The sequence below is a fragment of the Mycobacterium persicum genome (assembly GCF_002086915.1).
GTDB lineage: Bacteria > Actinomycetota > Actinomycetes > Mycobacteriales > Mycobacteriaceae > Mycobacterium > Mycobacterium persicum.
The window spans coordinates 2,066,296-2,121,926 of the sequence record NZ_MWQA01000001.1 but is presented as its reverse complement, the minus strand read 5'-3'; the positions used below and the strand labels follow the sequence as shown (position 1 = coordinate 2,121,926).

Genomic DNA, 55,631 nt, shown 5'->3' with positions numbered 1-55,631 from the left:
ACACCGATAATCGTTCGGTGGTTCCAGGACAACCACTTTGGGTTAGTCATCGGCTTTGCCATCATGTTCGTCATCACCGGTATGACGACGATGAGCAACGCGCTCATCGCTTATTCCATGCGCCGCATGTCGGTCAGCCCCGCATTCGCATACTCGTACCTGGTGTTGTACTCGCTCAGCGCGATTCCCGGAATGATGCTGATGTGCATCGTGCTCACGGCGGGGGCGATGCGCCCCGAGCGTGATCCAGAACTGATCGGTTGGCTCTACGACTTCGGTTTCCTGTCGTTCATCGGGACCATGGGGGTGTTCCTGATCGGCTCGCTGGTGTGGATGCTCGCCATCCTGATCGACAAGAACCAGGTTTTCCCTATGTGGTTCGGCTACCTCAACCTCTGCAACGCGCTCACCGAGATCGTGGTCTCTCCGGCCTGGATTTTCCGTCGCGGCGTCTTGGCGTGGAACGGACAGATCGCCTGGTGGCTCAACATGGTCGTATTCGGTATCTATACAGGCGTTTTCATCGTCCTGCTGCGGCGGATGATCCAGCGTGAGGACTTCGGTACCGGGGCGCTGCCCGCGCTTGCGGCCGGGAAGGTGGCCGAGCCATGACCGCCGATGCGAACAAGCCGCCCAGGTTTGTCCCCGGCCAACCGGACATGTGGGCCTTCGTACTGTTCGAAACACTGGTATTCACCGCCTATTTCAGCTTCTACCTGTTCTACCGCACCCAGAGCCCCGAGCTCTTCCTGCGCTCCCAGGCGCAGCTGGACCTTCGTATCGGAGTCTTCAACACACTTATTCTGCTGCTGAGTTCCTGGTCGGTGGCACGATGTGTCCAGTCGGCCCGCGCCCACGCATACCGAGCGGCGCGCACCGACGCCTTTCTCACCGCGTTCCTCGGCCTGGCGTTCCTATGCGCCAAGGTGTTGGAGTGGACAAAGCAGATCCGGATGGGCAATTCCTTGACCGCTAACGACTTCTTCACGTATTACTTCCTTCTCACCGGTATCCACTTCGTGCACCTGCTGATCGGATTCGTCGTCATCGGAGTTGTGGTGTATCAGCTGTGCGGCCCGACACGAACAGGTCGGGGATCTCGGGGATCGCAGCGGTTGGTCGAGACCTGCGCCACCTACTGGCACACCGTCGACTTGCTCTGGGTGCTGATTTTCGCCCTGCTGTACGTGGTGAGGTGATCCGACATCAGATTCAACAAGCGGCTGTTGGTCGTCTGGGTGGTGCTGGCGTCATTGACGCTGTCGTACCTGTGGCTTGATTACGCTGTCGACGGATCTCCGAAGGCCAGTGGGGTGGTCACGTCGAGCGTGATAGTGATCGCACTCGCCAAGGTACGCATCATCTTTCGCGAGTTCATGGAAGTCAGGCAGTCTCCCGCCGTGCTGCGGCGCCTGACGGACGCATGCGTGCTGGTTGTCGGCGCTGCGTTGCTGGGCAGCTATCTGGTGGGGATGACGGTCCATCAGGACAGTTGCGGACCTAGTCAAGGGTCCGGCGATCACATCATTCACATTGGTTTCTGTTCCAGCGGTGCGTAGTTCGTCCGCCCGCGCCCGGAAATTCCTGGCGTTCCACGGATGTGGCTGGTCAAGGATGTCCTGGTGCGCAGCCTTGGCTGCCCAGGCAGGTCGATATTGGATCTTCGCTCACCGAGTCGACTGTGATGCCGCCCTATCGAGTGTGTGGTGACGCCTTTGACTGTGTATGTAGGGCGCGAACCGCCGCAATCGGCCGCCCTGACGGCACGCTCGGCGCCGCCGGCGCGCACTCGACGCCGTCAGCGCACAGTCGGTGCCCTGGGAGCTGTCGCGGGACACCACAGGCACATTGGGCGCAGTAGACGCCGTCGACGGCAGCGGAGTGGCGCAAATCCCGTTCGACTTCTCCAAGTCTTCGAGCAGATCGAGACCGGTTCCACACTGTGACGCTGGTCTGAGCGGGCGGCCTCGAAGACGCCTCACACTCCGTAAGCCGCTGTGCCGCGCGCTCTTCGGGAGTCACTTGAGAGGCGCGTCAGCGTCGGTTCGTACCCGTCGGGGTGAAGGTGAGATGTAGTTCGGTGAGCCCGCGCAGGATGTACGTCGGTTCGTATCGGTAGCGGCGATCGTCCGCCGGCCCGTGTTTGGTCTCGTCGGCGGCAATGTCGGCCATCCGGTCCAGGATGCGCTCGATCGAGACCCGGCCCTCTACGCGGGAAAGGGGTGCGCCGGGGCAGGAGTGCACTCCGCGGGCAAAAGCCATGTGTTCGCGAACATTCCTTCGGTCGAGGCGAAACTCGTGCGGATTGTCGAATCTTCGCGGGTCGCGGTTGACGGCACCGGGCAATACCATCACCACGGTGCCGGCCGGGATATCGACCCCGGCGACGGTGGTGGCCCGGCGGGCGAGCCGCGAGTCGCTCTTGACCGGGCTCTCCAGCCGCAGTGATTCCTCGATGAATGCCGGAATCAAGCTGCGGTCCTCGCGCAGCCGCTGCTGTATGACCGGCCGGTCAACGAGCACCTGCAGCGCGGCGCTGAGTAGTTTGGCCGTCGTTTCCTGTCCTGCGGCGAAAAGGAATGTGGCCGAACGGACTACGTCAAGGATCTCGGGTGTGGATCCGTCCGGATACTTCGCCGTCGCAAGCGCGGTCAGCACATCTTCACGCGGTTGGCGGCGGCGGTCTGCGATGTAGCTGCTGAACTTCTCGTCGAGCCACTGCAGCGGGTTGATGCCGACCGACTCGTGGTCCAGTCCACCCACCCGTCCGCCGGGACGCTCGGCGCCCAACATGACGCGAAACTCCTTGTGGTCGTCTTCCGGAACCCCGAGCAGATCGGCAATCACCAGGGTGGCAAAGGGTTTGGAGTATTCGGAGATGAACTCGCACCGACCGTTGCCGAGGAACTCGTCGAGCTGGCGGTCGGCCAGGCGCCACATGAACTCCTCGTTCTGCTTGAGGCGGCTCGGCGTCAGCAGCCGGCTCAGCAGTGACCGGGCACGGGTGTGATCCGGCGGGTCCATGGTGACCATGTGCTCGTACATCGGGAACTTCTGGCGGTTCTGGTCTATCTGGGCGTTGATGTCGTCGCCCTCGGGTACGAACGGCAGCGGCGGGAACGGTCCGCCCAGTGCGACGCAATTGGAGAAGGAGTCGGTGTCCTTGTAGACCGCGGTGGCCTCGTCATACCCGGTGACGGCGACGACGCCGTAGTGCGGCAGCCGCAGCACCGGATTTTTGCCGCGCAAGTAATCGAAATACGGGTAAGGGTCGGGGACCAGCGACGGGTCGGTGAAAAAGTCGATCGAATGGTAGTCGCTCATGTCGCGCGTGCCTCCCGCAGCTGGCGTTTGCCGAATGGGCCCTCGGCGGCGATAGCTTCCGCCGCCCGAATCCGACGATGTGCTGAGCACCTGCTTAGCATGGCGGTAATGTCATGGTCAAGGCGGACTACCCGGCCACCACGGCGACATCGCTACGATCGGCGTGGTCGACGTCGAGGCATCGAAAATACGGAGTGAGGGCATGACATCGGCTCGCCGGATCGGGGCGCCGGACGCGAAGAATCGCGGCCTGCTGCTCGACGCCGCCGAGCAACTGATGCTCGAAGAGGGCTATGCGGCAGTGACTTCGCGCCGCCTGGCGGGTAAGGCCGGGTTGAAGCCGCAATTGGTGCACTACTACTTCCGCACCATGGATGAGTTGTTCCTGGAGGTGTTTCGCCGTCGCGCCGAAGCCGGTCTGCGGGTGCAGGACCGAGCGCTCGAGTCGCCGCAACCGCTGTGGGCGCTGTGGCGGTTCGGCACCGAGCCCGGGTTCGCAAAGATGACAATGGAATTCATGGCGCTGGCGAACCATCGTAAGGCGATGCGGTCCGAAATCGCTTACTACGCTGAACGTTTCCGCGAACGGCAGCGGGTGGCGTTGACGGCCGCGCTGCAGCACTACCACGTAGACACCCAGGACGTGCCGCCAGTGGTGTGGACGGTGCTGATGACCAGTATTTCGCGATTTCTGGTGATCGAGCAGGGGCTAGGCATGTCGGGCGGACATGCCGAAACAGTGGAAGTGGTCGAGCGCTACCTGCGCCGTCTGGAGGGTGAGCCGCAGCCGGTCGAGGGATAACACAGCCGCGCCGAGTCACCAGTTGCGCAGCGAACAGAGCACGCCGCGGGGACCGTCCTTGGCGACGACGACGACCCCGTCAACGGCCAGATCGCAATGAAACATCGGTGTGCCCGGTTCCGGGCCGGTGCTGGCGGTGACCATTGCCCACTGGTCGGGATTGGCCAGCATGACCTGCATGGTCCACGGCCTGCCCGGAGCGATGTCGGCCTGGATGTTCGGTGTGAACTGATAGGGGTTGTGGCTGTAGTCGGAAAAGACGGCGGGATCCTGGTCCTGGTAATAGATGTCAGCGTAGATCGGGAGCTTCGCCGAGATGGTGTACCGGACCTGATGCATGGGTGTGTCGTCGGCGTGTGACCGGCCGGTGCTTGCCATCAGACCCGCGCCCGCCAGCAAAACCGCCAAGCCGAAACCCAGTTGCCTCCTGGTCGTGATCATGTCGCGCCTCCAGCCGGCCGGCGGGGACCGGACGTGCGGTTGCGCACTCGCGCCGCGGCCTGCCAATGAGCCTCCGCCACCCACAGTCGTGCAAAGGATGCTATCGCTTCATCAGCCGAAACACCGCTGATCACCCGCTTGATCTCGGTCGCCGGGTGGCGCGCCAGGGCTGCGGCAACCGATCGCCAGCCACGATCCGGCGAGTCGAACGAGGCGCGGGGCAGCACAAGATCCACCAGGCCGATCCGTTCGGCCTCGATGGCGTCGAGCGTCGTTCCCGTGCCCGCCAGCAGCAGCGCCTTGCTCTTCCCGACCAGCGCGGCCAGTCGCTCGGCGCCGCCCCAGGCCGGCATGATCTCCAGCTCCACCTGATTGAACGCGATCTTGATGTCGTCGGCGGCAATCCGGATGTCTGCGGCGACAGCCACTTCGGCGCCACCGCCGAAGGCGTGGCCGTTCAGCACGGCGATCACCGGAGCCGGAAAAGCCGCGAGCTGGTCGCAGATGGAGCGCATCCGCTTCGCCATCGCCGAGGCGTCCTCCTCGGTTCGCAGCGAGCTCAGCTCCTTGAGGTCACCGCCGGACACGAAGGCCCGGTCCCCGGCGCCCCTGATCACCAGCGCACTCGCGCCCGCCGCCGCCTCGAGTGCCGTCTGCAGCTGGTCCATGGTGTCCGGCGCGATGGCGTTGCGCGCGTGCGGGCGGTCGATGGTGAGCACCGCCAACCCGTTACCCGACTTGTCGAACTCGAGGTCCACCATGCGTCAGTGCTTCCGGGCGAGCGGCGATATTGGCATTCTCTTGCTTGGAGAATAGCATCGCCGTTAAGGCTCGGGATTTCCCTCGCACAGGACGATCGAGGTCGGCGATGGCGACTCCGGGGCGACGCTGGTCATCGATCAATGGGCCCAACCGATTGCCGCCAAGTCGGTCCGCATCCGCGATCTCGCCGGTTTCACCGGCAGGTTCTCCGATGGCGACGGTGGCGACGCCCACACCAGTTTCGCCGACAATACGTTCACCGTCAGCGGCACCGCCAACGGCTTCGACACCGCCACCAGCCAGCCGGCCACCGCCGAGTTCCGGATCGCCGCCCGCTGCTAAGCCCGCTGCTGACGCACGCTGCTGACGCACGCCACCGGAGCCCGTTGCGGCGAACCCGGTGAAGAGAATACTATTCTCGTAAATCGCGAAGGAGGATTCCATGTCGTCGGGCGCGCTGTCGTATCCGTTGTTCGATGCGGATAATCATCTCTACGAGACCGAGGAATCGCTCACCAAATACCTGCCCAAGCAGTACCAAAACGTGATCCAGTACGTCCAGGTGAAGGGGCGGACCAAGATCGCGATACGCGGCCAGATCAGCGACTACATCCCCAATCCCACGTTCGAGGTGGTCGCCCGTCCGGGGGCGATGGAGGAGTACTTCAGGGTGGGAAACCCGGAAGGCAAGAGCCGCCGGGAGATCTTCGGCGAGCCGATGCGGTCGATTCCGGCCTTTCGCGAACCCGGTCCGCGGCTGGAGCTGATGAATGAGTTGGGCGTCGACCGCAGTTTGATGTTCCCGACATTGGCCAGCCTGGTCGAAGAACGCATGCGCGACGACCCGCTGCTCATCCATGTGGTCGTGCACGCGCTGAACCAGTGGCTGGACGAGGTGTGGGGCTTCAACTATCAGAACCGCATCTTCACCGTGCCGGTGATCAGCCTGCCGATCGTGGAGAAGGCGATCGACGAGCTGGACTGGGTGGTGCGACGCGGCGCCCGGGCGGTGTTGGTGCGGCCGGCGCCGGTTCCTGGGTACCGCGGCCCGAGGTCGTTCGCGCTGCCGGAGTTCGACCCGTTCTGGCGGCGCTGCGTCGAGCATGACGTGCTGGTGGCCATGCACTCGTCGGACAGCGGCTATGCCCGCTATACCGCGGAATGGGACGGCGGCGACAAAGAGATGCTGCCCTTCCAGACCAACGCATTCGCGATGCTCAACGAGTGGCGCCCGGTGCAGGATGCGGCGGCGTCCTGGGTGATTCACGGCGCGTTGTACCGCTTCCCGCAACTCAAGGTCGCGGTCATCGAAGCAGGGTCGAAGTGGTTGTTCCCGCTGCTGGAACAGTTGGCCGACGTCTACAAGAAGACACCGGAAAGCTTCCCCGGCGGCGACCCGGTCGAAGAGATCAAGAACCGCATCCACATCAGTCCGTTCTACGAGGACGGGATCCGGGACCTCGTCGACCTGATCGGGGTGGACCACGTGCTGTACGGCTCGGACTACCCGCATCCGGAAGGGCTCGCGGCACCGCGACATTACGCCGATGCGCTGCAGTACCTCAGTGTCGACGATCAGGCAAAGATCATGGGCGGCAACCTGTCTCGGCTCGTTTCGGTATGACGCAGTCGGCGCCGCGGCGCCGGGACGAACCACCATGGGAAACCATCCCCGAGATGGTCGGCAGCGCGGCGGACCGGTTCGGCGACGCCGAAGCCGTCGTCGACGGACCGCTGCGGCTCACGTTCACCGAGCTGACCGACCGGGTGCGCCGGGCCGCGGGTGCGTTCGCCGCGACCGGAATCGACAAAGGTGACCGGGTTGCGATCTGGGCGCCCAACTCGGCGCAATGGATCATCGCCGCGTTCGGGCTGCTGACGGCCGGCGGCGTGCTGGTTCCGGTCAACACCCGCTTCAAGGCGGCCGAGGCGGCCGACATCATCGAACGCAGCGGCGCCAAGGCCGTGCTCGTCGAGAAGGGCTTTCTGGGACTGGATTTCGTTATCCCCGGCGCCATCCCGGTGATCGACGTCAAATCGGGGTTCCTCGACAGCGGCAAGCCCTTCGAGCGTGCGGTCAGCGGCTCAGATGTCGCCGACATCATCTACACCTCGGGAACCACCGGGCGGCCCAAGGGCGTGCTGATGGACCATGCGCAGACGTTGCGGCACTACGCGGAGTGGTGCGACCGCGCCGACCTGCGCCAGGGTGACCGCTATCTGATCGTCAACCCGTTTTTTCACATCTTCGGGTACAAGGCCGGTTGCATCGCGTCGCTGATCCGGGGCGCCACGATCGTTCCGGTGCCCGTATTCGACCTCGGTTGGGTGTTGGAATTGATTGAGCGGGAACGGATTACGATGCTGCCGGGACCGCCGACACTGTATCATTCGCTACTCGGGGCCCAGGGTGAGCGGGATTTGTCGTCGCTGCGCGCGGGGGTGACGGGCGCCGCCGACATTCCGGTGGAGCTGATCCGGCGGGTGCGCACCGAGCTGCCCTTCCAGACCCTCATGACCGGTTACGGCCTGACCGAGGCGGGCACCGTGACGCTGTCGCGGCCCGAGGATTCGTTCGAGGACATCGCGACCACCGCCGGCGTGCCCTGCGATGGCATCGAGGTCGGCATCGCCGACGACGGCGAGATCCTGGTGCGCGGGTACAACGTGATGAAGGGCTATCTCGACGACCCGGTCGCCACCGCTGAGGCCATCGACGACCAGGGCTGGCTGCACACCGGGGATCTGGGCAGCCTGGACCAAGCGGGTCGGCTGCGCGTCGTCGGCCGCAAGAAGGACATGTTCATCGTGGGCGGATTCAACGCCTATCCCGCTGAGATCGAAGGCTTCCTGCTCGAGCATGAGGCGGTCGCGCAGGCCGCCGTGATCGGTGTTTGCGACGACCGGCTCGGGCAGGTGGGCAAAGCGTTCGTCGTTCGCAAAGGTGTTGTCAGTGCCGACGAATTGATCAGCTGGTGCCGGGAGCGCATGGCGGGGTTCAAGGTGCCGCGCTCGGTGCAGTTTGTCGACGCGCTTCCGCTCAATGCCACCGGCAAGGTGGTCAAAGACCGGTTGCGTTAAACCGGCGATGTGCTGGCTATGAGAATGCTATTTCCGCTGGATGTAGGATTATTTGGCGTGGCTGCGGCGTGACCTCGGGGTGGAAGGTGATGACTTGGCTCTCCAAGGACCGGCGATGCCGTGCGGCGGGCGCCAGCACCTGGCCGGCGGCCGCGACGTCGGCCCGGGTGCTCGCGTGATGTCGGCCTTGCCTAGTAGGGTTGCGCAACAGCGACGTCTGGCCACTGGCGGACCAGGGGTAGAGGAGATCCGCGTTGAGTTACCCGAGCAGTCGCCCCGTCGGGCCGGTGAATCATGAGCGCCGGCAGCAACCAAAACGCCGCTGACCCGAGATCGATTCTAGTGAGCGACGACGAAACCGCAAGCACCGCAGCTGAATTGCGGGCATTGGCCGAACAGGCCGAAGCCGAGGCCGCCGAAGCCGAAGCCCTGGCCGCCGCCGCCCGCGCCCGCGCCCGCGCAATTCAGTTGCGCCGCCAGGCCGAAGTGGCCGACGGCCCGGCCAAAGGCCCGGCCACCGAAGAAGTCGGCGCGGAGGTATCCAAGGGTGAGCCGGACGATTCCGAGCCCCCGGTGGAAGCTGAAACCGTCAACGCCGAGCGTGGTTTGGACGTAGGGGGCGACGACAGCGACGTCGCGGTGGTCGATGTGTACGTCGATGCCGACGAGGCGCCGGCGCGGCGCCGGCGCAGGCTGCGGCTCACCCGGTCCGCGGTTGCCGCTGCGCTGGCCGTCATCGTCATTCTGGCCGCGCTGTCGGGCAGCCTGTACATGGTGGTGAAGCATCGCGACGCCACCCGCCACCGTGAGCGAATGGCTGAGTTCGCCGCAGCGGCGCGACAGGGCGTGGTGACGTTGACATCGCTGGACTTCACCAACGCCAAGCAGGGTGTGCAGCGCATCCTGGACAACTCCACCGGGACGTTTCGTGATGATATGGCAAAGGTGGCAGACGATTTCATCAAGGTGGTCGAACAGTCGAAGGTGGTCGAGCAGGGCACCGTCCAGGCGGTCGCCGTCGACGTGGACACCATGACCGACGACTCGGCGGTGGTGCTGGTCGCCTCGACGTCCGAAGTCACCAATGCCGCCGGAGCCAAGCAGGATCCCCGCAAGTTCCGGTTGATCGTGACCATCACCCGCGACGGTGACCAGCTCAAGATGTCGAAAGTCGAGTTCGTGCCATGACCGCAGAGAAAACGTCGGTCGAGGAGACTGTGGAGGCCGACCCGGCCTCGCCGAGCGATGGCGTCCGGCGCGCACGGCCGAAGCGCCGCAAGGTGATCGCTGCCCTGATGGCGTTGCTAGTGGCGGCCTCGCTGGCGCTGCTGGCAGGACTGTATTTCTCCTCCTACCGACCGGACCGCGAAGTCGATGACCAGGCCGCCAAGTCGGCGGTCGCGGCGGCTACCGATGGCACCATCGCCATCCTGTCGTACTCTCCAGATACTCTGGAGCGCGATTTCTCTTCCGCGAGATCACATTTGACCGGCGACTTCTTGTCGTATTACGACCAGTTCACCCAACAGATCGTCGCACCGGCCGCCAAGCAGAAGTCGGTCAAGACGAGCGCGGTGGTGCTTCGCGCCGCCGTATCCGAATTGCATCCGGACTCGGCCGTCGTGCTGGTGTTCGTCAACCAAAGCACCCAGAGCGCCGACCGGCCGGAGCCGACGTTGACGTCCAGCAGCGTCATGGTCAAGCTGACCAAAGCCGACGGGAAGTGGCTCATCTCATCGTTCGATCCGGTGTAGGTCGGTGTAGATCGGGGGTCTGCGGGTGACGGGAATACGAGCATGACCAATGAGATCCATTCGATGGTGATCGCGTCCGACTACCGGGTCCCGGATCCGAGCCGAGTGTGGCCGTTGTTGCAGCGCAAGAAGTCGGCGCTGGCCGCGATCGGAGCCCACCACGTTCTGGTCTATACCTCGACCCACGACTACGGCCGAGTCCTGGTGATGATCGGCGTGCACAGCCGCGAACCGATCGTGGAGCTGCTGCGCTCCCGGGTCTTCTTCGAATGGTTCGACGCGGCGGGCGTCGCGGACATCCCGGCGGTCTTCGCCGGCGAGATCGTGGACAGGTTCATTGCCGAGGCTCCGGCCGCGGGGGCCGCCGGCCGGGCACCGGGGGTCGTGGTGGCCGGAATCGCGTCGGTGGACGACGTGTCGACACTGACCGCCGAGGTCGGCCTTGCGATGGCGCGGTTCACCGCCGCCGGCATCCGAAAGACGTGGGTTTTCCAGGCTTTCGACGACGAGCACGAGGTCCTGATTCTGCAGGAATTCCCGGACGAAGGGCGCGCCCTGGAGTGGATCGACCATCCCGATGCCGCGGCCCAATGGATGGGCCGCGCCGGAGTGGGTGCCTACCCACCGCTGTTCGTCGGCCGGCTTTCGGAGATGATGCGGATCGAGACGGATTGAGCGGATCGCTCGATGTATGTCTGCCTGTGTAACGGCGTCACCAGCCAGATGGTGGCCGAGGCCGTTGCTGCCGGCGCCTCGACCACCAAGGATGTGGCCCAGGCCTGCGGAGCGGGCGCCGACTGCGGACGATGCCGGCACACCATTCGCGCGATCCTTGGTGCTCGTCGAGGCGGTGCTGTCGCGGAGCGGACACCGCACCGGTCCTGAGTCAGCGGCGCGCGGTGCCGTCCGACGACGTGGGCGCGACGAGATCGCCGAGTAGGTGCGGGATTTCGAGCCGCGGCAGCACCGCCTCGACGAGCACCAAGCGGTCCCGGTGCGCCGCGGCCGCGGTGAGCGCGTCATCGAGTTCGCCGTACGTCTGCGCCCGGAACGCCAGGTGATCGGCCACTCCCAGCGCGCTGGGGATGGCGGTCCAACTCCAGTCGACGATGTCGTTGTAGGGGGCCGTTTCGCCGTGTATCGCCCGTTCGATGGTGTAGCCGTCGTTGTTGACCACCACGATGACTGGCGACAGCCCCTCGCGGGAGAAGTTGCCGATCTCCTGGACGGTCAGTTGAGCGGCTCCGTCACCGATCAACAGCACCGTCCGGCGGTCGCGATGGGCCACCGCGGCCCCGAGCGCCGCCGGTAGCGTGTAACCGATTGAGCCCCAAAGGGGTTGACCGATGAAGGTGACGCCGTGCGGCAACCGGTGGTCCGCCATGCCGTAGAACGAGGTGCCCTGCTCGGCCAGCACCACGTTGCCGGGCGTGAGCGCGTCGTTGACCCGGTCCCACAGCATCCGCTGGGTCAGCGGGTCGTCGCGCCGCGGCGTCGGCGGCGGCCGGTGGTCATCCGGCGCCGGCACGGGGGGTGAGCATATCCCGCGCCCCGCCAGGATCTCGGCCAGCGCGCGCAGCGCGGCGCTCATCTCTAGCGGCGCGAACACCTCACCGGCGACGGTGCATTGGTACTGGCCGATGTCGATGGTGCGCGCCGGATCGATCCGCTGGCTGAAGAACCCACTGACCATGTCGGTGAACACCACCCCGGCCGTCACCAGCACCGGAGCCTGCTCGATCGCCGCACGCACCCGCTCCGCGCTGGCGGCTCCGGCATAGATGCCCAGAAAGTTGGGAGAACTCTCGTCGAGCAGGCTCTTGCCCCACATCAGCGTGGCATGCGGCACCACATCGGCGGCCAGCAACACCTCCAGCTCGCCGACCGCCCGCAACCGATGAACCAGCAAGTCGGCCAGCACGGTGAGCTGGTGCTCGCCGATCAGTGCGGCAGCGGCTTCGGTGAACAGCGACAGCGCGCGCGGGCTGGTGCCGCCGCCGTATCGGGGGAGGGGGGCGCTGGGCGCTTCGGTGGGGAAGCGGGCCACGTCGGTGGACAACAGTAGGTATCCGGGCCGCTTCTGCTCCCGCACCTCGCACAGCACCCGATCGATCTCCCGGCATGCCGTTGCCGGCATGAGATTGGCTTGGGCGCAAGTGATTTCGCGGCTGATCCGAAAGAAGTGCTCGAAGTCCCCGTCGCCGAGCGAATGGTGCAGCGCCCGGCGGGTGCCCTGGGCGTCTTTGGAGGGGCCGCCGACGATGTGGACCACCGGCACATGCTCGGCGTAACTGCCCGCGATCGCATTGGCCGCCGACAGTTCTCCGACACCGAATGTCGTTACCACCGCCGACATTCCGCGCAACCGCCCGTAACCGTCGGCGGCATAGCCGGCGTTGAGCTCGTTGGCGTTGCCCACCCACCGGATGGCTGGATGGGCCACGATATGGTCGAGGAACTCCAGGTTGTAGTCGCCGGGCACGCCGAAGATTTCGGAAACGCCGAGTTCGGCGAGGCGGTCCAGCAGGTAGTCGCCGACGGTGTATACGGGTTCGTTGGGGCCAGCCGCACGATCGGTCACGAAGACGACGGTACGCCGGGCGAAACCATTCCCGCCGCGGCGCGGTCGCGCTATCGTCGGCGCCATGGCAGTCAAGGAATCCCGCGAAGTAGTCATCGAAGCAAGCCCCAAGGAAATCCTCGACGTCGTCGCCGACATCGAGGCCATGCCCGAATGGTCCGACATCCATCAGAGCGCCGAAGTGCTCGAACGTCACGACGACGGCCGGCCGCGGCGAGCCCGGATGAAAGTCAAGACCGCCGGAGTCACCGACGAAATCGTGCTCGCCTACAGCTGGCGCGACGACGGTGTCACCTGGACGCAGGAAAGCGGCAAGGCGTCGCGTAACCAAGAGGGCGGCTACACGCTCACCTCGGAGGGCGACAAGACCCGGACGAAGTTCGACCTGAGCCTGGACCCGCTGGTGCCGCTGCCCGGCTTCGTGATCAAACGCGCCATCAAAGGGGTCATCGAGATCAATACCGACGGGCTGCGCAAGCGGGTGCTCAAGGTCAAGAAGGGCGGCTAGCCACCGTGACCGGCGGGGGACCCTTGGCGGGGGTGAAGGTCATCGAACTCGGCGGCATCGGACCGGGCCCCCATGCCGGGATGGTGCTGGCCGACCTGGGCGCCGATGTGGTGCGGGTGCGCCGTCCCGGCGGGTTGACCATGCCGTCCGAGGACCGGGATCTGCTGCATCGCGGGAAGCGGATCGTGGACCTGGATGTCAAGGCCCAGCCCGGTGCGTTGCTGGCGTTGGCCGCCAAGGCCGATGTGCTGCTGGACTGCTTTCGTCCCGGCACCTGCGAGCGGCTCGGCATCGGTCCCGACGACTGCGCGGCGGTCAATCCGCGACTGATCTTCGCGCGCATCACCGGCTGGGGACAGGACGGGCCGCTGGCATCGACGGCCGGCCACGACATCAACTACCTGTCGCAGACCGGTGCGTTGTCGGCGCTCGGCTACGCCGACCGGCCGCCGATGCCGCCGCTGAACCTGGTAGCCGACTTCGGCGGCGGCTCCATGCTGGTGCTGCTGGGCATCGTGGCCGCGCTGTATGAGCGGGAGCGGTCGGACAAGGGCCAGGTGATCGACGCCGCGATGGTCGACGGGGTCAGCGTGCTGGCCCAGATGATGTGGACCATGAAGGCAATCGGGAGTTTGCGCGACGAACGCGAATCGTTCCTGCTCGACGGCGGCGCCCCGTTCTACCGTTGCTATGAAACGGCCGACGGCAAATATCTAGCGGTGGGCGCCATCGAGCCGCAGTTCTTCGCGGCGCTGCTGGCCGGGCTCGGCCTGACGGCCGACGACGTGTCGAACCAGCTCGACGTCGGCTCGTACCCGCGGATGCGCGACATCTTCGCCGAGCGGTTCGCCGGCCGGACCCGCGACGAGTGGACCGAGGTCTTCGCCGGCACCGACGCGTGTGTGACTCCGGTGCTGACCTGGAGCGAAGCGGCCGGCAACGCCCACCTGAGAGCCCGATCGACGGTGATCAACGTCGACGGTGTGGACCAGGCCGCACCCGCGCCGCGCTTCTCGCGCACCCCGGCCGGACCCGTCGCGGCACCGCCGGCAGCAACCACGCCGATCGACGAAATAAACTGGTAGTCACCTATTCTTTCGAATTGTCTCGAACACGTCCGCGAATAGGGCGGCGTTGCTAGCTTGAGCTTGGTGGCCGTCAAAGCATCGCGGGAGATCATCATCGATGCGCCTCCGGAAGTGGTCATGGAGGCGCTGGCAGATGTGAGTGTGCTGACGTCCTGGTCACCGCTGCACAAACGGGTGGAAGTGATCGACTATTACCCGGATGGTCGCCCTCATCATGTGAAAGCCGTGGTCAAAATTCTAGGGCTGGTCGACAAGGAGATCCTGGAATATCACTGGGGCCCGGACTGGATGTGCTGGGATGCCGACCAGACTTTCCAGCAGCATGGCCAGCACATCGAGACCACCGTCAAGCCCGAAGGCGTCGACTCGTCACGCGTGCGGTTCGACATCACCGTCGAACCGGCCGGCCCGATTCCCGGCTTCATCGTCAAGCGGGCCAGCGAACACGTGCTGGATGCCGCGGCGAAAGGGTTGACCGAACTGATCAGCGGCCACAGCAACCGGGATCCTCTGACATAGTTCCGTTTCCGCCGCACCGCGAGCCGGCCCGTGGTTGCTAACTTGGTGGCAGTGGCTGTCCAAGCGTCGAGCGAAATCGTCATTGATGCGCCCCCTGAGGTGATCATGGAGGCGCTCGCCGACATGGACGCGGTGCCGTCATGGTCTTCGGTGCACAAGCGGGTCGAGGTCGTCGACACCCATCCCGACGGTCGACCGCACCACGTGAAGGTCACCGTCAAAGTGACCGGCATCGTGGACACCCAACTGCTCGAATACCACTGGGGGCCGGACTGGATGGTCTGGGACGCCCACAAGACCGCTCAGCAACACGGGCAGCACGGCGAGTACAACCTGCGCCGCGAGGGCGAAGACAAGACCCGGGTACGGTTCACCCTCACGGTCGAGCCGTCGGCTCCGCTGCCCGAGTTCTGGATCAAGCGGGCACGCAAGAAGATCCTGCACGCCGCCCTCGAGGGACTGCGAAATCACATCATGGGCAAAACCGGATAGCCCCGTCGCGCAGTGTGGCAAGTCGTCTGATCGCCTCGTCGAGGGTGTCCTCGCGTTTGCAGAAGGCGAAGCGCACCAAGTGATTCCACAGGTCGGCGTGCTGCGCCGCGGGGTCGCAGAACGCCGACATCGGGATAGCGGCCACCCCCGCCTTCTCCGGCAGCGCCGCGCAGAATGCCGTGCTGTCGTGGTAGCCCAGCGGACGCGGGTCTGCGCATACGAAGTAGGTGCCGTAGCTTTCGTGCACCTCGAAACCGATCTCGGTCAGTCCCGAGGCCAGCCGATCGCGTCTGGTCTGCAAAGAACTGCGCAGCGCGGCCACCCAGTCGTCCTCGCTGTCCAGCGCAACGGCCACCGCCGGCTGAAACGGCGCGCCGCCCACATAGCTCAGATACTGTTTGGCCGCGCGCACCCCGCCAATGAGTTGCGCAGGGCCGCAAGCCCATCCGATCTTCCAGCCGGTGCAGTTGAACATCTTGGCCGCGCTCGAGATCGTGATCGTCCGTCCGGCCATGCCGTCGAAACCGGCCAGCGGTTGGTGATCGTGGCCGTCAAACACCAAGTGCTCGTATACCTCGTCGGTGATCACCACAAGGTCCGCGGCCACCGCGATCTCCGCGATGGCCGCCAGCTCGGCCCGGCCCAGCACCGCGCCGGTCGGATTGTGCGGAGAATTGACGATCAACGCCCGGGTGCGCGGCGTCACCGCGCGTCGCAACGCGTCGGCGTCCAGGGCAAAGCCGCGGCCGTCGGCCACCAGCGGCACGGAAACCCGATGCGCGCCGGCCATCGCCACCACCGGCGAGTAGGAGTCGTAGAACGGCTCGATAAGCAGCACCTCCGAGCCCGGCTCGACGAGGCCGAGCACGGACGCGGCAATGGCTTCGGTGGCCCCGACCGTGACCAGCACCTCGGTATCCGGGTCGTACTCGATGCCGAAGTGGCGGTGGCGCTGCGCGGCGATGGCCTGCCGCAGGGACGCGACGCCTATCCCCGGCGGATATTGGTTGGCGCCGCCGGCGATGGCGTCTTGTGCGGCCTTGAGCATCGCCGGTGGCCCGTCCTCGTCGGGAAACCCCTGCCCGAGGTTCACCGCGCCAACACGGGCGGCCAGCGCCGACATCTCGGCGAACACCGTCGTCGCGTAGGGCTGCAGCCGCGACACCGTCATGGCAGACGAGCTTAGGCGCAACAATGATGCCGAACGGCGGTGCGACCGCTGACGGGCAGCCTCTATCGCATCTGCCACCTAGGCACTGTTGGACCCATTGACCTCTATGTGGCCGGTGCGACATCTGCGGTGCACATTTTCCACAACTGCGCCGACCTGCAAACTCTTGACCAACCAACAGGTTGGCCGAGGGCCCCTGTTAGTGTTCCCCTACTGGACCTAGTCTTGAAGACGGATCTAGCCCCCTTTCCCCCGAACAGGAAATCGACATGCCCGAAGAAGCCTTTATCTACGAGGCCATCCGCACCCCGCGTGGCAAGCAGAAGAACGGATCGTTGCACGAGGTCAAGCCCTTGAGCCTGGTCGTCGGCCTGATCGAGGAGCTGCGCAAGCGCAACCCCGACCTGGATGAGAACCTGATCAGCGACGTCATCCTGGGCTGCGTTTCACCCGTCGGTGACCAGGGTGGTGACATTGCCCGGGCCGCGGTGCTGGCGTCGGGCATGCCGGTCACCTCCGGCGGTGTGCAGCTCAACCGGTTCTGCGCTTCGGGCCTCGAGGCCGTCAACACCGCCGCGCAGAAGGTGCGCTCCGGGTGGGACGACCTGGTGCTGGCCGGCGGCGTCGAGTCCATGAGCCGGGTGCCGATGGGTTCCGACGGTGGCGCCATGGGCCTCGACCCGGAGACCAACTACGACGTCATGTTCGTTCCGCAGGGCATCGGCGCCGACCTGATCGCCACCATCGAGGGCTTCTCCCGCGAAGACGTCGACCGCTACGCGTTGCGCAGCCAGGAGAAGGCCGCCGCCGCATGGTCGGGCGGCTACTTCGCCAAGTCGGTGGTTCCGGTCCGCGACCAGAACGGCCTGCTGATTCTCGACCACGACGAGCACATGCGGCCCGACACCACCATGGAAGGTCTGGCCAAGCTGAAGCCCGCCTTCGAGGGCCTGGCGGCGATGGGCGGCTTCGACGACGTCGCGCTGCAGAAGTACCACTGGGTGGAGAAGATCAACCACGTCCACACCGGCGGGAACAGCTCCGGGATCGTTGACGGTGCCGCCCTGGTGATGATCGGCTCAGAAAAGGCGGGGGAGGCCGCCAATTTGACCCCGCGGGCCCGCATCGTGGCCACCGCCACCAGCGGCGCCGACCCGGTGATCATGCTGACTGGCCCCACCCCGGCCACCCTCAAGGTGCTTGACCGGGCCGGGCTGACCGTCGACGACATCGATCTATTCGAGCTCAATGAGGCGTTTGCCGCGGTGGTGCTGAAATTCCAGAAGGATCTGAACATCCCCGACGAGAAGCTCAACGTCAACGGCGGCGCCATCGCGATGGGCCACCCGCTGGGCGCTACCGGCGCGATGATCCTGGGCACTATGGTCGACGAATTGGAGCGCCGCAATGCCCGACGGGCGCTCGTCACGCTATGTATCGGCGGCGGCATGGGCGTCGCGACGGTTATCGAGAGGGTTTAAAAGTCATGCCCGACAATACAATCCAGTGGGACAAGGACGCCGACGGCATTGTCACGCTGACCATGGACGACCCGTCGGGGTCGGCCAACGTGATGAACGAGGCCTACATCGAGTCGATGGGCAAGGCCGTGGATCGCCTTGTCGCCGAAAAGGATTCGATCACTGGCGTGGTGATCACCAGCGCGAAGAAGACTTTTTTCGCCGGCGGTGATCTCACGTCCATGATCAAGGCCGGGCCCGAGGACGCCGGACAATCGTTCGACACTGTCGAGACGGTCAAGAAACAACTGCGCACCCTGGAGACGCTGGGCAAGCCCGTGGTCGCCGCGATCAACGGCGCCGCGCTTGGCGGCGGACTCGAGATCGCGCTGGCCTGCCACCACCGCATCGCGGCGGACGTCAAGGGCAGCCAGCTCGGCTTGCCCGAGGTGACGCTGGGCCTGCTGCCCGGCGGCGGCGGCGTGACGCGCACGGTGCGGATGTTCGGGATCCAGAACGCGTTCGTCAACATCCTGTCCCAAGGCACCCGGTTCAAGCCGGCCAAGGCCAAGGAAATCGGACTGGTCGACGAATTGCTGCCCACCGTCGAGGAATTGGTGCCCGCCGCCAAGGCTTGGATCAAGGCCAACCCCGACAGCCATGAGCAGCCGTGGGACAAGAAGGGCTACAAGATGCCCGGCGGCACCCCGTCGTCCCCCGGGTTGGCGTCGATCCTGCCATCATTCCCCGCGTTGCTGCGCAAGCAGCTCAAGGGTGCGCCGATGCCGGCACCCAAGGCCATCCTGGCCGCCGCGGTGGAAGGTGCCCAGGTCGACTTCGACACGGCCAGCCGCATCGAGAGCCGGTACTTCGCCTCGCTGGTCACCGGCCAGGTCGCCAAGAACATGATCCAGGCGTTCTTCTTCGACCTGCAGGCCATCAATGCCGGTAAGTCGCGTCCCGACGGGATCGCCAAGACCCCGATCAAGAAGATCGGGGTGCTGGGCGCGGGCATGATGGGCGCCGGCATCGCCTACGTCTCGGCCAAGGCCGGCTACGACGTGGTGCTCAAAGACGTCACTGTGGAGGCCGCGCAGAAGGGCAAGGGCTACTCCGAAAAACTGGAGGCCAAGGCGCTCGAGCGGGGTCGCACCACGCAGGAGCGCAGCGACGCCCTGCTGGCGCGCATCACCCCAACGGGCGACCCCGCGGATCTCAAGGGTGTTGACTTCGTCATCGAAGCCGTCTTCGAGAACCAGGAACTCAAACACAAGGTGTTCCAGGAGATCGAAGACATCGTCGAGCCCAACGCGGTGCTGGGGTCCAACACCTCCACGCTGCCGATCACCGGTCTGGCGACCGGCGTCAAGCGGCAGGAGGACTTCATCGGGATCCACTTCTTCTCACCGGTCGACAAGATGCCATTGGTGGAAATCATCAAGGGCGAGAAGACCTCTGACGAGGCGCTGGCCCGGGTGTTCGACTACACGCTGGCCATCGGCAAGACCCCGATCGTAGTCAACGACAGCCGCGGCTTCTTCACCTCACGGGTCATCGGCACCTTCGTCAACGAGGCGCTGGCGATGCTCGGCGAGGGCGTGGAGCCGGCGTCGATCGAACAGGCCGGGTCGCAGGCCGGGTACCCGGCGCCGCCGCTACAGCTGTCCGACGAGCTCAACCTGGAGCTGATGCACAAGATCGCCGTCGCCACCCGTAAGGGTGTCGAGGATGCGGGCGGCACCTACGAGCCGCATCCCGCCGAGGCGGTCGTCGAGAAGATGATCGAGCTCGGGCGGTCCGGCCGCCTCAAGGGTGCGGGCTTCTACGAATACGTCGACGGTAAGCGAACCGGCTTGTGGCCGGGGCTGCGGGAGACGTTCAAGTCGGGGACGTCGGCGCCGCCGCTGCAGGACATGATCGACCGGATGCTGTTCGCCGAGGCGCTGGAAACCCAGAAGTGCCTCGACGAGGGTGTGCTTACGTCCACGGCCGACGCCAACATCGGGTCGATCATGGGCATCGGCTACCCGCCGTGGACCGGCGGCAGCGCACAGTTCATCGTCGGCTACCAGGGGCCGGCCGGGATCGGCAAGGAAGCCTTTGTGACCCGTGCCAAGGAGTTGGCCGCCAAGTACGGCGACCGTTTCCTGCCGCCGGACTCGTTGACGTAGTTTCGGCTGCAAACAGACAGCACGGCCCCGGAAAACTCGGTTTTCGGGGGCCGTGCCGACTGGCGCCGGCGGCTCGCCGGCGCCGCGCTCACTGCAGGTTAGCTCGCGGTATTCCTTGAACCGCATCGAGTCATAGCGGCGCACGCCCTTGGTGTTCAACTTCGCGACCGCCCGGGTGAGCCCACCGGGCAGCAGCGACACGAATGCCCGCGAGTTTCTGGAGGGCTATTTCGATTTCCAACACCGGCACCGCGACGGCCCGGTGGTGGTGGCCGGATTGACGATGCTGGCAGATCTCGGGCTTGTCGATATGGTGCTGGGCTGGCGCGACCGGCTGGAAAAGGACTGCAGGACTGTTGTCTGCGGTTTCGGCGATGCGCCGCGCCCGGGGTTACGAACCTGCCCGGTGTACGCGGCGTTAGCTGCCTTAGGCGCCTGACACCGCGTTAGAGTCCCTAACTATGCGCTTTGGTCTGTTCATTCCGCAGGGTTGGCGAATGGATCTGGTGGGGATCGAACCCGCAAAGCACTGGGAGGTGATGCGCGACCTTGCGACGTATGCCGACGGAAGTGCGTGGGATTCACTGTGGGTTTACGACCACTTTCATACCGTCCCGCTGCCGACCGATGAAGCCACTCACGAGGCGTGGTCGTTGATGGCGGCATACGCCGCGACCACGTCGCGGATCAAGCTGGGCCAGATGTGCACCGCGATGAGCTACCGCAACCCCGTCTACCTGGCCAAGGTCGCGGCCACCGCCGACATCATTTCCGGCGGCCGGATCCAGATGGGCATCGGCGCCGGATGGTACGAACATGAGTGGCGCGCTTACGGTTACGGCTTTCCGCCGGCCAAGGCGCGGTTGGCTCGCCTGGACGAGGGCGTGCAGATCATGCGGGACGCCTGGCGCGACGGCAAAGTGACTTTCACCGGCGAGCACTACCGAGTAGACGGTGCCATAGTATCGCCAAAGCCGCTGCAAGCCAGCGGTATTCCGCTGTGGATTGCCGGCGGCGGGGAAAAGGTGACGCTACGCATCGCGGCGAAGTATGCCCGGTACACCAACTTCACACCCGAGCCCACCGCATTCACCCGAAAGTCGGAACTGCTGGCGCAGCATTGCCGAGAGCTGGGCACCGACTTCGACGCCATCGTTCGCTCATCAAACTTCACCGCCGTCATCGGGACCTCGGACACCGATGTCAAGGATCGGTTACAGCGGGTCCGCGACCGCCTGGTGGGCTATGTTCCTGAGACGCTGGCGGATTCGATGGTCGCAGGCCTTTCGGATGCGGCGACGGGCACGCCGGAACAGGTGATCGAGCAGCTGGCCAAGACCCGCGACCTGGGATGTGAATGCGCCATTTGCTATTTCCCCGAGGCCGCCTACGACCGTTCGGGCATCGAGCTTTTCGAACGTGAAGTGATTCCGGCGCTGAGTTGATTGCCTTGTGAATGTGCCGGGCGCTGCCGTCAGATGTCGGTCGTCACGTATCTGGTCTTGACGGGAGGCGCGGCGAGCAGCGGCGGAAGCTCCGTCAGTCTCCCTTCGCCGGCGCGAAATCTGCGGTAGGCCTCGTCGTGCTCGACGGTGTCCCAGAGTTCGTAGATGAGCCAGTGGGCTTCGTCGTCCTGATCGACCAGCACGTCGGTAGCGAGGTTGCCGTCGAACGCCCGGGTGTCTTGCAATGCCCGGCTCATGACCTCGCGCGCCGCGGGCACCGCTTCGGGTTTGAGCCTGAGTTCAAGTGTCACCGTGATCGGCATGGTCGGGTCCTCGCATGGGGGTATTGGGCTGGCGGGGGATCCCTTGACGATAGCGGCCGGGCGATAGACCGGCGCCTGGCACGATGAGAATGCTATTTCTGAAATGTGCGAATGGCGTTGTACTATTCAGTAAAGCGCCTTATTGTGCTGCCGACGACGAAGGATTGCGCGATGCAGAAGGCACTGGCCCCCGACATCTCGACCTGGCCCGACGACGACCCGCAGCTGATCGGCAGTCGCTGCGGCGACTGTGGCGCCACGACCTTCCCCGTACAGCAGTGGTGTCCGCGCTGCAGCGGTGCGGACATGAGCGAGGTGTTGTTGCCACGTCGCGGCACCCTGGTGGCCTGGACCACCCAGGGGTTCCCGCCCGGACCTCCCTATGCCGGGCCTGCCGGCAAGGATTTCGTGCCGTTCGGCGTTGGCCTGGTTCAGCTGGGTTCCGCTGGGCCTAGGGGAAGGGGCGGTGATCCGGGTCGAGGGGCGGCTGACCGAGAACGACCCGGCGAAGATCCAGGTCGGCCAGGAGTCTAGATCGCCGGGCCCAACAGGTCGTCGGCGTCGCGGATGATGTAGCCGTAGCCCTGCTCGGCCAGGAACCGCTGCCGGTGCGCGGCGTACTCGGCATCGAGACTGTCGCGGGCCACCACCGAGTAGAAGATGGCGCCCCCGCCGTCGGACTTGGGCCGCAGCAGCCGGCCCAACCGCTGCGCCTCTTCCTGACGCGAACCGAAAGTGCCCGAGACCTGAACCGCCACAGAGGCTTCCGGCAAGTCGATGGAGAAGTTAGCCACCTTGGACACCACCAGCGTCGAGATCTCGCCGCGGCGAAAGGCGTCGAACAACGCCTCGCGTTCGGTGGTCCTCGTCGATCCTTGGATGACCGGAGCATTCAGCTCGGTGCCCAGCTCCTCGAGCTGATCCAGGTAGGCGCCGATCACCAGGGTCTGCTCGCCGGGGTGTTTTTCCAGAATCGACTTGACCACAGCGATTTTGGTGTGCACGGTCGAACACAGCCGGTAGCGCTCCTCGGGCTCGGCCGTCGCGTACTGCATCCGCTCGTTGTCGGTCATCGTCACTCGGACTTCGACGCACTCCGCCGGTGCGATCCAGCCTTGGGCCTCAATGTCTTTCCAGGGCGCGTCATAGCGCTTCGGGCCGATCAGAGAGAACACGTCGCCCTCGCGGCCGTCTTCGCGGATCAACGTGGCGGTCAGCCCCAGTCGCCGCTTGGACTGCAGGTCGGCGGTCATCCGGAAGACCGGCGCCGGCAGCAGATGCACCTCGTCATAGATGATCAGCCCCCAGTCGCGGCTGTCGAAGAGTTCCAGATGCCGGTATTCGCCCTTGGTGCGACGGGTGATCATCTGGTACGTCGAAATGGTGACCGGCCGAATTTCCTTGCGCTCACCGGAGTATTCGCCGATCTCATCCTCGGTCAGCGAGGTGCGGGCGACCAGCTCGCGCTTCCACTGCCGCGCGGCCACGATGTTGGTGACCAGGATCAGGGTCGTGGCCTGAGCTTTGGCCATTGCGGCCGCGCCGACCAGGGTCTTGCCCGCGCCGCACGGCAGCACCACCACCCCGGAGCCGCCGGACCAGAACGAGTCGGTGGCCATCTGCTGGTAATCCCGCAGCTGCCAGCCGTCTTCGTGCAGACTGATCGGATGCGCCTCACCGTCCACGTAGCCGGCGAGATCTTCTGCGGGCCAACCGATCTTGAGCAGCAGCTGCTTGACCCTGCCTCGTTCGCTGGGGTGGACGACGACGGTGTCCTCGTCGATGCGAGCGCCGAGCATCGGTGCGATCTTCTTGTTGCGCAGCACTTCCTCGAGCACGGCACGGTCCAGGCTGAGCAGCGTGAGGCCGTGTGCGGGATTCTTGACCAGTTGCAGTCGCCCATAGCGGGCCATGGTGTCGACGATGTCGACCAGCAGCGGCTGCGGCACGGCGTAGCGGGAGAAACTGACCAGCGCATCGACGACCTGTTCGGCGTCGTGCCCGGCGGCGCGGGCATTCCACAACGCGAGCGGGGTGATCCGGTAGGTGTGCACATGCTCGGGTGCGCGTTCCAGCTCGGCGAACGGCGCGATCGCGGCGCGTGCGGCGCCGGCCAGCTCATGGTCGACTTCGAGCAGCACCGTTTTGTCGGACTGCACGATCAACGGCCCGTCGGTCACAAGCTCGCTCCGCGGCAATCGAGTCGTCGGGTCATGGGTTCCATTATCGTTCATCGACCGACATCACCGAGGTGATGCGATGGATGGCGAAGTCGCGCAGCTTCCCCGACGACGAGTCGAAGGCCATCAGCTGCCCGCCGCGGACGGCGATCGGTGACACCACCCGCTGGGTCGCCACGCCGGCGGCGTCGAGGTAGCCGATCAACACCGTAGCCTCATCCTTTATCGCGCGCTGCAGGAGCGACATCGCGACGGCCGGGTCGACGCGGATGTTGCCGAACGGCGCCGCCGTCACCTTCCGCAGCACCGCGACCACCGCGTGCAACGTCTCGCTGCTGGGCCGCGGAGCCGGGCGGTAGGGCCGGCGTTGGTTCGGTGCGGGGACCCGGGCGCCGCGCGGCCGGACGTCGACGATCGCGCCGGTCGAATCTTCGGCGGCCGGAGCGAAGCCCGCATTGCGCAAGGCGGCTAGCACCTCGGCGATGGGCGCGGGTGACACCGCCACCGTCGGCGCCAGAGCCCGCAGCTGCGGGTCCCCGGCCGCAGCCACGGCCTGGGCCAACAGTGCGGGGTCCTCACACCGCACAAACGACGCGGCCATGCCGATCCGGAGTTGTCCGTGGCGGCGTGCCACATCGTCGATCAGGTAGGTAAGTCCTTGCGGCACCGGAGTTTTGGAGTGGCCTGCGAAGAACCCGTGCATCCAGTCGCGGGTCTTGCCGACGTCGAGCGCATGCCTGATGGACTGCTCGCTGACCCGGTACACCATTGCCGCACCGGCCGATTCGACGGTAGCCACCGTGGCCAGCTGGTCGGCGAGGTCGCGTTGCAGCGGCCCCGGCGCCACGACGGTAAGATCCGCCTGCACCAGGAAGTGGTCGATAGGCTTGGGCAGCGCCCGGGTCATCGCATCGACTACGACGGCGGGATCGGCGGTTGCCTCCAGCAATGCGCGGCCCGGCGTGCTGATTGCTCCGCGACCCACCAGGCCCAGCGCGTGGCCTTCGGTCAACAGATCCGCGACCGGCCCGGGCTGCAGTCGCCGGCCCCAGCGCGGACGCCGCCAGATCAGGGCCGCCGACGCAGTTGCCGCATCGACACCGGCGCCGGCAGCCAACTCGGAAAGCATCCCCAGCAACAGCTGGCGATCCAGCGGCGCCGCCGTCGAAAATAGCGAATCACTCAGGGCGGCATACGGTTTGCCGTCCGGGCCGCGGCTGCCAAGCAGCGCCGGCCGGCCCGGCAGGTCGAGCCAGGTGCGGGCCAGCAGGTGCCACCGCTCGGCCGGGGACATGTCGGCGAACCGGTCGGCGGCCGGCGTCGGAGCCCAATAGGGCGCCTCGCCGTGCGACGGCAGCGGCTCGGGCATGCCGCCGGCGATCAGCCCGGCGGCGGCCACCACCTCGAGGATCAGACCCAGACGTGGTTCGTCGATCCCCGTTGCCTTGGCAAGCCGCTTGATTTCGCGCACGCCGAGGCCGCCGGTGCGCAGCTCGGGAACCGGTGTGGCGCTGAGGTTCTGCAGCAGGACGTCGATCTCTCGCAGCAGGTCGATGACGGCTCCGGCGGCCGCGGCGTCGACGTCGCGGGGCGCGGTGGTGGACACCACCGGATCGGGCGCGGTCAGCTGCATCGGACCGGGTTCCTCGCCGCGGAGCACCTGCCCGACTTGGCGGGGCAGGATCACCGTCTCGGCATCGACGCGCCGCAGCAGTCCCGCGGCCAGCAGCCGCGGCACCGGGCGGTCCGGCGGAGCCCCGGGTGCGGCGTCGCGAGTGCGCCCCATCGGTGATCCTTCGACGAGTTTGTCCAGCACCTCGCGCTGGGCCTCGTCGAGCGCGGCGATCGACTCGCCGATCTGCTCGCCGGTGCGTGTGCCGTCTTCGAGAGTGACCTGGCCCGGGTGCCACGGCAGCGCCGTGCCCGTGTCGGCGGCGACCCGCACCGCGCTGTCGCCCCAGACCAGGGCTCGCTTCTTGAGGTCGGCCAGCGCCTCGGTCACGTCGGCTTCGCAGGCGCGGTCCCCGATCAACGACAGCAGCTTGGTGATCGGCACGGGTGCGGTGTCGGCTTGCAGCACCAGCAGGGCGTCCAGCACCGCCAGCCGCAGGAAGTCGAGGTCGTCGGTGGCGGCCTTGACCGACTGCCGGGCCTGGGCGCGCGCGGCCAGCGCGGCGATGCTGCCCGGTGGCGGCTGCGCCAGATCCGGCCGATACTCCAGCAGCTCGATCAGCTGCTGGTCGGATAGGTCGGCCAGCCAGGACCCCAGCGGGATCTCCTGGATGTGTTCGGTCGGGGCTTGCTCAGGCATTGCTGATCAGCGTAGGCCCGACCTGCAACCTTGCGCCGCGGGCGGGAGGAAGACCTGTCAGAATGGATGCCGTGGCTGACAATGCTGACGGCAAGGCGCGCAAAACCAAGTACGTGGACAACGGCTGGCCGACCACCGACCCGGACGACCATGCGGTAAGCGAACTGGTGACCGACCGCACGGGTGCGTTGTCACCCTTCGGTGAATTGGCGTTCCCGCTGCCCGCCGACGACCTGCCGTACCTCCACCCGGTGACCGTCGTCAACAGGTAGGACGACGCCGATGGCCGAAGCGGCCGATTTCCACTCGGGCGGCCTGTCGCACCTTGACGAGCGGGGAGCCGCCCACATGGTCGACGTGACCGAGAAGTCGGCCACCCGGCGCACCGCCGTCGCCGCCGGTGCGTTGCGCACCTCGAAGCAGGTGGTGGCGCTGATCTCCGCCGGCGGTCTCCCCAAAGGCGACGCGCTGGCTACGGCACGGGTGGCGGGCATCATGGCGGCCAAGCGCACCAGCGACCTCGTTCCGCTGTGCCATCAGCTCGCGCTCACCGGTGTCGACGTGGACTTCGCCGTCGGCGAGTCCGACGTCGAGATCACCGCAACGGTACGCAGCACCGATCGAACGGGGGTCGAGATGGAGGCGCTGACCGCGGTGAGCGTCGCGGCTCTTACGCTCTACGACATGATCAAAGCGGTGGACCCGGCGGCCCGGATCGACGACATCCGGGTGCTGCGCAAAGAGGGTGGCCGTAGCGGAAGCTGGCAGCGGTGACCGGCGCGCGGTCCGCCCGGGTGATCATCGCGTCGACCCGCGCATCGTCGGGCGTTTATACCGATGAGTGCGGTCCCATCGTCGCCGAATGGCTGGCGCAGCGGGGTTTTTCGCCCGTCGAGTCGGAGGTGGTCGCCGACGGGAATCCGGTCGGCGAGGCGCTGCACAACGCCGTCGAGGCCAAGGTCGACCTGGTCATCACCTCCGGCGGCACCGGCATTTCGCCGACCGACACCACCCCGGAACAGACCGTGGCGGTGCTGGATTTCGTCATCCCCGGGTTGGCCGACGCGATCCGTCGCTCGGGCCTACCCAAGGTTCCGACGTCGGTGTTGTCGCGGGGGGTGTGCGGCGTCGCCGGCCACTCGTTGATCGTCAACCTGCCGGGTTCACCCGGTGGGGTTCGCGACGGGCTCGGCGTTCTCGCCGACGTGGTGGATCACGCACTTGATCAACTCGCCGGCCAAGATCACCGGCGATGACGCTGGTCCTGCGCGCTTCCCTGACCGATCAGCCGATCCATCTGGCCGAACATGAGGATCTGGTGAGCCATCAGGCGGCCGGAGCTGTCGTCGGGTTCGTCGGCGTGGTCCGCAATCACGATGGCGGACGGCACGTGGTGCGGCTGGAGTACTCGGCACATCCGTCGGCTGCCCAGGTTCTTGCCGACGTGGTAGCCGAGGTCGCGGAGAACGCCACCGGGGTGCGTGCGGTGGCGGCCAGCCACCGCGTCGGTGTCCTGGCGGTCGGGGAGGCGGCCTTGGTGGCCGCCGTCGCCGCCGATCATCGGCAGGCCGCGTTCGCCACCTGCGCACAGCTGGTAGACACCATCAAACAGCGGCTACCGGTATGGAAGCACCAGTTCTTCGGCGATGGCTCCGAAGAATGGGTGGGCTCGGCCTGAGCCCCTGTCTTAGGAGATGACAGTCGGTTGGGCGAGCGCGTCCAGCGCGTCGTTGCCGCTGACGTTTTGTCCCACGATCGCCTGCCAGAGCTTCTTGGTGTAGGCGACGTTCGAGACCTGGTGAATCTCCACCGGTGCGTTGGCCGCATCGGCCGGCGCTGGCGCGTCGGCCGGGTCGGTCAGCGGCAATCCTGCCTCCAGGACTGCCCGGGCCTCCGGCGCAGCCGGAACCGCCTCCGGAGCGGGAGCCAGGTCGGCCGGGGCCGGCGCCAGGTCGGCGGGAGCGGGAGCCAGATCGGCGGGTGCCGGGGGCAGGTCGGCCGGGGCGGGCGGCAGGTCGGCGGGTGCCGCCAGCTCGGCAGGAGCCTGGGGAGCCGGCAGTTCGTTACCGGCGAATTGCACCTGCGGGGCCGGGTCAGCCGGCGGCGCAACGTCCGCGGGGGGGGGGGCGTCGGCCAGCGGGGCCGGTTCGCCGTTGACATCCGGCGCATCGACGGGCGCGTCCATCGCCGCCGGAGCAGGAACGTCGCGGGGAGTGGCAGACGACAGCCCGTGACCGCACACCGGCCAGGCGCCGCGGCCCTGGGTGGCCAGCACTCGCTCGGCGACCGCGATCTGTTGTTCCCGGGTGGCCAGTTGGGCCGACGGGGCGAACTCGCCGCCGCCGTGGGAGGCCCAGGTGCCTGGGGTGAACTGCACGCCGCCGTAGTAGCCGTTGCCGGTGTTGATCGCCCAGTTACCGCCGGACTCGCAACGGGCTACCTGATCCCATTCCCAATCGGTGGCCGCGGCCGCATGACCGGCCATGGCGATGCCGCCGCCGCCGAGCACCGCGCCGGTAAAGGCAACTTTGGCGACGCTGACGCTTGATGTGGTGGGCTTACGGTGACGTCCACTCATACGCTCGGTTATTCCTCTCTGTACACGCCTACGAGGTCAGCTGTCGGGTTCGGGTTGGTTCAAAACCAGAGAGGCCACCCGGCCAGCGTCGTACTCCGGTGAGACGACGTCGGCTTCACCCCAAGGGCCGTGAACGGCCCTGGTCCGATCTCGGCGGACCCGGTGGGTCCCCCGCCTCCATCCGCGTTCGGAACCCCTCACCTACTGGATGGAGCTCGGCGCGTGGTAGGCAGGGTGGGCAAGTCAGTGGTTCGTTGACGAGCCTTCGGAGACGGTAGCGGTTTCAGCCAATCTCGTCACGTGTGAGATGGGCCGGCGTTTTGCTCACAGACGCCGCCGAAAACCCCAAGAAGCGCGGCTATTTGCGCAGGTCATAATGCTCGACACCGCACCGTGTCCGGCTTGTTATCGTTCCGTTACGTGACAAATCTCACAGCGATCAGCCGCCCGCAAAGGGGGGGAGTACATCAAGCGTGTCGCCGGCGGATAACGATGTGGCGTCGTCTCGGACGGCAATACCGTCGCGCAGATAGGAGCATCGGCCCAACACCGTTGCCAGCCGAGCGTTGCGTGCGGCCAGGCCGTCGACCAATTCGGCCACCGTGGCGCCGGGCCGCAACGTGACTGTTTCCGACTCGATACCGGCGGCCGCTCGCGCCGCCGCGAAGTAGCGGACGGTCACCTGAATCCCAGTGGCATCTGCCACCGAGTTAGCCAGCGTGTTAGCCATCGGGTTAGCCACCGATGGCGCTCATCGGGCGGTCGGGCTGCACGAAATCCGGATCGTTGATGCCGTGGCCGGCCGGCTTGCGCCACATCGCGGCGCGCCATGCCCGCTCGATCGCGTCGTCGTCAGCGCCGCTGCGCAGCAGGCCGCGCAAGTCGGTCTCCTCGCCGGCGAACAGGCAGCTGCGGATTTGGCCGTCGGCGGTAAGCCGGGTGCGGTCGCAAGTCGAGCAGAAGGCATGCGAGACCGAGGCGATGACCCCGAACTTGCCGGCCGGCGTGTCGGGGCCCGAGTCGGCCAGCCAGAGCTCGGCCGGGGCCGAACCTCGCGGGGCCGGGTCGGGCCGCAGCCGGAAATGCGGGCGCAACGCTGCCAGCACATCGTCGGCGCTCAGCGCGGCGTCGCGGCGCCATTGGTGCCCCGCGTCGAGTGGCATCTGCTCGATGACTCGCAACTGGTAGCCGTGTTCCAGGCAGTAGCTCAGCAGCTCGACGACATCCTTGCGGCCGGTGGCGGGGTCGAGCACGGCGTTCACCTTGACCGGGGTCAGGCCGGCGTTCTTGGCGGCGGCCAGGCCCTCCAATACGTCGGTGAGCCGGTCCCGACGGGTGATGGCGGCGAAGTGGGCGCGGTCCACGCTGTCCAGTGAGACGTTCACCCGGTCCAGGCCGGCGTCGGCCAAAGCGGCTGCCCTTCGTGCCAGCCCGACGCCGTTGGTGGTCAACGAGATCTCCGGACGAGGCCGCAGGCCGGCCGTTACGACAACGACCTCTTCCAGGTGGCGGGCCAACAGCGGCTCGCCGCCGGTAAACCGCACGCTGGTGACACCGAGCCGGGTGACGGCGAGACCGATCAGCCTGCCCAGCTCCTCAGCTCGCAGCAATTGCTCCCCCGGCAGCCAGTCCAGGCCGTGCGCCGGCATGCAATAGTTGCACCGCAGATTGCAGCGGTCGGTCAGCGAAACCCGTAGATCGGTTGCGACCCGGCCGAAGCTGTCCAGCAACGGGCCTTCCACGGGGGCGGCGTCCGGTAGGGCCGCTGGCTCCGGCAACCGACCACGCACCGTCGGAACGCCCAGCGCCGTCACCGTCATACGGTCACGCGTTCGATTCGAGCCGGCGCACCGACGGGAACGATCTCTTTGCCCAACGGCACCAACGACACCGGGATCAGTTTGAGATTGGCCAGGGCCAGCGGAATGCCGATGATCGTGGCGGCCATCGCCACCGCGCTGACCAAATGCCCGATTGCCAGCCAGATGCCGAACAGCAGCACCCAGATGACATTGCCGAGCAGCGCGCCGGTCCCGGCGCTCGGCTTGTCGACGATCGTCCTGCCGAACGGCCACAACGCGTACGACGCGATGCGCAGGGCCGCGAAGCCGAACGGGATGGTGACGATCAGCAGGAAACAGACCAACGCCGCAACCAGGTATCCGACGGCCAACCACAGGCCACCGAAGACCAACCAGATAACGTTCAGGATCAGGCGCATATCTCCTCCAGCGGTAATCCCAGCCTACTCAGTACGCGGTAAACACGGATGCTCGGCGGCCGACGATCCGAGTAGGATCTGAGATCGTCATCGCGTCCTGCGCAGGCGGGGCGCGTCTTGGTGTGGTAAACCCAGCGATCCGTCAGACAAGCAGGTGAGAGCAGTGCCGACCGGCAAAGTGAAGTGGTACGACTCCGAAAAGGGGTTCGGCTTCCTGTCGCAGGAGGACGGCGAGGACGTCTACGTCCGTTCCTCGGCGTTGCCGGCGGGCGTCGAGGGACTCAAAGCGGGGCAACGCGTGGAGTTCGGCATCGCATCCGGGCGGCGCGGACCGCAGGCGCTGAGCCTCAAGCTGATCGACCCGCCACCGAGCCTTTCCCGCACCCGGCGGGAGGTGGTCGAGCACAAGCACAGTCCCGATGAACTGCACGGCATGGTCGAGGACATGATCACCTTGCTGGAGAGCACGGTGCAGCCCGAGTTGCGCAAGGGTCGCTACCCCGATCGCAAGACGGCTCGGCGAGTTTCCGAGGTGGTCAAGGCCGTGGCGCGGGAGTTGGACGCCTAGCCGCGCCAGCCGGGGATGTTGCCCGCGCCGCCGTTCCGGTCGGATCGGTGGCGCGCCACGACACACTGCTCGCAGCGACACCAACTCGGTTGGCTCGCCGGCCAGGCTTATCCGGCAATGCTTTTCGTGTATGACAGCGGGCCGGGCTGGGCGGCACGGCTGTTCTGCGCCCGTCCCGCTCGAACTCGGAGGCGCGGGGCCGCGCTGGGCGATCGCACAGTTTTTGCCCCGGCCGGTAAGGGTCATTCGGGCCGTCTCTCGTCGTACTATCGGGCAGGAACCGGGTAACCAACCCCCATGTCGGTTCATCAGCGAGGAGGCCGCGATGGCGCAGCAAGTGCAAGTCACCGAACAGCAGGCGAGAGCGCTTGCCGAAGAATCGCGCGAAAGTGGTTGGGACAAACCATCTTTCGCCAAAGAGATTTTTCTTGGCCGGTTCCCGCTCGAACTCATCCACCCGTTTCCGAAGCCGTCGGAAGCCGAGGAGGCCCGCATCGAGGCGTTCCTGGGCAAGTTGCGGGAATTCCTCACCACCGTCGACGGCAGCGTGATCGAGCGTGATGCCCAGATTCCCGACGAATACGTGAAGGGCTTTGCCGAACTGGGTTGTTTCGGCATGAAAATCCCGACCGAATATGGCGGATTGAACATGTCGCAGGTTGCCTATAACCGCGCGCTGATGATGGCCTCGACGGTTCATCCGAGCCTGGGCGCACTGCTGTCGGCCCACCAGTCGATCGGGGTGCCCGAGCCGTTGAAGCTGGCCGGAAGCCCGGAGCAGAAGCGGAAGTTCTTGCCCCGGTGTGCTGCCGGCGCCCTGTCGGCTTTCCTGCTCACCGAGCCCGACGTGGGTTCGGACCCGGCGCGCCTGGCCTCGACGGCCACACCGATAGAAGACGGCAAGGCGTACGAACTCGAGGGCCTCAAACTGTGGACCACCAACGGCGTGGTCGCCGAATTGCTGGTCGTCATGGCGCGGGTCCCCAAGAGCGAGGGGCATCGGGGCGGCATCAGCGCGTTCGTCGTCGAGGCCGACTCACCCGGGATCACCGTGGAGCGGCGCAACAAATTCATGGGACTGCGCGGTATCGAGAACGGCGTCACCAGGCTGCACCGCGTGCGGGTTCCGGCCGAAAACCTGATCGGCCGGGAGGGCGACGGTCTGAAGATCGCGCTCACCACACTCAACGCCGGACGGCTGGCGATACCGGCGATGGTGACCGGATCGTGCAAATGGTCGCTGAAGATAGCGCGTGAATGGTCTCGTGAGCGGGTGCAGTGGGGCAAACCGGTAGGCAAACACGAAGCGGTGGCCGGCAAGATCGCGTTCATCGCCGCCACCACTTACGCGCTGGACGCGGTGGTCGAGCTGTCCGGTCAGATGGCCGACGAGGGTCGCAACGACATCCGGATCGAGGCGGCGCTGGCCAAGCTCTGGTCCAGTGAGATGACCTGTCGGATTGCCGACGAGCTGTTGCAGATCCGGGGCGGGCGGGGATACGAGACCGCCGAGTCGCTGGCCGCGCGAGGTGAGCGCGCGGCACCGGTGGAGCAGTCGCTGCGCGACATGCGGATCAACCGCATCTTCGAGGGATCCAGTGAGATCATGCGGCTGCTCATCGCCCGGGAGGCAGTGGATGCGCACTTGACAGCTGCCGGCGATCTCGCCAAGCCCGAGACCGATCTGCGCCAGAAGGCCGCGGCTGCGGTCGGCGCCAGCGGTTTCTACGCAAAGTGGTTGCCGCAGCTCGTATTCGGCGAAGGGCAACGACCCACGGCATATCGGGAATTCGGCCCGTTGGCGTCGCATCTGCGATTCGTCGAACGCTCCACGCGCAAGCTGGCCCGCAACACGTTCTACGGCATGGCGCGCTGGCAGGCCAGGTTGGAGCAGAAGCAAGGGTTCCTCGGGCGCATCGTCGATATCGGTGCAGAGCTGTTCGCCATGTCCGCGGCATGTGTTCGGGCCGAGGCACAGCGGGTTGTTGATCCGGTCGTCGGTCATCAGGCGTATGAGCTGGCCGAAATCTTCTGTGAGCAAGCGACCCTTCGCGTCGAGGCGCTGTTCCACGCGTTGTGGGCCAACACCGACAGCAGCGACGTTCGCCTGACCAACGATGTGTTGGACGGCCGCTACACCTGGTTGGAGGAGGGGATCATCGATCAGTCGGAGGGCACCGGACCGTGGATCGCGCCCTGGGAACCGGGCCCGTCCACCGAAACCGATGTGGCACGGCGAATTTCGACGGTGTCCTCGCCCGGGCCGGTCGGGCGAACGCAAAGCGCGTGAGTTCCGCTGAGAAGCTCAAGCTCGGCTCGAAACCGGCGGTATCGTTCGGCGCGGCACCGGCCGGCGCCGGACGACCAGCCAACCGACCGCTAGGAGTATGAGCCACAACGGAAACCACGCAATGCGATCAATGCTTCGGTATCTGTGGTGAGCGTCCAGACCACGAACGCGAAGAAGGCGAGTACGGCCCAACGCATCATGACGCCACCGGGCATCCGATAGTTCGAGGCCCATGGCGTTGGTGGTGTCGACATCGGTTGTGGCGTCGGCGGCGGCAACCTGGCCGACGATCGGTGAAGTCTTCGGCACAGCCGTGTGTTTTTCGTCATTCCGCTAACCCGCAAACGGTGGCCGCAGCATCACCTTGGGACGAAAACCGTATCGGGGAGCGCTGCCTGCGGCATTGACTCCGGCGCCGGCCAGCGGCATGCCGCCCAGCATGTTGCTGCTTTCCGGAGCGGCCTCGGGCAAGGCGATATTGCTGACCAAGGGCGCCGATACCGAACCCACCGACGGAGCCGGGGCCGGGCCGGTCGCCGACCAACTGGGCGGTACCGACAACTTGCCGACGGCCGGCGCATTGCCCATACCCGCGGCTATCGGTGCAGCGCGGCCCAGCGTCCCCGCAGCATCGGTCGCGGCGCCGCCCGCGGAAGCCGCCGCCGCGCCGACGTCCGGACCGATCGCTCCGACGGCTCTTGCCGTCGAAGCAAGGCTGTTGGTGATACCGATCCCGAAATAGGGCAGGCCCGTGACGTTGTACCAGGTACCGGTCAAGGGAGAAATCAGGTTCAGGAAATCCTCTAGCCACACCACCCATGAGGGTGGCGTCGGGGCTGCTCCCGCAGAAGCCAATAGGGACGAAAGTGGCGTCGCCAGATCAAGTAAGGCGTTCGGCGCTTGAGAAACCAGCTTCGACAGCAGGTTTTGTATCCCTCCAGCAGCGGTGCCTGCGGCCTTCGCGACGGCCGCGCCTTGCAAGGCCGAAGCCGACAGGCTGGTGGTTTGCGTTGGCGACGTGAACGGTGTGAGACGGGAGGCATTCGCGGAAGCGGCGGCATACACATACATGGCCGTCGCATCCTGAGTCCACATGTCACCGTACTCCGCCTCGAGAAGCGCTATCCGCGCAGTGTTTTGGCCAAAGACGTTGGTCGAGGTCAGTGAGGCCACCCGGGCGCGATTGGCCGCAACCAGAGGTGGGGGAACGACCGAGGCTACCGCGGCCTCGTAGGCGGCGACTACCATGCGTGCCTGGGTGGCAGCGTGCTCAGCCTGTGCCGCAGTGGTTCTGATCCACGCCAGGTACGGTTGGACCGCATCGGCCATGGACGTCGCCGCCGGACCAATCCAGTCCTCACTCTGCAGTCTGGTCACAATGGTCTCGTAATCGTCTGCGGTAGAGGCTAATTCGGCAGCAACTCCGCTCCACGCCGACACAGCGGCCAACATCGGCGCCGACCCCGGGCCGGAATACATTCTAATTGAGTTGACTTCCGGCGGTAATACGCCAAAATCAATCATTGCTCTGAACCCCTTACGTCATGTCCGTCGCTACTGTGTGTGAACTACCTTCTGGCCCAAGCATCCTCGGCGGTGACTCGCTCATGGCGCCGGGTATGAACTCTGCTAACCGATTGCCTTCGGGCTGAGCACCGCAATGCGTGATCCCTGTTGGCGTTTGACGAAGTGTGTGTCTTCGCGCATACCACCTGTGCGCATGCCGGGAATCAGACCGGTTGGTCCACTTCCCGGCACGGCGTCGCTGACCACCATCGGTGCCATTCGCACCGCTTCGGGGTGCGGCGCTGAAGCCGTGGTTGCCCAGCTGGTCGGCGCCGACATCAGCCCGATCTTGTCGGCCTTGCCCATACTCGCCGACACTTCAGCTGCGCTCAGCCGGGCAAGGCCAGAGCCGACAGGGTGCCCGCTGACGCCGGTTGATGCGGCCGCGGCACCGGTTGCTGCTTGCGCGGGTGCCCACGTCAGCGACTGAATGAGCTGCAGGGCGTTCAGTTCGTAGCCTTGGGTGTCGTAGATCAGGGCCCCGTACATGTATTCCAGGTTCAGCAGCTGGTCCCACACCGGGATCGGGATACTCTTGAGGAAGTCCCAGATTCTGATATACCAGGGCGGCAACGAAAGGTGTTGCAACACTTGGGTTGCAACGGCGAGGTCGATCAATTTCGGGGTTAATTGCGATATCGCGGATACGGTGCTGCCGACCGCAGCGGCTTGTCTGGCCGGACCGTCTGAGTCGGCAGTTCGGGGCGGCGCGGTGAACGGAGTCAGCGTCGAGGCGCTCGCGCAGGATGCGGCATAACCGTACATCGCGGCGGCATCTTGCGCCCACATCTCGGCGTAGTGGAACTCGGTGGACGCGATCGCCGGGGTGTTCTGGCCAAAGAAGTTCGTCGCAATCAGCGTCTGCAGCACGCTCCGGTTGGCCGCGACGACGGGCGGGGGCACGGTCATCGCGTGCGCGGTTTCAAAGGCTGCGGCGGCTGCCCGCGCCTGCATTCCGGTCAGCTCTGCATTCCTGGCGGTGGCGCTGATCCAGACTTGGTGCGGCACGATGGTGGCCGCCATGGCCATCGATGCGGGCCCCAACCACTGTGAGCTGGTCAGCTCCGAAATCACCGAAACGTAGCCTGCCGATGCCGCGGCCAATTCTGCGGCCAGCGTGTCCCACCCCGTTGCCGCGGCGATCAGCGGCCCTGATCCGGGGCCGCTGTAGATCCGAGCCGAGTTGATCTCGGGGGGTATTGCGCCGAAATCGACAGTCACCACTTGACATTGGGCCAGGAGCGGCTTCGTGCCGGCGTGGGCGTCGTTGGCTCGAAAGGTCATCTAGCCCACCATGTGTATGGGTCGCGTGCGCGACACCGTTGTCGGGGCACAGCAGACCGATGAATAGAGCGATAGTCTCTTGCTGCACTACTGCGTGAGGGAAATAATTGCCTATGAGTGTTTTGTTCGGGTTACCTTTTTGTAGCGTCCTGTTCTCCGGCGTTGACCCGTTACGACCATGGCCGCGGTTCCCGCGGGGCGGCGGAAACGACGGCAGCCCACGGCTATGAGATTCGACGGAGCCAGCGTTCGATCGTCAAGTGTCGAGCGCTTCGCCAGGTGTGTGCGCCAAAGGCATGATGGAAACCATGGCCGCTTACGTCGCCGGGACAGGCGAATTCAACCGCGACACCAATTACATCACCACCCGTATCACCGCCGACGGACGCGACGGCTATCCGGTCGAGCCGGGCCGCTATCGACTTGTCGTTGCCCGCGCCTGTCCGTGGGCCAACCGCACGATCATCGTCCGTCGGCTACTTGGCCTGGAACCCGTTCTGTCCATTGGTTTTTGCGGTCCCACTCACGACGAGCGCAGTTGGACGTTCGATCTTGATCCCGGCGGCGTCGACCCGGTGCTCAAGATTCCCCGGCTTCAGGATGCCTACTTCAAGCGTTTCCCCGGCTACCCGAAAGGCATTACTGTTCCGGCGATCGTCGACGTGGCGAGCGGGGCGGTGGTCACCAACGATTTCGCTCAAATCACTGTGGACTTTTCCACGGAATGGACCGCTTACCACCGCGACGGCGCGCCGCAGCTGTACCCCGACGCATTGCGGGACGAGATCGACGAGGTGAGCAAGAGGGTTTACACCGAGATCAACAACGGCGTTTACCGCTGCGGTTTCGCCGGATCACAGCAGGCCTACGACGCCGCCTACGACCGGCTGTTCACCGCGTTGGATTGGGTCAGCGACCGCCTGGCGGCGCAGCGATACCTGTTGGGGGACACCATCACTGAGGCCGACGTGCGGCTGTTCACCACGCTGGTCCGCTTCGACCCGGTATACCACGGGCATTTCAAGTGCAATCGAAGCAAGCTGTCCGAGATGCCGGTGTTGTGGGCTTATGCCCGAGATCTGTTCCAGACGCCGGGTTTCGGCGATACGGTCGACTTCACTCAGATCAAGCAGCACTACTACATCGTGCACGCCGACATCAACCCGACCCGCATCGTGCCCAAGGGGCCTGAGCTAGCCGGATGGCTCACACCACATGGTCGGGAAGCATTGGGCGGCAGGCCTTTCGGTGATGGGACACCGCCGGGGACGCCGGTTGAGGGAGAACGGGTGCCGGCGGGTCACGGAGTGTAGGGGATTCCGGCGTCGACGCGTCTGGCTGAAATGAGTTGACGGGCATGCCGCCCTGGTATGGCTGCCGCGTCTGAGGAATCAGTCCGCTGCGTCACCTTTGAGCTTGTGGGCTTGCCGTTCTCCGGCGGGCGTGAGGCCCAGCCAGATCGTGAATTCCCACAGATCAGGCTCATCGTATTTGCTGACAAACAGGTTGGAGACGCGCTCCATAGCAGCGTCCACCGAGAGGTCCCACCCTGCGAACCTTTCGCCCGGGTAGGGAAGGTCCCCAATTTGCATGAGCCCGTCTTCCAAGAGCGATCGGATGGTCCGCAGGGCGAACTGTTGTCGGGCGGGAAGGGTTTCAATAAGGTCGCCGCGGGTGATCAGCGATTCCACCTCTGCCAGCGGCACCAGGTCGTACAGCGCACTGACGAGCAACTCGGCGCGCAGCCGGTCTTGCGCTACTTCGATTGGCTGGCTCACCGGCCGCCTATTCTCATCGGGTCCAGTCATGATTCTCCATACTTGGGTGGTGTGCTTGTGGTGTCGTGTCTTAGCGACCGGTCGGAGTCAACGTCAGGGCGTCATCCGGGGTTGAATTCGTCGAGGTCGGGTAACTCGTCTTTGCCCAGCACCGGGGGCCCGTGGTGGCTGTGGGCGGGTGAACAGGGTGTGGCACGGATTCCGGCGGTACCGGGGTTCAGCCGGGGCGTAGCATTCCGCCATTCGCGTTGCTGCCAACGTGGTGCGCATGGAACCGCGATCGACGAAAGGACCCGGTAGAACGAAAATCACCCGGACTCCTGTCTAAATGCACGTAGGTGCGGCACTGGAGGGCGGTACGATGTGCGACCGCATGTCTGCATGAGCGGTTCTCCCATTCCGCGAGTATCGCCAACGGCTTTCGCGGACGCTCCCGACGATTCAGTCCGCGGCTTCACCCTGAAGCTCGCGCGCTAGCCGTTTCCCGGCAGGAGTGAGTCCCAGCCAGATTGTGAAGTCCCACAACCCACGCTCCTCGTAGTGGCGAACTAGGAGGTCGTAGATGCGTTTCATAACCGCATCGATCGAGAGATCCCAGGGCACGATGCGTTCATCGGAGGCGCCGAGTATGTCTCCGATCTCCATGAGTCCATCATCGAGGAGCGACCGGATAGTGCGCAGCGCCACGTCTTGTTGCGCCGTTAGGCTCTCGGCGAGGTGTTCGCGCAAAATTAGCCCCATTACGTGCGCCATTGGCAGGCAGTTTGCTTCCGCATCGGACAACAAACGTCGGCGCAAGGAATCTTGGGCGCTAAACCCGCTCTGGCCGCGTTTGCGGCGCTCGTCATCAGGTTGAGTCATCGTTCTTGATACCTTCGCATTGTTTCTGGGTCGTTAGTTGTCCAGCGACGAGTGTCAGTCGACATCTTGGGCGTCATCCTGGGGTGAATTCATCTAAGTCAGGTAACTCGTCCTTACCCAACACCGGAGGTCCGTGATGGCTGTGCGGAGGGTGGACAGGGTGTGGGATGGATTCCGGCGGCACTGGGCCGATACCGACGACCGGTGGTGCTGGCCCAGCGCGGCCCGGCACCGGCTCTACTGGTGGGCGCGCAACAGATGGAGGTTCGACCGGGGTCCGGGCCGGTGGCGCCTCGACTGGCGCAGCCCTGACTGGCTCCGGAATTTCCGGTACACCGCCCCGCGGATTGATGTGGATCTTGGTGTAGCCACGTTCGCCGGGGATATCGATGTCGAGGACCGGCTTTCCGGTGGACTCGGCCGACCAGCGTTGTCCGATCATGGTTCCGTCTGGGAGCCGATATCGAATGCCCTTACTGGGATCACCATACCCATTGGGTACTTCCACCCCGTTCTGCTGCGCCCACCTCCACAGGTTTTCAAGATCCTCCGGTGAGCGGACCTCTCTGATGAACGGTTTGTTGCCCGCAGGCAATTTATCCAGCACCTTGCGAATATCGTCGGCGCTCGGACCAGTGGCAGGTTCCGGCGGCGGCGCCGGCGTTGGGTCCTGTTTCCAAGTGCGGTTGTCGACGGCCTCGACGCGGTTGCCGTGTGCCGGTGCGGCGGGGGCAGGTGTTGGCGGGACGACGTGTCGGATGCCGGCCACGGCGGCGGTGACTTTGGCGGCGACTTGCTGATCGACCCCAACCAGCTGGACGGCTCGTTGGGCGGATGTCGCCGGCGAAGGCTTGCGCCTGGGTTAGCCGGGCGGCCCGCTGCGCGGCCGACCCACCACTGCTTCGATCTGTGACCGACAGGTCTTCGCCGACATCGAACCCGCCGCGCGGGCATCCTCGACCGCGTAGCGCACCCGCGAGCGCGCCGCATGCAGATCCGAGGCTCCGCTGCGTGCCACTCTGGCCGCCTCATGCAACTGGTCGGCCACCGCGCTGGTCGTCAGCATGTCGGAATGCGTTTCGGTGCGCAGTGTGTCGGCTGCCGCGCCTCGCCAATCCACCGCTAGCGCGTCTCGCCAGCCCTGATTGGCCACCCCGTAGCAGCGCCCACCGACAGCCTCCCAGTGGTCAGCGGCCTCGATGAGATGCTCGGTGGGCCAGGCCAACAGCTGCGAAAGGGTGGGAAACGCGGTGACCACTGACATGTGCTAGGCGCGGACCACCGGACTGGCCACGGCGGCCAGCATATTCGCCGAATCCGTCTCGTTGGCAACGTAGCGAGTATCAGCCTCGACGACATGGGCGGCCCGGGCGATCACCCGTGCGGCGAGCGCCGCCGAGAACGCCGTGACATCGGCGTGGGCGCCGTCGACCGCGACAGCGCTGGCCTGACCCGACAAACCCAGCCCCGTCGGAGCCGCTGTCGCGTTCAGTTCGCCCGCCGCAGCGTCCCAGCGGGTGGCCATGGTCTGCAGACCACCGCTATCGACACGCAGATTCTGCTGCATGGCGGCAGTGTGGCCACCCTTTTCGTCGCCCGCACATCGGCGTCAAAATACCAGGCGCACAGACCATTCCGCGTGCGGCGCCTCGCGCAACTCACCGGAGGCGGGGTCGACCACCAACGTCAACAATTGCACCACAATCCCGGTCAGTCGGCCCCGCTGCGGGTCGACGGTGGGGATGGTGACCGCAAGCCGGCTGTTGGGCCGAAAGATGGTGGCGGCGGCATCGGCGGGATCCTCGTAGAGCTGCAGGAGTCGCCACGGTGCCCGCGAAATGGCTTGCGGCACCGAGAGCTGCACCGGGTCGCGTTCGTTCACCGGCAGTTCGCCCTGGGTCTGCGGCGTCTCACACTCGTCGAGCCGCAACACGTTGCAATACATGTAAGGGCCGACGCGGCTCAGGTGCCCGTGCGAGTACGCACTGATCTCAGGTCGCTGCGGGCCGGAATCGCGCACCAGCAGCCACGCGCCAAGCCCCGCCCCGACGGACAACAGCAACACCACGACCGCGAGAAGCGCAACGCCCCAACGTTTCACCGCGGCATCGCTCCGGTTGCCGAAGCGGCGCGGCGGGTGCTCTCCTGCTCGGCCAGCACCGGCCGATTACCGCCGAGACCCGGGATCAGCGAGTCGCCGCGGAAGCTGACGACGGTCTGCGCCAGACCCAGGATCAGCAGGGCGCTGACGGCGGTGAATCCGACCCCCAATTCGGTGTAGACCAACACGCCGAGCGCTCCGCCGAGCACCCAGGCCAACTGCAGCGTCGACTCCGAACGGCCGAACCCCGATGCCCGCGATTCCTCGGGCAGATCGTCTTGGAGCGAGGCGTCCAGCGAGGCTTTGGCGATTGCACTGCAGCCCGACGTGATCAGGGTCGCGATAGCGGCCGCCACCAGATTGCCGGCCACCGCGGCAGCCAGCGCGAACACCGTCACCACCACGGTGCAGCGCACGACCAGCACCGCCGGCCTGCCCAGTTGCAGGCGTGCGCTGGTGAAATTGCCGGCGAAGTTGCCGATCGCGGCGGCCGCGCCGATCAGGCCCAGCATGGCCAACTGAACCCACCCGTCGGCGTCGTGAGCCTTCGCGACGAACGCCGGATACAAGAACAGAAAGCCGACCATCACCTTGATGGTGCAGTTGCCCCACAACGAGGTAATGATGTTGCGGCCCAACGGTTGTCGCAGTGTTCCGCCGAGGTTCTTGACTTCCTCCGGCCAGCTTCGCCGCAGCTTGCCGGCGTCGCGGTGGTAGCTCAGGGTGGCCGGCACCTCGCCGGTGGTCACCTCGACCCAGCTTGGAATCCGCATCGACAAAACGGCGCCGGCGATGGTGATCGCGACGACGACGAACAACGCGCCCGGAAGTTCCAGCAGATGGGTACAGCCGAACTCGACCCCAGCGGCGACGGCACCGCCGGCCATGGTGCCGCCGAGCAGCCCGAACACCGTCAGCCGAGAGTTGACCCGCACCAAATCGATCGTCGGCGGCATCACCCGCGGGGTCACCGCGCTGCGCAGCACGCTGAATGACTTCGAGAACACCATCATGGCCAGCGCGCACGGATAGAGCACCCACGACGGGAAGCTGCCGGTGGCGCCGTCGTAATTCATGATCAACACCAGCGCCAACGCCGTCCGCAGTCCGAAAGACAGCGCCAGCGCCACCCGCCGGCCGTGCTGCAGCTTGTCCAGCGCGGGGCCGATCAGCGGCGCGATCACGGCGAACGGCGCGATGGTGATCAACAGGTAAAGAGCGACGCGCGATTTGCTTTCACCGCTTGCCGCGGCAAAGAACAACGTGTTGGCCAGCGCAACCGCCATCGCGGAGTCGACCGCGAAGTTGGCCATCACCGGCCAGGTCAGCGCGGTCAGGCCCGACTTGTCGGCGCCGTCGGCGGTGGCGGCGCGCTGCACCATCCAATACATCCGCGAGCCCATTTCGCGGCTGCGCATCGCCGCGGCCCGGGTGACGGTGATCCGTTCGCCGTCGTTGAACTCGCGCGGCGGCGGTTGGCTGTCGCGCTGGCGTTCCTGCTCCTGACCCAGCGGCGGGAGGTAGCGGTTGGCGCTCGGCATGGGCGGCGGACGGCGCGGGCGCCGATAGTCGGCGTCGTCAGCGGGATAGTTTTCCATACCGGGGTGCTCGTTGACCGATCCGTTCCGGCTCCGGCGGCCCGCAGCCGCAGCCGTACGGCCCGGGTGATCACGCCGCCGTGCAGACACGCATCAATTCTGGCTTATCCCGTCTCCACGCGTAGGCAACCGGGTGTGGCTCGTCCACCGTGTCTTCCGGCAGTATGGATACGCACTGCAGAGAGGGAAGAGTGTGACCGGACCCTTGGAGAATTCGGCGGAATCCGCCGTGGCGACCGTGGCCGAGTGGCCGCACGATGTGGCGTCGGTGCTCACGGGCGCGGTGGACCAGGCCAGGGCGGCGGTCGCCGAGTTCAGCGGGCCCGATGCGGTCGGCGACTATCTCGGTGTCGGCTACGAAGATCCCAATGCGGCGACACACCGATTCCTGGCGCATCTGCCCGGGTACCAGGGATGGCAGTGGGCCGTCGTCGTCGCTGCCTACGCCGGTGCCGACCATGCCACCATCAGCGAGGTGGTGCTGGTCCCCGGCCCAACGGCCTTGATGGCGCCGCCCTGGGTGCCCTGGGAGCGGCGGGTACAACCGGGAGATTTGAGCCCGGGAGACCTGCTGGCGCCGGTCAAGGATGACCCGCGGCTGGTACCGGGCTATAGCGCCAGCGGTGACCCGCAGGTCGACGAGATCGCTGCCGAGGTCGGGTTCGGCCGGCGCTGGGTGATGAGCGCGTGGGGCCGCGCCGAGGCGGCGCAACGCTGGCACGACGGCGACTACGGCCCCGACTCGGCCATGGCACGGTCGACTAAACGAGTGTGCCGCGACTGCGGGTTCTTCCTGCCGCTCGCCGGAGCGCTGGGCGCAATGTTCGGGGTATGTGGTAACGAATTGTCGGCCGATGGCCATGTCGTCGACAAGCATTACGGTTGTGGTGCGCATTCCGACACCCCGGCCCCGGGGGGCAGCGGCTCCCCGATGTATGACCCGTACGACGACGGGGTGCTCGACATCTGGGAGAAGCCGCCGGAATCGTCCGATTAGCCGTTTTCGGCGGCCGCCTTGATCTTTGCCAGCGAGGTGTTCATGCCGTCGACCAATTCGCGTTCGAAGTTGGTGGTGCCTCCCAAGAGGGCGTTGACCGACAAGTTGGAAAACGCGCTGACCCCGTTTTCGGCGTGTCGGCTCTCGGTGACCCGGGTGCCCTCGCCATTCGGCTCCAGCTCGTAGCTCCAGACGCTGCGGTTGGTATCGACCCGAAACGCCAGCTTCTGCTCCGGGATGACCTCGACGACGGTGCAGGTTGTCGGCCAGAACAACCGATTGCGACGGTTGAAATTAATGGTGCGGGTGCCAGGGCGCAGCGGACCGAATTGGTGCGTCCAGCGACATTGCGGGCTCCATTGCGGCATTCGCCGCAAATCGGAGATCAGCGCCCAGACTTTCGCGGGCGGCGCATCGATGTCTACCTGCGCCTCTAGCAGCGGAGCTACCATTTGTCCTCCCAGATGTGTTTTGCGCCACTATTTTTGGTCGTATTCGTGGTCCAGATAGGTCTCGAGTCCGGCTTGAGCGCCGCGGGCACCGCGGCGGGCGGCGGCAAGTTGCCAGACGAAGATGCCCGTGCCGAGCAACCCCACCGCCAGGCCGGCCACTGTCACCGGACGCCATGTCTGAAGACTCGGCACGGCGAATGCGGCCACCGCGGCGGCCAGCCAGCCGAGTGCGCCGACCGCGATGACCGGCCACACTTCCAATAGCGCTGTCGGTAATGGGGGCGGCTCGGGATCGTGGTCAGGTTCGTCACTCATCATCGGGTTTCAACATAGCCCGCGACGATGCCGGCCGCCGTATGGGCGGAACGACAGCGCCCAGGGGTGCACGGCGTCGGGGTGCACGGCGCCGGGGTTGTCGCTGTTAACGGCGTCGGGTGTGCGTTGTGGGCGTCGAGTGTGCGGTGGCGGGTGTGTCCCGAGCGTGCCGTCAGGGCGGGCCGCCGCGGATTTTCCCGCCCTACGCGCACGATCAAAGCCGTCGTTGCACACTCGATACGGCGGGCATGGCCGTCGGCTCGGTGAGCACCCGATTCTTCTGCTGTCCTGAACTGAAACACCCGCCATCACAAGAGGTTTGAGCTAAGCCGCGAACATCGGCGTGGCCGAAAACCGACGTCAAGGTGTGCGCGCAGCCCAAGCTGCGCGACGACCGGCAGCCTTGTGGCCTCCGGAAGGCTTTGCATCGCCCCACAGATGAAGAAGCCCCACAGATGAAGAAGATGACGTACGTGGTGAGCGAGTTGACACAGGATCCTAGAGGCATCCTGGGCCTCTCGGGTGGCCGCCTGTGCAGGACCGATGTGACAGGTGGCATGGATGTGACGTTGCTGGACTGCAGCGACGCAACGGTTTCAGCATGCCGAGGGAGTGTGGCGACGGGGTGAGCGCTCAAGGCGGGAGCGCAGTCGTTTGCCGTCGTTCTGATCGCGAGCATTGGGGTTCCGTTGTAACCTCGCGCTGTGCCTGACAGCGATGCGCAGCTGGCGAGCGACTTGTCGCTGGCGGTCATGCGTCTGGCGCGCCAACTTCGATTCCGGAACCCGTCATCTCCGGTGTCCTTGTCGCAGCTGTCGGCATTGACAACCCTGGCCAACGAGGGGGCCATGACGCCCGGCGCGCTGGCAATCCGGGAGCGGGTCCGCCCACCGTCGATGACCCGGGTGATCGCCTCCCTGGCCGACGTGGGTCTGGTGGACCGCGCCCCACATCCCGTGGACGGCCGTCAGGTGCTGGTGTCGGTATCCCAAGCCGGCGCGGAGTTGGTCAGGGCTGCACGGCGAGCCCGTCAGGAGTGGCTCGCCGAACGGCTCGCGACGCTCGACAGCGACAGACGGGACACCCTGCGCCACGCCGCCGACATCATGATGGCCCTGGTCGACGAAAGCCCGTGACTGTTCCCGACATCGACGTTCAAGACATCAGCGATCCCGACGATCCGCGCCTCAACGATTTCCGCGACCTGAACAGCGTCGACCGCAGGCCCGACCTGCCGTCCGGGAAGGGCCTGGTGATCGCCGAGGGTGTTTTGGTCGTACAGCGCATGCTGGCTTCGCGCTTTACCCCGCGGGCAATGCTCGGCACCGACCGCAGGCTGGCCGAGCTCAGGGACGACTTGGCCGGCAGCCCGGCCCCCTACTATCGAGCCTCCGCGGAAGTCATGGCGCTGGCTGTCGGATTTCACCTCAACCGGGGGGTGCTGGCCTCGGCAAGCCGGTTACCGGAGCCCAGCGTCACCGAGGTGGTCGACGGTGTTCGCACCGTCGTGGTGCTCGAGGGGGTCAACGATCACGAAAACCTGGGGTCCATCTTTCGCAACGCCGCGGGGTTGGGGGTGGACGCGGTGGTGTTCGGCAGCGGTTGCGCGGACCCGCTGTACCGTCGCGCGGTCCGGGTTTCCATGGGGCACGCTTTGCTGGTGCCCTACGCTCGAGCAGCAGACTGGCCCACCGACTTGCTGATGCTGCAAGAACGGGGCTTTCGGCTGTTGGCCATGACCCCCCGCGGCGATGCGCGCGAGCTGGCCGAGGCCATGAACGAGGTGCGGGACCGACCGATCGCGTTGTTGGTCGGTGCCGAGGGCCCGGGACTGACAGCCGCCGCCCTGCGGATCAGCGATCTGCGGGTGCGGATCCCGATGTCGCGGGGCACCGACTCACTCAACGTGGCCACGGCGGCCGCAGTGGCGTTCTACGAGCGGGCTAGGCTCTGCCCGTGAGCCAAGAGCTCGAAGAGCGTGACGAATCCGTGCCGTGGGCAACGGGTTTGGTGGTATCCGGTTTCGTCGCCGCAGTGACCGGGGTCGGGATGGTAGTGCTCAGCCTGGGGCTGATCCGGGTGCACCCGTTGCTGGCGGTCGGGCTGAATGTGGTGGCGGTCGGCGGGCTGGCGCCGACCCTCTGGGGCTGGCGGCGCACCCCGGTATTGCGTTGGTTTGTCCTGGGCGCGGGAGCAGGTGTCGTGGTGGCGTGGCTGACGCTGCTCGCGATCGCCGGATTGGGGCGCGCTTAACTCAGCGCTGCCCGCCGGAGCGCACCCCGAGCAGGACGTCCTCCCAGGCCGGGATGGCCGGCTTGCCCCGCCGATGGCTGGCTGGTGGTTCCGCCGCCGGGGCGGGTGCCGGCTTCGCGGGTTCGTCGAAGGCGAGGTGGGCCACTGGAGCCAGCTGCCGGGGTTTGAAGCATGGGTCGATCAGCTCGCTGGCCGCGTCGTCGATCGCGGTGACGGTGCCGCCATGCGCGCCCGGTGTGAAGCGGAAGTGCGCGAGGTTATCGGAGTGGCCGGCCTGCCATGCAAGCTGCACCGTCCAGCGGCCGTCTTCGTTGCGCCACGCGTCCCAGCTGAGTTTCTCCGGGTTGAGGCCACGCGTCAGCAGCGTGGCGGTGATGGTTTCGAGCAGCGTCAGCACCGCGGGGCCGTCCGCCAGCATCGGGTGCGCGGCCGTTGCCAGCTCGGCGGCACGCGACCGTTCCAGCAACACCGGGTGGGCGAATCGCTGGATGCGCGCCAGGTCGGAGCCCGACGCGGCGGCCACCTGCTCCACCGATGCGCCGGCGCGGATCCTGGCCTGAATTTCCTTGGGACTCAACATATTCGTGATTTCCATGTCCAGGTGCGGTTGAACCGGGTGCGTCGTATTGCCGCTCAGGACCGCCCGCAATCGGTCGTCTGCCGGCAGCTTGAATGTTTCGGCCGGTTTGGCACCCTCGCAGATGAGGTATTTGCCGTCGGCATCCAGCCCAATCAGTTTGAGTTCCCGCATGGCTTCTCCTCGCAGGCTCCGTGCCTCGAAGCACCGGACCTGTTACGTGCGCACTTTAATGCAGCCAACCCCGCAACCCGCGCTGACACGCGGGACGGTTGCGGGCGGATAACGAGCAGGTTAGAGCCGCTCGACCACCCAGTCGATGCATTGGGTGAGGGCGCTGACGTCATCGGGTTCGACGGCGGGGAACATCGCCACCCGCAACTGGTTGCGGCCAAGTTTGCGGTACGGCTCGGTGTCGACGATGCCGTTTGCCCGCAAGGTCTTGGCCACGGCCGCGGCGTCGACTTCGTCGACAAAGTCGATCGTGCCCACCACCTGCGACCGCAACTCCGGGTCGGTCACGAACGGCGTGGTGTACGGCCGCTCCTGCGCCCACGAGTACAACCGCTGCGAGGAGTCCGCCGTCCGCTTGACCGCCCACTCCAGGCCACCGTTGCCCAGCAGCCAGTCGAGCTGTTCGGCGAGCAGCGCCAGCGTGCCGATCGCCGGTGTGTTGTACGTCTGGTTCTTCAGACTGTTCTCGATCGCTATCGGTAGCGACAAGAAGTCGGGAACCCAGCGCCCCGAGGCCGCGATGGCCTCGACGCGGGCCAGCGCGGCCGGGCTCATCAGCGCCAGCCACAGGCCACCGTCGCTGGCGAAATTCTTCTGCGGCGCGAAGTAATACGCGTCAGCCTCGGTGATGTCGACCGGCAGACCGCCGGCACCCGAAGTGGCGTCGATGACGATCAGCGCGTCGCCCGAGTCGGTGGGACGTCGCACCGGCACCGCCACCCCGGTCGACGTCTCGTTGTGAGCCCAGGCGATCACGTCCACCGACGGATCGGCCTGCGGCTGCGGCGCGTCGCCCGGGTCCGCCTTGATGATGATCGGGTCGCCCACGAACGGGTTCTTGGCGACGGCTGAGGCGAACTTCGAGCTGAACTCGCCGTAGGCCAGATGCAATGAGCGCTTGTCGATCAGCCCGAATGCGGCGGCGTCCCAAAACGCAGTCGCGCCGCCGTTGCCCAAAATCACCTGGTAACCATCGGGCAGCGAGAACAGCTCGGCCAGGCCGGTGCGCACCCGGCCCACCAGATTCTTGACCGGCGACTGCCGGTGCGAGGTCCCGAACAATGCCGCCGCAGTGGTGGTCAGCGCATGCAATTGCTCGGGCCGCACCTTTGACGGGCCGGACCCGAAGCGCCCGTCGCGGGGCTTGAGGTCTGCGGGAATCTCGAGGGCAGTCGTGAGCTGGTCGGCCATGGCAATCAGGGTAGTGAGCGGTGGGGGACCGGCGACCACGCGGGCCGAATAATGCCGCGTCGCACCGACCGGCGTGAGCAGCGTCACACTCAATCGGTCGAACGGGCCAGGCCACAGCCCGCCTGCGGGTCTGGAGAATTCCCGGTACCAGCGGTACCGTGTTTATCAGACGTCCGAAGGTAAACCTCAGCACAAACCTCATTGGGGAGGCTTCTCAGTGGACAAGACGCGCATGGTTCGGCGTTGGCGCCGCAACATGGAGGTTCGGGACGATACCGAGTACGTGGAGATGCTCGCCACCCTGTCCGAGGGATCGGTACGGCGAAACTTCAACCCGTACACCGACATCGATTGGGAGTCACCGGAGTTCGCTGTTACCGACAACGATCCCCGGTGGATCCTCCCGGCGACCGACCCGCTGGGTCGCCACCCCTGGTATCTGGCGCAGCCCGACGAGCGCAAGATCAAGATCGGGATGTGGCGCCAGGCCAACGTGGCCAAGGTCGGGCTGCACTTCGAGTCGATCCTGATCCGCGGCCTGATGAACTACACGTTCTGGATGCCCAACGGGTCACCGGAATATCGGTATTGCCTGCACGAATCGGTTGAAGAGTGCAACCACACCATGATGTTCCAGGAGATGATCAACCGCGTCGGCGCCGACGTTCCGGGGATGCCGCGGCGGCTGCGCTGGGTGTCGCCGTTCATCCCGCTGGTGGCCGGCCCGCTGCCGGTGGCCTTCTTCATCGGGGTACTCGCCGGCGAGGAGCCCATCGACCACACCCAGAAGAACGTGTTGCGCGAGGGTAAGGCGCTGCATCCGATCATGGAACGGGTGATGTCCATTCACGTGGCCGAGGAAGCCCGGCACATCTCCTTCGCGCATGAGTTCCTGCGTAAGCGGTTGCCGCAGTTGACCAAGCGGCAGCGATTCTGGACGTCGTTGTACTTCCCGCTGACCATGCGGATGCTGTGTAACGCAATCGTGGTGCCGCCCAAGGCGTTCTGGGAGGAATTCGACATCCCGCGTGAGGTGAAGAAGGAGTTGTTCTTCCGGTCGCCGCAGTCGCGGAAGTGGTTGCGCGACATGTTCGCCGACGTGCGGATGCTGGCTTACGACACCGGGTTGATGGAAAGTCACCTGGCCCGGCTCATGTGGCGGCTGTGTAAGATCAACGGCGAGCCGTCGCGCTACCGCAGCGAGCCGCAGCGTCAACACCTGGCGACCGTGCCGGCCGCGTAATCCTTTATGCCACACGTTATTACCCAATCGTGCTGCAATGACGCATCTTGCGTCTTTGCCTGCCCGGTCAATTGCATCCATCCCTCGCCGGACGAGCCGGGGTTTGCGACGTCGGAGATGCTGTATATCGATCCGGTGGCGTGCGTCGACTGTGGCGCCTGCGTGAGCGCCTGCCCGGTGGGAGCCATTTCGCCGGACAGCAGGCTGCAATCGCGGCAATTGCCGTTCGTCGAGATCAACGCCTCCTATTACCCGAAGCGGCCGGCCGACGCGAAACTGCCGCCGACCTCGAAACTGGCTCCGGTGATCCCGGCTGCCGAGGTGCGTGCCCGCCGCCATCCGCTGACCGTTGCCATTGTCGGGTCCGGACCCGCGGCGATGTATGCCGCCGACGAGCTGCTGGTCCAGCCCGGGGTGCACGTCAATGTCTTCGAGAAGCTGCCCACGCCCTACGGGCTGGTGCGCGCCGGGGTGGCGCCGGATCACCCGAACACCAAGCGGGTCACCACACTGTTCGATCGGGTCGCGCGCCATGACCGGTTCCGGTTCTACCTCAACGTCGAGATCGGCAAGCACCTGACCCACGCCGATCTGTTGGCCCACCACCATGCCGTGGTGTACGCAGTCGGTGCTCCCGACGACCGTCGCCTCGACATCGACGGGATGGGGCTACCCGGCACCGGTACCGCGACGGAGTTGGTCGCGTGGCTCAACGGGCATCCCGAGTTCGTCGATCTCCCAATCGATCTCGGCCATGCCCGGGCCGTGATCATCGGCAACGGCAATGTCGCTCTGGACGTGGCGCGGGTGCTCACCACCGACCCCGGTGACCTGGCCCGAACAGATATCGCCGATCATGCGCTGCGGGCGCTGCGCGGCTCGGCGGTCCGCGAGGTGGTGATCGCCGCCCGCCGCGGACCCGCGCACTCGGCGTTCACCCTGCCGGAGTTGATCGGGCTTACCGCCGCATCCGAGCTGGTGCTCGACCGCGACGACCACCAGCGGGTCCTCGAGGACTTGGCAACCGCCTCGGCGCCGTTGACGAAAGCCAAGCTGGAAATCCTGAGCACCCTGGGCGACGGGTCGACCCCGGCGTCGCATCCCCGAATAAGGCTGGCCTATCAGCTCACGCCCCGGCGCGTCCTGGGATCGCAACGGGCCACCGGCGTCGAGTTCGCCGTCACCGGCACCGACGAGGTGCGCCGACTTGACGCGGGGCTGGTGCTGACGTCGATCGGCTACCGCGGCAAGCGAGTTCGTGACCTGCCGTTCGACGAGGCGGCGGCCGTCGTGCCCAACGACGGTGGCCGGGTCGTCGATCCCGGTACCGGGCAGCCGGTGCCGGGTGCCTATGTCGCGGGTTGGATCAAGCGCGGGCCGACCGGGTTCATCGGTACCAACAAATCGTGCTCGTGGCAAACGGTTCAGGCGCTGGTGGCCGACTTCAATGCGGGCAAGCTCAGCGATCCGGCCGGCAAGCCGGCGGCGCTGGACCAGCTGGTGGCCATGCGTCAGCCCGACGTCATCGACGCCGCGGGCTGGCGTGTCATCGACGCCGCCGAGGTCGCCCGCGGCAGCCGCGACGGTAGGCCGCGCAGCAAATTCACCGACGTCACCGACATGCTGGCGGCGGCGACCGCCGCATCGCAGACGCCGCCACTGCGACGGCGCCTGCTGATGCGGCTGCGCGAGCTGGCCTGAACTAGCCGGTTGCCTGCGCGGACATCGCCTCGTGAATCTCGGCCATGCTGAGCTCTCGTACGGGTTGCCCCAGTGACCAGTGGTGGCCGAACGGGTCGGCGACTACTCCGTATCGGTCGCCCCAGAACTGGTCTGCCAACGGGATTACCACGGTGGCACCGGCGTCCACTGCCCGCTGGAACTTGGCATCGACATCGGTCACGGTCAGGTGGATGGTGACCGGGGTTCCGCCCAGTGACCTCGGTGTCGTCGACTTGCCACCGCAGCTTTCCGGGAAGTCGTCGTTGAGCATCACCATGAAGCCATTGATGCGCAGCGCGGCGTGGATGAGCTTGCCGTCGGGCCCTGGTATACGGCCGAGCTCGACGGCGTCGAAGGCCTTGACGTAGAAGTCGATCGCCGCCGCGGCGTCGTCGACGACGAGGTGGGGGGACAATGCTGGTTCCACGGTGATTGCCACGTTGTTCGCTCCTTTGGATAGTTGGTGTCGCCCGCGCGCGGGGCCCACAGGTACTGACTGAACGTGGCAGCAATTTTCATCGGGCAGTCGGCGACGGCCGCCGTCAGGGCCGCCTCTTGCGACATGACGTGGCGACCTGATATAGATGTGTCGACTGCTGTTGATACATCTGTCTCACCACGTGTCTCAGATCGCCGGCCGATGAGGATGCCGCGTGTGCGCCACCCGATTGACCATCCATCGCACGATGGACGCGCGTCAGCAGGAAGTGCGCACCCGGCTGCTGCAAGCCGCGCGACAGCTGATCCGTGAGCACGGTCATGAGACCGTGGGCATGGAGTTGATCGCCACGACCGCAGGGGTATCGAGGGCGACGACGTACCGCTACTTCGCGTCCAAGGAACATGTCGTCTGCGAGGCCGCGCTGGCCTGGGGTCATGACGTTGCGGCGCGCTTGCCGCAGGCCATTGAGGCGGCCGGGGAGACGGTTGGCGCCATCGACGTCGCGATCGAGCAGGTGGTGCACGAAGCAGCGTCGGATTTGTCGATGGTTCGGGCCACCATGGCGTCGGTGCTGGCGCAGGGCCCGGTCGCCGACGAGTTTCGCCGGGGCGTGCGCGAGATGTTCCGCGCGTTGTTGGCCGGTGCCGTCGACGACATGCCGGCCACCCTTGATCCGTCGATGACGTTGCTTGGGCGGGTGTTTTTCGCCGATCTGGCATTGCTGGGTGTCGGCGATATCAGCGTCGAGCAGTGCATCGAGGAGCTGCGGACGGCGGCACAGCGCTTACTCACCGGCACCATTGACCGCAACTAGGAGCGGACCCATGAGTCAGGTATCGCCTTTGCAACCGGTCTGGGATGAGATAGTGAACCTGTTGGGTGTCGGCTTCTTCGAATTTCCGCTGTATTTTCTGCCCGTCGTCGTCGCCGTCGTCTTGCTGACCGGCATCGGCTTTTCGATAGTGGATGTCGCGATCTACCGGCGGATTTCGGCCAAAGCGGCCAGGAAGCTCGGAATTCGGATCATGTCGACCTACGTCGGCGCGGCCGTTGTGCTGTTCGTGTTTCACGCGACGTTTCACCTCTGGACGGCAGCGGTGCCGGGCGCCGCACCGACGCTGCCGGTATTTGTCGCTCAACTCATCGGTTTCATGGTGGTCGGCGAATTTCTGACCTATTGGTGGCACCGGTTAGAGCACGGCAGCCGCTTTGTGTTCGAGAAGGTCCACTACGTACATCACCGTGTCCAGTCGCCGTTGACCATCTGGACCAACTTCGTCGTGCATCCCGTCGAAGGCTTGATGGTGATGGTGTGCCTGTACGTTCCGCCGTTGCTGGTTGGTGCGCATCCGCTGGTGGTGGTCGCGTATGCGATCACCAACACGACCGCGATGGTGATCACGCACAGCGGATACGACATCACGTTTTATCCCCGCTGGTTGCTGCCGGCCGCGTCGGGCCATGAATTGCATCATTCCGAGCGGCGTCCCGCCAACCTGTCCGTGGTGATGACGTACGGCGACAAGCTGTTTGGCACGTACAAGAATCCGGCCGGGTCACGCCAGCGACTCATGTCGACGGCATGAGCGCGCTCGCAGGGGGCCCGGCCATCCGGCGCGCGTACCTTGCCGACGGCCGGTGGGTGATCAGTTGATTAGGAATACTTTTGGTATCACCATGAGTACTATCGGATCTCGACACGGGTGCATTTTGGTTTCAACGCGAATACGTCTCCGTCACAGCGTCGGGTCGAAGGAAACCGCAGGTGGTGCAGAGTGCCCCGACGGTCCTGCCGCACAGCGTCTTTGTCGGCGACCAACCGGCCCACGCCAAGGCTCGACAGGAGTGTCCCGGCAACGCAGGACGGTCACCACGAATCGGCAACCCGGGCCGGGCTCCGTGCCTGGTTGAAACAACTATGGAAAAGCCGTTTGAGAAACCGCGGCTACCGGACCGGTAGCGTAGCGAAACCCGCTGTGCGGCCGAGTACCTCAGCTGCCGTTCGCGCGCGACACCTCGACCGGCCAAGGGTTCACGTACCTAGACGAGGCTTCCGTTGACACGATGACCATCGCCCGTTACACCGCTGGTTCGCTGCGGAGGTGACAGTCACATCGGCTGCCGTCCAACAGTATTCGAATGACACCGACCAAGCGACAGCTGTCCACCGGTGATCGCCCGGTAGATGAGCGGGCAGCTTCGCATGCGTGCTTCGGCTTGCCCTCTTGGACCACGCAACACAATGTCGTTGCATGCCAACATCTTTAATGAGCTCATGTCGACTTATCGGTCGCCCTCGAAAGGCTCGTCGAGACGGCAGAGGGTTGGTCCTAGCGCCGAGATTATCGGGGCCGGGCAGTTGCGTGTGACGCCGTGCGACGCGCGGCACTTATCACCTCGCCTCCGGGTGGGCGCCCCGCCGAACTCGGAAACGTGTTGAAAGTGCCCGCAGGAACCCGAAGGCGATTAGGTCAGCTAACCCAAAGTCGGATATTGACAATGGCTCTCGCGGCGCGGCAAACTTCGCTCGGCATTCGCACCTTGGGGTTAAACACCTCTGATGTCAGGTGCGCAACGCGACCCGAAAGTGCTACGGCAAGCGAAGACGAGCACCGAATTATCCACTGACAGTTCAACAATCACCGGCTCACTAGTGGATGCGCGAGGAGAATCCATGCGTTATGCCAGGCGTATCGGCGGCGTCGGGGCGATAACCGCTGTTCTGTTGGCTGGCAGCACGCCGACAAATCCTCCGGTCGGTTACGCTGCGCCAACGGATTCGGGTTCCTCGGCCGGCGAGTGGGCAGACGTGCCGTCACCGCCAGCCGGGTCGGACACCGCGCTGGCTGCGCTGCCGGGCGCGGTAGCCGGAGTACCGGGCGGGGTAGCCGGGGTGCCGGGCGCGGTAGCCGGGGTGCCGGGCGCGGCGGCTGCGGTGCCGGGCACG

Annotated in this window: 57 protein-coding genes, 4 pseudogenes and 1 riboswitch (1 of these 62 running past the window's edge); of the genes and pseudogenes, 35 read left to right on the top strand and 26 right to left on the bottom strand. The window is 65.8% G+C overall.

Annotation, left to right across the window (positions count from 1 at the left end):
- From B4U45_RS09460 to B4U45_RS09450, 3 genes and pseudogenes are all read left to right on the top strand, one after another.
- Positions 1-612: the 3' portion of a hypothetical protein gene (locus tag B4U45_RS09460; RefSeq protein ID WP_075549032.1), read on the top strand. The gene continues 135 nt to the left of window position 1, outside the view; the window shows 612 of its 747 coding nt (coding positions 136-747); its start codon lies beyond the left edge, outside the window; its stop codon occupies positions 610-612.
- The gene (locus B4U45_RS09455) at positions 609-1,199 is read left to right on the top strand and encodes a cytochrome c oxidase subunit 3 (protein ID WP_075549031.1); all 591 of its coding nucleotides are present in this window, start codon (positions 609-611) and stop codon (positions 1,197-1,199) included. The genes B4U45_RS09460 and B4U45_RS09455 overlap by 4 nt, the downstream gene beginning before the upstream one ends.
- A 6-nt stretch (positions 1,200-1,205) precedes the next feature.
- Positions 1,206-1,481, top strand: a pseudogene (locus tag B4U45_RS09450) (cytochrome C oxidase subunit IV family protein); the annotation flags it as partial.
- 553 nt (positions 1,482-2,034) lie between these two features.
- Here the strand turns inward: B4U45_RS09450 and B4U45_RS09445 are convergent.
- On the bottom strand, positions 2,035-3,324 hold the full coding sequence (locus B4U45_RS09445; protein ID WP_075549029.1) for a cytochrome P450: 1,290 nt from the start codon (positions 3,322-3,324) through the stop codon (positions 2,035-2,037).
- Between the two features lie 202 nt (positions 3,325-3,526).
- Here B4U45_RS09445 and B4U45_RS09440 point away from each other — a divergent pair.
- A pseudogene (locus B4U45_RS09440) lies at positions 3,527-4,226 on the top strand (TetR/AcrR family transcriptional regulator).
- Here B4U45_RS09440 and B4U45_RS09435 read toward each other — a convergent pair.
- The 3 genes from B4U45_RS09435 to B4U45_RS29075 are packed head-to-tail and all read right to left on the bottom strand — an operon-like array spanning position 4,142 to position 5,773.
- The gene (locus B4U45_RS09435; protein WP_240316692.1) at positions 4,142-4,504 is read right to left on the bottom strand and encodes a hypothetical protein; all 363 of its coding nucleotides are present in this window, start codon (positions 4,502-4,504) and stop codon (positions 4,142-4,144) included. The pseudogene B4U45_RS09440 and the gene B4U45_RS09435 sit on opposite strands and share 85 nt — an antisense overlap.
- Positions 4,505-4,563: 59 nt before the next feature.
- A complete protein-coding gene (locus tag B4U45_RS09430) occupies positions 4,564-5,328 on the bottom strand; it encodes an enoyl-CoA hydratase/isomerase family protein (protein ID WP_075549026.1) in 765 nt (254 codons plus the stop codon).
- Positions 5,297-5,773: a hypothetical protein gene (locus tag B4U45_RS29075; RefSeq protein ID WP_240316501.1), complete on the bottom strand. Its 477-nt coding sequence runs from the start codon at positions 5,771-5,773 to the stop codon at positions 5,297-5,299. Before B4U45_RS29075 ends, B4U45_RS09430 begins: the two co-directional genes overlap by 32 nt.
- Here B4U45_RS29075 and B4U45_RS09420 point away from each other — a divergent pair.
- From B4U45_RS09420 to B4U45_RS09395, 6 genes are all read left to right on the top strand, one after another.
- A complete protein-coding gene (locus B4U45_RS09420) occupies positions 5,772-6,953 on the top strand; it encodes an amidohydrolase family protein (protein WP_075549025.1) in 1,182 nt (393 codons plus the stop codon). The two genes, B4U45_RS29075 and B4U45_RS09420, sit on opposite strands and share 2 nt — an antisense overlap.
- Entirely contained in the window at positions 6,950-8,410 is a 1,461-nt protein-coding gene (locus B4U45_RS09415) for a FadD3 family acyl-CoA ligase (RefSeq protein WP_075549024.1), read from the top strand. The genes B4U45_RS09420 and B4U45_RS09415 overlap by 4 nt, the downstream gene beginning before the upstream one ends.
- Before the next feature lie 294 nt (positions 8,411-8,704).
- Positions 8,705-9,598: a hypothetical protein gene (locus B4U45_RS09410; RefSeq protein ID WP_083155090.1), complete on the top strand. Its 894-nt coding sequence runs from the start codon at positions 8,705-8,707 to the stop codon at positions 9,596-9,598.
- Positions 9,595-10,164 carry a twin-arginine translocation pathway signal gene (locus B4U45_RS09405; protein ID WP_075549022.1) on the top strand — a complete coding sequence of 190 codons (570 nt, stop codon included), beginning with the start codon at positions 9,595-9,597 and terminating at the stop codon, positions 10,162-10,164. The genes B4U45_RS09410 and B4U45_RS09405 overlap by 4 nt, the downstream gene beginning before the upstream one ends.
- 42 nt (positions 10,165-10,206) lie before the next feature.
- Positions 10,207-10,839, top strand: a complete 633-nt coding sequence (locus tag B4U45_RS09400; RefSeq protein WP_075549021.1) for a fatty-acid--CoA ligase — start codon at positions 10,207-10,209, stop codon at positions 10,837-10,839.
- Positions 10,840-10,851: 12 nt separating this feature from the next.
- The gene (locus tag B4U45_RS09395) at positions 10,852-11,049 is read left to right on the top strand and encodes a (2Fe-2S)-binding protein (RefSeq protein ID WP_075549020.1); all 198 of its coding nucleotides are present in this window, start codon (positions 10,852-10,854) and stop codon (positions 11,047-11,049) included.
- Between the two features lies 1 nt (position 11,050).
- Here the strand turns inward: B4U45_RS09395 and B4U45_RS09390 are convergent, their stop codons facing one another.
- On the bottom strand, positions 11,051-12,811 hold the full coding sequence (locus B4U45_RS09390; RefSeq protein WP_122526509.1) for an alpha-keto acid decarboxylase family protein: 1,761 nt from the start codon (positions 12,809-12,811) through the stop codon (positions 11,051-11,053).
- Between B4U45_RS09390 and B4U45_RS09385 the strand changes: the two genes are divergently transcribed.
- From B4U45_RS09385 to B4U45_RS09370, 4 genes are all read left to right on the top strand, one after another.
- Positions 12,810-13,253, top strand: a complete 444-nt coding sequence (locus B4U45_RS09385; protein ID WP_075549019.1) for an SRPBCC family protein — start codon at positions 12,810-12,812, stop codon at positions 13,251-13,253. The genes B4U45_RS09390 and B4U45_RS09385 overlap by 2 nt on opposite strands.
- Positions 13,254-13,258: 5 nt before the next feature.
- On the top strand, positions 13,259-14,338 hold the full coding sequence (locus B4U45_RS09380; RefSeq protein WP_075549018.1) for a CaiB/BaiF CoA transferase family protein: 1,080 nt from the start codon (positions 13,259-13,261) through the stop codon (positions 14,336-14,338).
- A gap of 66 nt (positions 14,339-14,404) precedes the next feature.
- Positions 14,405-14,860: an SRPBCC family protein gene (locus tag B4U45_RS09375; RefSeq protein ID WP_082275601.1), complete on the top strand. Its 456-nt coding sequence runs from the start codon at positions 14,405-14,407 to the stop codon at positions 14,858-14,860.
- 51 nt (positions 14,861-14,911) lie between these two features.
- Positions 14,912-15,352 (top strand): SRPBCC family protein, encoded by a 441-nt coding sequence (locus tag B4U45_RS09370; protein WP_075549035.1) that lies wholly within the window; start codon positions 14,912-14,914, stop codon positions 15,350-15,352.
- On the opposite strand, the gene B4U45_RS09365 is transcribed toward B4U45_RS09370, so the two are convergent.
- The gene (locus tag B4U45_RS09365; RefSeq protein ID WP_075549017.1) at positions 15,333-16,523 is read right to left on the bottom strand and encodes a pyridoxal phosphate-dependent aminotransferase; all 1,191 of its coding nucleotides are present in this window, start codon (positions 16,521-16,523) and stop codon (positions 15,333-15,335) included. The genes B4U45_RS09370 and B4U45_RS09365 overlap by 20 nt on opposite strands.
- 269 nt (positions 16,524-16,792) lie before the next feature.
- Between B4U45_RS09365 and B4U45_RS09360 the strand changes: the two genes are divergently transcribed.
- From B4U45_RS09360 to B4U45_RS09345, 4 genes are all read left to right on the top strand, one after another.
- Positions 16,793-18,004, top strand: coding sequence for an acetyl-CoA C-acetyltransferase (locus B4U45_RS09360; protein WP_036414594.1), 1,212 nt, complete (start codon positions 16,793-16,795; stop codon positions 18,002-18,004).
- A 5-nt stretch (positions 18,005-18,009) separates the two neighbouring features.
- Positions 18,010-20,154 (top strand): 3-hydroxyacyl-CoA dehydrogenase NAD-binding domain-containing protein, encoded by a 2,145-nt coding sequence (locus B4U45_RS09355; RefSeq protein WP_075549016.1) that lies wholly within the window; start codon positions 18,010-18,012, stop codon positions 20,152-20,154.
- Positions 20,155-20,305: 151 nt separating this feature from the next.
- Complete coding sequence (locus B4U45_RS09350) at positions 20,306-20,593, top strand: hypothetical protein (RefSeq protein WP_075549015.1); 288 nt, start codon at positions 20,306-20,308, stop codon at positions 20,591-20,593.
- A gap of 22 nt (positions 20,594-20,615) precedes the next feature.
- Positions 20,616-21,599 carry an LLM class F420-dependent oxidoreductase gene (locus tag B4U45_RS09345; protein ID WP_075549014.1) on the top strand — a complete coding sequence of 328 codons (984 nt, stop codon included), beginning with the start codon at positions 20,616-20,618 and terminating at the stop codon, positions 21,597-21,599.
- 29 nt (positions 21,600-21,628) lie between these two features.
- Here B4U45_RS09345 and B4U45_RS09340 read toward each other — a convergent pair whose 3' ends face one another.
- Positions 21,629-21,922, bottom strand: coding sequence for a putative quinol monooxygenase (locus B4U45_RS09340; protein ID WP_036408968.1), 294 nt, complete (start codon positions 21,920-21,922; stop codon positions 21,629-21,631).
- 171 nt (positions 21,923-22,093) lie between these two features.
- On the opposite strand from B4U45_RS09340, the pseudogene B4U45_RS09335 reads away from it, so the two are divergent.
- Positions 22,094-22,451, top strand: a pseudogene (locus B4U45_RS09335) (Zn-ribbon domain-containing OB-fold protein); the annotation flags it as partial.
- Position 22,452: 1 nt separating this feature from the next.
- Here the strand turns inward: B4U45_RS09335 and B4U45_RS09330 are convergent.
- Together B4U45_RS09330 and B4U45_RS09325 are read right to left on the bottom strand one after the other, a co-directional pair.
- Positions 22,453-24,102 carry a DNA repair helicase XPB gene (locus tag B4U45_RS09330; RefSeq protein WP_036410095.1) on the bottom strand — a complete coding sequence of 550 codons (1,650 nt, stop codon included), beginning with the start codon at positions 24,100-24,102 and terminating at the stop codon, positions 22,453-22,455.
- 43 nt (positions 24,103-24,145) lie between these two features.
- Positions 24,146-26,413: a helicase-associated domain-containing protein gene (locus B4U45_RS09325; protein WP_083155099.1), complete on the bottom strand. Its 2,268-nt coding sequence runs from the start codon at positions 26,411-26,413 to the stop codon at positions 24,146-24,148.
- A 71-nt stretch (positions 26,414-26,484) separates the two neighbouring features.
- Here B4U45_RS09325 and B4U45_RS09320 point away from each other — a divergent pair, with 71 nt between their 5' ends.
- The 4 genes from B4U45_RS09320 to B4U45_RS09305 are packed head-to-tail and all read left to right on the top strand — an operon-like array spanning position 26,485 to position 28,091.
- Entirely contained in the window at positions 26,485-26,685 is a 201-nt protein-coding gene (locus tag B4U45_RS09320; RefSeq protein ID WP_089025224.1) for a hypothetical protein, read from the top strand.
- Positions 26,686-26,695: 10 nt separating this feature from the next.
- Positions 26,696-27,187, top strand: coding sequence for a cyclic pyranopterin monophosphate synthase MoaC (gene moaC / locus B4U45_RS09315; RefSeq protein WP_075549011.1), 492 nt, complete (start codon positions 26,696-26,698; stop codon positions 27,185-27,187).
- The gene (locus tag B4U45_RS09310) at positions 27,184-27,669 is read left to right on the top strand and encodes a MogA/MoaB family molybdenum cofactor biosynthesis protein (RefSeq protein ID WP_075549010.1); all 486 of its coding nucleotides are present in this window, start codon (positions 27,184-27,186) and stop codon (positions 27,667-27,669) included. The genes moaC and B4U45_RS09310 overlap by 4 nt, the downstream gene beginning before the upstream one ends.
- Positions 27,666-28,091, top strand: coding sequence for a molybdenum cofactor biosynthesis protein MoaE (locus tag B4U45_RS09305; RefSeq protein WP_075549009.1), 426 nt, complete (start codon positions 27,666-27,668; stop codon positions 28,089-28,091). The genes B4U45_RS09310 and B4U45_RS09305 overlap by 4 nt, the downstream gene beginning before the upstream one ends.
- A 9-nt stretch (positions 28,092-28,100) precedes the next feature.
- Here the strand turns inward: B4U45_RS09305 and B4U45_RS09300 are convergent, their stop codons facing one another.
- The 4 genes from B4U45_RS09300 to B4U45_RS09285 all read right to left on the bottom strand — a co-directional run bounded on the left by B4U45_RS09300 (position 28,101) and on the right by B4U45_RS09285 (position 31,212).
- Positions 28,101-28,991, bottom strand: a complete 891-nt coding sequence (locus B4U45_RS09300; RefSeq protein WP_099224583.1) for a transglycosylase family protein — start codon at positions 28,989-28,991, stop codon at positions 28,101-28,103.
- 9 nt (positions 28,992-29,000) lie between these two features.
- A riboswitch (cyclic di-AMP (ydaO/yuaA leader) is annotated at positions 29,001-29,194 on the bottom strand.
- A gap of 236 nt (positions 29,195-29,430) precedes the next feature.
- Positions 29,431-29,721: a MoaD/ThiS family protein gene (locus B4U45_RS09295; protein ID WP_075548288.1), complete on the bottom strand. Its 291-nt coding sequence runs from the start codon at positions 29,719-29,721 to the stop codon at positions 29,431-29,433.
- Positions 29,722-29,725: 4 nt separating this feature from the next.
- Complete coding sequence (gene moaA, locus B4U45_RS09290) at positions 29,726-30,811, bottom strand: GTP 3',8-cyclase MoaA (protein ID WP_075548287.1); 1,086 nt, start codon at positions 30,809-30,811, stop codon at positions 29,726-29,728.
- Complete coding sequence (locus B4U45_RS09285) at positions 30,808-31,212, bottom strand: YccF domain-containing protein (protein WP_075548286.1); 405 nt, start codon at positions 31,210-31,212, stop codon at positions 30,808-30,810. Before B4U45_RS09285 ends, moaA begins: the two co-directional genes overlap by 4 nt.
- Positions 31,213-31,375: 163 nt before the next feature.
- Here B4U45_RS09285 and B4U45_RS09280 point away from each other — a divergent pair, with 163 nt between their 5' ends.
- Together B4U45_RS09280 and B4U45_RS09275 are read left to right on the top strand one after the other, a co-directional pair.
- Entirely contained in the window at positions 31,376-31,780 is a 405-nt protein-coding gene (locus B4U45_RS09280; protein WP_036410085.1) for a cold-shock protein, read from the top strand.
- Between the two features lie 325 nt (positions 31,781-32,105).
- Positions 32,106-34,070, top strand: a complete 1,965-nt coding sequence (locus B4U45_RS09275) for an acyl-CoA dehydrogenase family protein (protein ID WP_075548285.1) — start codon at positions 32,106-32,108, stop codon at positions 34,068-34,070.
- Between the two features lie 333 nt (positions 34,071-34,403).
- Here B4U45_RS09275 and B4U45_RS09270 read toward each other — a convergent pair whose 3' ends face one another.
- Entirely contained in the window at positions 34,404-35,591 is a 1,188-nt protein-coding gene (locus B4U45_RS09270; protein WP_075548296.1) for a PPE family protein, read from the bottom strand.
- A gap of 108 nt (positions 35,592-35,699) precedes the next feature.
- Entirely contained in the window at positions 35,700-36,920 is a 1,221-nt protein-coding gene (locus B4U45_RS09265; protein ID WP_082275532.1) for a PPE family protein, read from the bottom strand.
- A gap of 308 nt (positions 36,921-37,228) precedes the next feature.
- On the opposite strand from B4U45_RS09265, the gene B4U45_RS09260 reads away from it, so the two are divergent.
- Positions 37,229-38,233 carry a glutathione S-transferase family protein gene (locus B4U45_RS09260; protein WP_075548294.1) on the top strand — a complete coding sequence of 335 codons (1,005 nt, stop codon included), beginning with the start codon at positions 37,229-37,231 and terminating at the stop codon, positions 38,231-38,233.
- Positions 38,234-38,311: 78 nt separating this feature from the next.
- Here the strand turns inward: B4U45_RS09260 and B4U45_RS09255 are convergent, their stop codons facing one another.
- The 6 genes from B4U45_RS09255 to B4U45_RS09230 form a co-directional block, all read right to left on the bottom strand.
- Positions 38,312-38,728, bottom strand: a complete 417-nt coding sequence (locus B4U45_RS09255) for a hypothetical protein (RefSeq protein ID WP_131808333.1) — start codon at positions 38,726-38,728, stop codon at positions 38,312-38,314.
- A gap of 411 nt (positions 38,729-39,139) precedes the next feature.
- Complete coding sequence (locus B4U45_RS09250; protein WP_131808332.1) at positions 39,140-39,559, bottom strand: hypothetical protein; 420 nt, start codon at positions 39,557-39,559, stop codon at positions 39,140-39,142.
- Positions 39,560-40,421: 862 nt separating this feature from the next.
- A complete protein-coding gene (locus B4U45_RS30345) occupies positions 40,422-40,823 on the bottom strand; it encodes a hypothetical protein (protein ID WP_371687260.1) in 402 nt (133 codons plus the stop codon).
- Between the two features lie 3 nt (positions 40,824-40,826).
- Positions 40,827-41,126, bottom strand: coding sequence for a hypothetical protein (locus B4U45_RS09240; RefSeq protein ID WP_075548282.1), 300 nt, complete (start codon positions 41,124-41,126; stop codon positions 40,827-40,829).
- A 42-nt stretch (positions 41,127-41,168) separates the two neighbouring features.
- Positions 41,169-41,660 carry a DUF2771 domain-containing protein gene (locus B4U45_RS09235; protein WP_075548281.1) on the bottom strand — a complete coding sequence of 164 codons (492 nt, stop codon included), beginning with the start codon at positions 41,658-41,660 and terminating at the stop codon, positions 41,169-41,171.
- Positions 41,657-43,258 (bottom strand): MFS transporter, encoded by a 1,602-nt coding sequence (locus tag B4U45_RS09230; protein WP_167381690.1) that lies wholly within the window; start codon positions 43,256-43,258, stop codon positions 41,657-41,659. Before B4U45_RS09230 ends, B4U45_RS09235 begins: the two co-directional genes overlap by 4 nt.
- Positions 43,259-43,451: 193 nt before the next feature.
- On the opposite strand from B4U45_RS09230, the gene B4U45_RS09225 reads away from it, so the two are divergent.
- Positions 43,452-44,255 (top strand): DUF3027 domain-containing protein, encoded by an 804-nt coding sequence (locus tag B4U45_RS09225; protein WP_075548279.1) that lies wholly within the window; start codon positions 43,452-43,454, stop codon positions 44,253-44,255.
- Here the strand turns inward: B4U45_RS09225 and B4U45_RS09220 are convergent.
- Together B4U45_RS09220 and B4U45_RS09215 are read right to left on the bottom strand one after the other, a co-directional pair.
- Positions 44,252-44,707 (bottom strand): SRPBCC family protein, encoded by a 456-nt coding sequence (locus B4U45_RS09220; RefSeq protein WP_075548278.1) that lies wholly within the window; start codon positions 44,705-44,707, stop codon positions 44,252-44,254. The two genes, B4U45_RS09225 and B4U45_RS09220, sit on opposite strands and share 4 nt — an antisense overlap.
- Positions 44,708-44,734: 27 nt before the next feature.
- The gene (locus tag B4U45_RS09215) at positions 44,735-45,022 is read right to left on the bottom strand and encodes a DUF2530 domain-containing protein (RefSeq protein WP_075548293.1); all 288 of its coding nucleotides are present in this window, start codon (positions 45,020-45,022) and stop codon (positions 44,735-44,737) included.
- 704 nt (positions 45,023-45,726) lie between these two features.
- On the opposite strand from B4U45_RS09215, the gene B4U45_RS09210 reads away from it, so the two are divergent.
- Genes B4U45_RS09210 through B4U45_RS09200 form a run of 3 tightly spaced genes read left to right on the top strand, consistent with a single transcriptional unit; the run spans position 45,727 to position 47,275 of the window.
- A complete protein-coding gene (locus tag B4U45_RS09210) occupies positions 45,727-46,158 on the top strand; it encodes an Rv0880 family HTH-type transcriptional regulator (RefSeq protein ID WP_075548276.1) in 432 nt (143 codons plus the stop codon).
- On the top strand, positions 46,155-46,982 hold the full coding sequence (locus tag B4U45_RS09205) for a TrmH family RNA methyltransferase (RefSeq protein ID WP_075548275.1): 828 nt from the start codon (positions 46,155-46,157) through the stop codon (positions 46,980-46,982). Before B4U45_RS09210 ends, B4U45_RS09205 begins: the two co-directional genes overlap by 4 nt.
- Positions 46,979-47,275, top strand: coding sequence for a DUF2537 domain-containing protein (locus B4U45_RS09200; RefSeq protein WP_075548274.1), 297 nt, complete (start codon positions 46,979-46,981; stop codon positions 47,273-47,275). Before B4U45_RS09205 ends, B4U45_RS09200 begins: the two co-directional genes overlap by 4 nt.
- A gap of 1 nt (position 47,276) precedes the next feature.
- Here the strand turns inward: B4U45_RS09200 and sepH are convergent, their stop codons facing one another.
- Both sepH and serC read right to left on the bottom strand, forming a co-directional pair.
- Positions 47,277-48,026, bottom strand: a complete 750-nt coding sequence (gene sepH / locus B4U45_RS09195; protein WP_075548273.1) for a septation protein SepH — start codon at positions 48,024-48,026, stop codon at positions 47,277-47,279.
- Between the two features lie 120 nt (positions 48,027-48,146).
- The gene (gene serC / locus B4U45_RS09190; protein ID WP_075548292.1) at positions 48,147-49,277 is read right to left on the bottom strand and encodes a phosphoserine transaminase; all 1,131 of its coding nucleotides are present in this window, start codon (positions 49,275-49,277) and stop codon (positions 48,147-48,149) included.
- Between the two features lie 217 nt (positions 49,278-49,494).
- Here serC and B4U45_RS09185 point away from each other — a divergent pair, with 217 nt between their 5' ends.
- Together B4U45_RS09185 and B4U45_RS09180 are read left to right on the top strand one after the other, a co-directional pair.
- Positions 49,495-50,520 (top strand): AurF N-oxygenase family protein, encoded by a 1,026-nt coding sequence (locus B4U45_RS09185; RefSeq protein ID WP_075548272.1) that lies wholly within the window; start codon positions 49,495-49,497, stop codon positions 50,518-50,520.
- Between the two features lie 6 nt (positions 50,521-50,526).
- Positions 50,527-52,221 (top strand): FAD-dependent oxidoreductase, encoded by a 1,695-nt coding sequence (locus tag B4U45_RS09180; RefSeq protein WP_075548271.1) that lies wholly within the window; start codon positions 50,527-50,529, stop codon positions 52,219-52,221.
- 1 nt (position 52,222) lies between these two features.
- Here B4U45_RS09180 and B4U45_RS09175 read toward each other — a convergent pair whose 3' ends face one another.
- A complete protein-coding gene (locus tag B4U45_RS09175) occupies positions 52,223-52,681 on the bottom strand; it encodes a VOC family protein (RefSeq protein WP_075548270.1) in 459 nt (152 codons plus the stop codon).
- Positions 52,682-52,895: 214 nt separating this feature from the next.
- Here B4U45_RS09175 and B4U45_RS09170 point away from each other — a divergent pair, with 214 nt between their 5' ends.
- The 3 genes and pseudogenes from B4U45_RS09170 to B4U45_RS09160 form a co-directional block, all read left to right on the top strand.
- Positions 52,896-53,498, top strand: coding sequence for a TetR/AcrR family transcriptional regulator (locus tag B4U45_RS09170; RefSeq protein ID WP_131808331.1), 603 nt, complete (start codon positions 52,896-52,898; stop codon positions 53,496-53,498).
- A gap of 10 nt (positions 53,499-53,508) precedes the next feature.
- On the top strand, positions 53,509-54,270 hold the full coding sequence (locus B4U45_RS09165; RefSeq protein WP_075548268.1) for a sterol desaturase family protein: 762 nt from the start codon (positions 53,509-53,511) through the stop codon (positions 54,268-54,270).
- Positions 54,271-55,358: 1,088 nt separating this feature from the next.
- Positions 55,359-55,631 (top strand): annotated as a pseudogene (locus B4U45_RS09160) (hypothetical protein); the annotation flags it as partial.

Coding starts and splice junctions, on each gene's coding strand:
- B4U45_RS09345 (WP_075549014.1), top strand. CDS start 20,616: ATGCGCTTTGGTCTGTTCATTCCGCAGGGTTGGCGAATGGATCTGGTG.
- B4U45_RS09395 (WP_075549020.1), top strand. CDS start 10,852: ATGTATGTCTGCCTGTGTAACGGCGTCACCAGCCAGATGGTGGCCGAG.
- B4U45_RS09300 (WP_099224583.1), bottom strand. CDS start 28,991: ATGAGTGGACGTCACCGTAAGCCCACCACATCAAGCGTCAGCGTCGCC.
- B4U45_RS30345 (WP_371687260.1), bottom strand. CDS start 40,823: ATGTCAGTGGTCACCGCGTTTCCCACCCTTTCGCAGCTGTTGGCCTGG.
- B4U45_RS09165 (WP_075548268.1), top strand. CDS start 53,509: ATGAGTCAGGTATCGCCTTTGCAACCGGTCTGGGATGAGATAGTGAAC.
- B4U45_RS09355 (WP_075549016.1), top strand. CDS start 18,010: ATGCCCGACAATACAATCCAGTGGGACAAGGACGCCGACGGCATTGTC.
- B4U45_RS09230 (WP_167381690.1), bottom strand. CDS start 43,258: ATGGAAAACTATCCCGCTGACGACGCCGACTATCGGCGCCCGCGCCGT.
- B4U45_RS09340 (WP_036408968.1), bottom strand. CDS start 21,922: ATGCCGATCACGGTGACACTTGAACTCAGGCTCAAACCCGAAGCGGTG.
- moaA (WP_075548287.1), bottom strand. CDS start 30,811: ATGACGGTGACGGCGCTGGGCGTTCCGACGGTGCGTGGTCGGTTGCCG.
- B4U45_RS09455 (WP_075549031.1), top strand. CDS start 609: ATGACCGCCGATGCGAACAAGCCGCCCAGGTTTGTCCCCGGCCAACCG.
- B4U45_RS09260 (WP_075548294.1), top strand. CDS start 37,229: ATGGCCGCTTACGTCGCCGGGACAGGCGAATTCAACCGCGACACCAAT.
- sepH (WP_075548273.1), bottom strand. CDS start 48,026: ATGCGGGAACTCAAACTGATTGGGCTGGATGCCGACGGCAAATACCTC.
- B4U45_RS09295 (WP_075548288.1), bottom strand. CDS start 29,721: ATGGCTAACACGCTGGCTAACTCGGTGGCAGATGCCACTGGGATTCAG.
- B4U45_RS09435 (WP_240316692.1), bottom strand. CDS start 4,504: ATGGCAAGCACCGGCCGGTCACACGCCGACGACACACCCATGCATCAG.
- B4U45_RS09365 (WP_075549017.1), bottom strand. CDS start 16,523: ATGACGGTGTCGCGGCTGCAGCCCTACGCGACGACGGTGTTCGCCGAG.
- B4U45_RS09250 (WP_131808332.1), bottom strand. CDS start 39,559: ATGACTCAACCTGATGACGAGCGCCGCAAACGCGGCCAGAGCGGGTTT.
- B4U45_RS09430 (WP_075549026.1), bottom strand. CDS start 5,328: ATGGTGGACCTCGAGTTCGACAAGTCGGGTAACGGGTTGGCGGTGCTC.
- moaC (WP_075549011.1), top strand. CDS start 26,696: ATGGCCGAAGCGGCCGATTTCCACTCGGGCGGCCTGTCGCACCTTGAC.
- B4U45_RS09420 (WP_075549025.1), top strand. CDS start 5,772: ATGTCGTCGGGCGCGCTGTCGTATCCGTTGTTCGATGCGGATAATCAT.
- B4U45_RS09285 (WP_075548286.1), bottom strand. CDS start 31,212: ATGCGCCTGATCCTGAACGTTATCTGGTTGGTCTTCGGTGGCCTGTGG.
- B4U45_RS09240 (WP_075548282.1), bottom strand. CDS start 41,126: ATGCAGCAGAATCTGCGTGTCGATAGCGGTGGTCTGCAGACCATGGCC.
- B4U45_RS09410 (WP_083155090.1), top strand. CDS start 8,705: ATGAGCGCCGGCAGCAACCAAAACGCCGCTGACCCGAGATCGATTCTA.
- B4U45_RS09305 (WP_075549009.1), top strand. CDS start 27,666: ATGACGCTGGTCCTGCGCGCTTCCCTGACCGATCAGCCGATCCATCTG.
- B4U45_RS09405 (WP_075549022.1), top strand. CDS start 9,595: ATGACCGCAGAGAAAACGTCGGTCGAGGAGACTGTGGAGGCCGACCCG.
- B4U45_RS09445 (WP_075549029.1), bottom strand. CDS start 3,324: ATGAGCGACTACCATTCGATCGACTTTTTCACCGACCCGTCGCTGGTC.
- B4U45_RS09275 (WP_075548285.1), top strand. CDS start 32,106: ATGGCGCAGCAAGTGCAAGTCACCGAACAGCAGGCGAGAGCGCTTGCC.
- B4U45_RS09215 (WP_075548293.1), bottom strand. CDS start 45,022: ATGAGTGACGAACCTGACCACGATCCCGAGCCGCCCCCATTACCGACA.
- B4U45_RS09325 (WP_083155099.1), bottom strand. CDS start 26,413: ATGCCTGAGCAAGCCCCGACCGAACACATCCAGGAGATCCCGCTGGGG.
- B4U45_RS09385 (WP_075549019.1), top strand. CDS start 12,810: ATGGCAGTCAAGGAATCCCGCGAAGTAGTCATCGAAGCAAGCCCCAAG.
- B4U45_RS09360 (WP_036414594.1), top strand. CDS start 16,793: ATGCCCGAAGAAGCCTTTATCTACGAGGCCATCCGCACCCCGCGTGGC.
- B4U45_RS09265 (WP_082275532.1), bottom strand. CDS start 36,920: ATGACCTTTCGAGCCAACGACGCCCACGCCGGCACGAAGCCGCTCCTG.
- B4U45_RS09180 (WP_075548271.1), top strand. CDS start 50,527: ATGCCACACGTTATTACCCAATCGTGCTGCAATGACGCATCTTGCGTC.
- serC (WP_075548292.1), bottom strand. CDS start 49,277: ATGGCCGACCAGCTCACGACTGCCCTCGAGATTCCCGCAGACCTCAAG.
- B4U45_RS09220 (WP_075548278.1), bottom strand. CDS start 44,707: ATGGTAGCTCCGCTGCTAGAGGCGCAGGTAGACATCGATGCGCCGCCC.
- B4U45_RS09400 (WP_075549021.1), top strand. CDS start 10,207: ATGACCAATGAGATCCATTCGATGGTGATCGCGTCCGACTACCGGGTC.
- B4U45_RS29075 (WP_240316501.1), bottom strand. CDS start 5,773: ATGGAATCCTCCTTCGCGATTTACGAGAATAGTATTCTCTTCACCGGG.
- B4U45_RS09390 (WP_122526509.1), bottom strand. CDS start 12,811: ATGGCGCCGACGATAGCGCGACCGCGCCGCGGCGGGAATGGTTTCGCC.
- B4U45_RS09415 (WP_075549024.1), top strand. CDS start 6,950: ATGACGCAGTCGGCGCCGCGGCGCCGGGACGAACCACCATGGGAAACC.
- B4U45_RS09255 (WP_131808333.1), bottom strand. CDS start 38,728: ATGACTGGACCCGATGAGAATAGGCGGCCGGTGAGCCAGCCAATCGAA.